This window comes from Bacillus sp. EB106-08-02-XG196 (assembly GCF_013396335.1).
Classification (GTDB): Bacteria; Bacillota; Bacilli; order Bacillales; family Cytobacillaceae; genus Neobacillus.
This window is the reverse complement of record NZ_JABWSY010000019.1, coordinates 1-57,671: the sequence shown is the minus strand read 5'-3', so window position 1 is coordinate 57,671 and position 57,671 is coordinate 1. Positions and strand designations below refer to the sequence as shown.

At 39.3% G+C, this 57,671-nt stretch carries 55 protein-coding genes (1 of these 55 running past the window's edge); 53 read left to right on the top strand and 2 right to left on the bottom strand.

Annotated elements, in window-relative coordinates; genetic code table 11:
• The 8 genes in view from MLOOGBEN_RS24500 to pyrE are tightly spaced (each overlapping or abutting the next) and all read left to right on the top strand, a layout consistent with a single transcriptional unit that may run on beyond the window.
• A protein-coding gene (locus tag MLOOGBEN_RS24500) for an aspartate carbamoyltransferase catalytic subunit (protein WP_179160903.1) crosses the window boundary here: on the top strand, positions 1–859 show its 3' portion. Its footprint begins 86 nt before the window's first position; 859 of the gene's 945 nt are visible here — the last part of the coding sequence; its start codon lies off the left edge, out of view; its stop codon occupies positions 857–859.
• Positions 819–2,108 (top strand): dihydroorotase, encoded by a 1,290-nt coding sequence (locus MLOOGBEN_RS24495; RefSeq protein ID WP_179160902.1) that lies wholly within the window; start codon positions 819–821, stop codon positions 2,106–2,108. The genes MLOOGBEN_RS24500 and MLOOGBEN_RS24495 overlap by 41 nt, the downstream gene beginning before the upstream one ends.
• On the top strand, positions 2,105–3,211 hold the full coding sequence (locus MLOOGBEN_RS24490; protein WP_179160901.1) for a carbamoyl phosphate synthase small subunit: 1,107 nt from the start codon (positions 2,105–2,107) through the stop codon (positions 3,209–3,211). Before MLOOGBEN_RS24495 ends, MLOOGBEN_RS24490 begins: the two co-directional genes overlap by 4 nt.
• Positions 3,190–6,396, top strand: coding sequence for a carbamoyl-phosphate synthase large subunit (gene carB, locus MLOOGBEN_RS24485; protein WP_179160900.1), 3,207 nt, complete (start codon positions 3,190–3,192; stop codon positions 6,394–6,396). The genes MLOOGBEN_RS24490 and carB overlap by 22 nt, the downstream gene beginning before the upstream one ends.
• The gene (locus tag MLOOGBEN_RS24480; RefSeq protein ID WP_179160899.1) at positions 6,393–7,166 is read left to right on the top strand and encodes a dihydroorotate dehydrogenase electron transfer subunit; all 774 of its coding nucleotides are present in this window, start codon (positions 6,393–6,395) and stop codon (positions 7,164–7,166) included. The genes carB and MLOOGBEN_RS24480 overlap by 4 nt, the downstream gene beginning before the upstream one ends.
• Complete coding sequence (locus MLOOGBEN_RS24475; protein ID WP_179160898.1) at positions 7,163–8,104, top strand: dihydroorotate dehydrogenase; 942 nt, start codon at positions 7,163–7,165, stop codon at positions 8,102–8,104. The genes MLOOGBEN_RS24480 and MLOOGBEN_RS24475 overlap by 4 nt, the downstream gene beginning before the upstream one ends.
• Positions 8,076–8,792 carry an orotidine-5'-phosphate decarboxylase gene (gene pyrF / locus MLOOGBEN_RS24470; RefSeq protein ID WP_179160897.1) on the top strand — a complete coding sequence of 239 codons (717 nt, stop codon included), beginning with the start codon at positions 8,076–8,078 and terminating at the stop codon, positions 8,790–8,792. The genes MLOOGBEN_RS24475 and pyrF overlap by 29 nt, the downstream gene beginning before the upstream one ends.
• On the top strand, positions 8,789–9,421 hold the full coding sequence (gene pyrE / locus MLOOGBEN_RS24465; RefSeq protein ID WP_179160896.1) for an orotate phosphoribosyltransferase: 633 nt from the start codon (positions 8,789–8,791) through the stop codon (positions 9,419–9,421). Before pyrF ends, pyrE begins: the two co-directional genes overlap by 4 nt.
• Before the next feature lie 30 nt (positions 9,422–9,451).
• On the opposite strand, the gene MLOOGBEN_RS24460 is transcribed toward pyrE, so the two are convergent.
• Positions 9,452–11,164 (bottom strand): Rqc2 family fibronectin-binding protein, encoded by a 1,713-nt coding sequence (locus MLOOGBEN_RS24460; RefSeq protein ID WP_179160895.1) that lies wholly within the window; start codon positions 11,162–11,164, stop codon positions 9,452–9,454.
• A 212-nt stretch (positions 11,165–11,376) separates the two neighbouring features.
• Here MLOOGBEN_RS24460 and MLOOGBEN_RS24455 point away from each other — a divergent pair, with 212 nt between their 5' ends.
• The 17 genes from MLOOGBEN_RS24455 (at position 11,377) to spoVM (ending at position 29,166) form a co-directional block, all read left to right on the top strand.
• Complete coding sequence (locus MLOOGBEN_RS24455; RefSeq protein WP_179160894.1) at positions 11,377–14,055, top strand: calcium-translocating P-type ATPase, SERCA-type; 2,679 nt, start codon at positions 11,377–11,379, stop codon at positions 14,053–14,055.
• 120 nt (positions 14,056–14,175) lie between these two features.
• On the top strand, positions 14,176–15,051 hold the full coding sequence (locus tag MLOOGBEN_RS24450; RefSeq protein ID WP_179160893.1) for a YicC/YloC family endoribonuclease: 876 nt from the start codon (positions 14,176–14,178) through the stop codon (positions 15,049–15,051).
• A 59-nt stretch (positions 15,052–15,110) separates the two neighbouring features.
• Entirely contained in the window at positions 15,111–15,374 is a 264-nt protein-coding gene (remA, locus tag MLOOGBEN_RS24445; protein WP_090758253.1) for an extracellular matrix/biofilm regulator RemA, read from the top strand.
• An 11-nt stretch (positions 15,375–15,385) separates the two neighbouring features.
• Positions 15,386–16,000, top strand: coding sequence for a guanylate kinase (gmk, locus tag MLOOGBEN_RS24440; RefSeq protein WP_179160892.1), 615 nt, complete (start codon positions 15,386–15,388; stop codon positions 15,998–16,000).
• Positions 16,001–16,246: a DNA-directed RNA polymerase subunit omega gene (gene rpoZ / locus MLOOGBEN_RS24435; protein ID WP_179160891.1), complete on the top strand. Its 246-nt coding sequence runs from the start codon at positions 16,001–16,003 to the stop codon at positions 16,244–16,246.
• 156 nt (positions 16,247–16,402) lie between these two features.
• Complete coding sequence (coaBC, locus tag MLOOGBEN_RS24430; protein WP_179160974.1) at positions 16,403–17,626, top strand: bifunctional phosphopantothenoylcysteine decarboxylase/phosphopantothenate--cysteine ligase CoaBC; 1,224 nt, start codon at positions 16,403–16,405, stop codon at positions 17,624–17,626.
• Positions 17,613–20,024 carry a primosomal protein N' gene (priA, locus tag MLOOGBEN_RS24425; RefSeq protein WP_179160890.1) on the top strand — a complete coding sequence of 804 codons (2,412 nt, stop codon included), beginning with the start codon at positions 17,613–17,615 and terminating at the stop codon, positions 20,022–20,024. Before coaBC ends, priA begins: the two co-directional genes overlap by 14 nt.
• Before the next feature lie 119 nt (positions 20,025–20,143).
• Positions 20,144–20,629, top strand: a complete 486-nt coding sequence (def, locus tag MLOOGBEN_RS24420; RefSeq protein WP_179160889.1) for a peptide deformylase — start codon at positions 20,144–20,146, stop codon at positions 20,627–20,629.
• Positions 20,626–21,582, top strand: a complete 957-nt coding sequence (gene fmt / locus MLOOGBEN_RS24415; protein WP_179160888.1) for a methionyl-tRNA formyltransferase — start codon at positions 20,626–20,628, stop codon at positions 21,580–21,582. The genes def and fmt overlap by 4 nt, the downstream gene beginning before the upstream one ends.
• Positions 21,572–22,921, top strand: a complete 1,350-nt coding sequence (rsmB, locus tag MLOOGBEN_RS24410) for a 16S rRNA (cytosine(967)-C(5))-methyltransferase RsmB (protein WP_179160887.1) — start codon at positions 21,572–21,574, stop codon at positions 22,919–22,921. Before fmt ends, rsmB begins: the two co-directional genes overlap by 11 nt.
• Before the next feature lie 3 nt (positions 22,922–22,924).
• Positions 22,925–24,016 carry a dual-specificity RNA methyltransferase RlmN gene (gene rlmN / locus MLOOGBEN_RS24405; protein WP_464868218.1) on the top strand — a complete coding sequence of 364 codons (1,092 nt, stop codon included), beginning with the start codon at positions 22,925–22,927 and terminating at the stop codon, positions 24,014–24,016.
• 5 nt (positions 24,017–24,021) lie between these two features.
• Positions 24,022–24,774 (top strand): Stp1/IreP family PP2C-type Ser/Thr phosphatase, encoded by a 753-nt coding sequence (locus MLOOGBEN_RS24400; RefSeq protein ID WP_306430769.1) that lies wholly within the window; start codon positions 24,022–24,024, stop codon positions 24,772–24,774.
• A complete protein-coding gene (gene pknB / locus MLOOGBEN_RS24395; RefSeq protein ID WP_179160886.1) occupies positions 24,774–26,735 on the top strand; it encodes a Stk1 family PASTA domain-containing Ser/Thr kinase in 1,962 nt (653 codons plus the stop codon). The genes MLOOGBEN_RS24400 and pknB overlap by 1 nt, the downstream gene beginning before the upstream one ends.
• 18 nt (positions 26,736–26,753) lie before the next feature.
• Positions 26,754–27,635, top strand: a complete 882-nt coding sequence (gene rsgA / locus MLOOGBEN_RS24390; protein WP_179160885.1) for a ribosome small subunit-dependent GTPase A — start codon at positions 26,754–26,756, stop codon at positions 27,633–27,635.
• Between the two features lie 2 nt (positions 27,636–27,637).
• A complete protein-coding gene (rpe, locus tag MLOOGBEN_RS24385) occupies positions 27,638–28,282 on the top strand; it encodes a ribulose-phosphate 3-epimerase (protein WP_179160884.1) in 645 nt (214 codons plus the stop codon).
• A 58-nt stretch (positions 28,283–28,340) separates the two neighbouring features.
• Complete coding sequence (locus MLOOGBEN_RS24380) at positions 28,341–28,988, top strand: thiamine diphosphokinase (RefSeq protein ID WP_179160883.1); 648 nt, start codon at positions 28,341–28,343, stop codon at positions 28,986–28,988.
• Positions 28,989–29,082: 94 nt separating this feature from the next.
• Positions 29,083–29,166, top strand: coding sequence for a stage V sporulation protein SpoVM (spoVM, locus tag MLOOGBEN_RS24375; protein ID WP_035445740.1), 84 nt, complete (start codon positions 29,083–29,085; stop codon positions 29,164–29,166).
• A gap of 98 nt (positions 29,167–29,264) precedes the next feature.
• Here spoVM and rpmB read toward each other — a convergent pair whose 3' ends face one another.
• Positions 29,265–29,453, bottom strand: coding sequence for a 50S ribosomal protein L28 (gene rpmB / locus MLOOGBEN_RS24370; RefSeq protein ID WP_095247692.1), 189 nt, complete (start codon positions 29,451–29,453; stop codon positions 29,265–29,267).
• A 248-nt stretch (positions 29,454–29,701) separates the two neighbouring features.
• On the opposite strand from rpmB, the gene MLOOGBEN_RS24365 reads away from it, so the two are divergent.
• The 28 genes from MLOOGBEN_RS24365 to topA all read left to right on the top strand — a co-directional run bounded on the left by MLOOGBEN_RS24365 (position 29,702) and on the right by topA (position 57,578).
• Positions 29,702–30,064, top strand: coding sequence for an Asp23/Gls24 family envelope stress response protein (locus tag MLOOGBEN_RS24365; RefSeq protein WP_179160882.1), 363 nt, complete (start codon positions 29,702–29,704; stop codon positions 30,062–30,064).
• A 35-nt stretch (positions 30,065–30,099) separates the two neighbouring features.
• Entirely contained in the window at positions 30,100–31,782 is a 1,683-nt protein-coding gene (locus MLOOGBEN_RS24360) for a DAK2 domain-containing protein (protein ID WP_179160881.1), read from the top strand.
• A gap of 102 nt (positions 31,783–31,884) precedes the next feature.
• On the top strand, positions 31,885–32,547 hold the full coding sequence (gene sdaAB, locus MLOOGBEN_RS24355; protein ID WP_179160880.1) for an L-serine ammonia-lyase, iron-sulfur-dependent subunit beta: 663 nt from the start codon (positions 31,885–31,887) through the stop codon (positions 32,545–32,547).
• A 153-nt stretch (positions 32,548–32,700) separates the two neighbouring features.
• Positions 32,701–33,579, top strand: a complete 879-nt coding sequence (gene sdaAA, locus MLOOGBEN_RS24350) for an L-serine ammonia-lyase, iron-sulfur-dependent, subunit alpha (protein WP_179160879.1) — start codon at positions 32,701–32,703, stop codon at positions 33,577–33,579.
• A 1-nt stretch (position 33,580) separates the two neighbouring features.
• Positions 33,581–35,629, top strand: a complete 2,049-nt coding sequence (recG, locus tag MLOOGBEN_RS24345) for an ATP-dependent DNA helicase RecG (protein ID WP_179160878.1) — start codon at positions 33,581–33,583, stop codon at positions 35,627–35,629.
• A 117-nt stretch (positions 35,630–35,746) separates the two neighbouring features.
• Complete coding sequence (gene fapR / locus MLOOGBEN_RS24340; protein ID WP_179160877.1) at positions 35,747–36,331, top strand: transcription factor FapR; 585 nt, start codon at positions 35,747–35,749, stop codon at positions 36,329–36,331.
• On the top strand, positions 36,328–37,332 hold the full coding sequence (plsX, locus tag MLOOGBEN_RS24335) for a phosphate acyltransferase PlsX (RefSeq protein WP_179160876.1): 1,005 nt from the start codon (positions 36,328–36,330) through the stop codon (positions 37,330–37,332). The genes fapR and plsX overlap by 4 nt, the downstream gene beginning before the upstream one ends.
• A gap of 14 nt (positions 37,333–37,346) precedes the next feature.
• The gene (fabD, locus tag MLOOGBEN_RS24330) at positions 37,347–38,294 is read left to right on the top strand and encodes an ACP S-malonyltransferase (protein ID WP_179160875.1); all 948 of its coding nucleotides are present in this window, start codon (positions 37,347–37,349) and stop codon (positions 38,292–38,294) included.
• A complete protein-coding gene (gene fabG / locus MLOOGBEN_RS24325) occupies positions 38,291–39,034 on the top strand; it encodes a 3-oxoacyl-[acyl-carrier-protein] reductase (RefSeq protein ID WP_179160874.1) in 744 nt (247 codons plus the stop codon). The genes fabD and fabG overlap by 4 nt, the downstream gene beginning before the upstream one ends.
• A gap of 69 nt (positions 39,035–39,103) precedes the next feature.
• Positions 39,104–39,337 carry an acyl carrier protein gene (locus MLOOGBEN_RS24320; protein ID WP_095247684.1) on the top strand — a complete coding sequence of 78 codons (234 nt, stop codon included), beginning with the start codon at positions 39,104–39,106 and terminating at the stop codon, positions 39,335–39,337.
• A 166-nt stretch (positions 39,338–39,503) separates the two neighbouring features.
• Positions 39,504–40,247: a ribonuclease III gene (gene rnc, locus MLOOGBEN_RS24315; RefSeq protein WP_133369426.1), complete on the top strand. Its 744-nt coding sequence runs from the start codon at positions 39,504–39,506 to the stop codon at positions 40,245–40,247.
• 54 nt (positions 40,248–40,301) lie between these two features.
• The gene (gene smc, locus MLOOGBEN_RS24310) at positions 40,302–43,868 is read left to right on the top strand and encodes a chromosome segregation protein SMC (protein ID WP_179160873.1); all 3,567 of its coding nucleotides are present in this window, start codon (positions 40,302–40,304) and stop codon (positions 43,866–43,868) included.
• A gap of 20 nt (positions 43,869–43,888) precedes the next feature.
• Positions 43,889–44,878, top strand: coding sequence for a signal recognition particle-docking protein FtsY (gene ftsY, locus MLOOGBEN_RS24305; protein WP_179160872.1), 990 nt, complete (start codon positions 43,889–43,891; stop codon positions 44,876–44,878).
• An 85-nt stretch (positions 44,879–44,963) separates the two neighbouring features.
• A complete protein-coding gene (locus tag MLOOGBEN_RS24300; RefSeq protein WP_179160871.1) occupies positions 44,964–45,296 on the top strand; it encodes a putative DNA-binding protein in 333 nt (110 codons plus the stop codon).
• Positions 45,297–45,308: 12 nt separating this feature from the next.
• Positions 45,309–46,661 (top strand): signal recognition particle protein, encoded by a 1,353-nt coding sequence (ffh, locus tag MLOOGBEN_RS24295; protein ID WP_179160870.1) that lies wholly within the window; start codon positions 45,309–45,311, stop codon positions 46,659–46,661.
• Positions 46,662–46,769: 108 nt separating this feature from the next.
• Positions 46,770–47,042 (top strand): 30S ribosomal protein S16, encoded by a 273-nt coding sequence (gene rpsP, locus MLOOGBEN_RS24290; RefSeq protein WP_179160869.1) that lies wholly within the window; start codon positions 46,770–46,772, stop codon positions 47,040–47,042.
• A 5-nt stretch (positions 47,043–47,047) separates the two neighbouring features.
• Complete coding sequence (locus MLOOGBEN_RS24285) at positions 47,048–47,278, top strand: KH domain-containing protein (protein WP_179160868.1); 231 nt, start codon at positions 47,048–47,050, stop codon at positions 47,276–47,278.
• Positions 47,279–47,364: 86 nt separating this feature from the next.
• Positions 47,365–47,751 (top strand): YlqD family protein, encoded by a 387-nt coding sequence (locus tag MLOOGBEN_RS24280; RefSeq protein ID WP_179160867.1) that lies wholly within the window; start codon positions 47,365–47,367, stop codon positions 47,749–47,751.
• Between the two features lie 14 nt (positions 47,752–47,765).
• Positions 47,766–48,284 (top strand): ribosome maturation factor RimM, encoded by a 519-nt coding sequence (gene rimM / locus MLOOGBEN_RS24275; protein ID WP_179160866.1) that lies wholly within the window; start codon positions 47,766–47,768, stop codon positions 48,282–48,284.
• A complete protein-coding gene (gene trmD, locus MLOOGBEN_RS24270) occupies positions 48,284–49,024 on the top strand; it encodes a tRNA (guanosine(37)-N1)-methyltransferase TrmD (protein WP_179160971.1) in 741 nt (246 codons plus the stop codon). The genes rimM and trmD overlap by 1 nt, the downstream gene beginning before the upstream one ends.
• Before the next feature lie 147 nt (positions 49,025–49,171).
• Positions 49,172–49,516 (top strand): 50S ribosomal protein L19, encoded by a 345-nt coding sequence (rplS, locus tag MLOOGBEN_RS24265; RefSeq protein WP_095247673.1) that lies wholly within the window; start codon positions 49,172–49,174, stop codon positions 49,514–49,516.
• Between the two features lie 82 nt (positions 49,517–49,598).
• Positions 49,599–50,150 carry a signal peptidase I gene (gene lepB, locus MLOOGBEN_RS24260; protein WP_179160865.1) on the top strand — a complete coding sequence of 184 codons (552 nt, stop codon included), beginning with the start codon at positions 49,599–49,601 and terminating at the stop codon, positions 50,148–50,150.
• Positions 50,151–50,168: 18 nt separating this feature from the next.
• Entirely contained in the window at positions 50,169–51,044 is an 876-nt protein-coding gene (ylqF, locus tag MLOOGBEN_RS24255) for a ribosome biogenesis GTPase YlqF (RefSeq protein WP_179160864.1), read from the top strand.
• A 93-nt stretch (positions 51,045–51,137) separates the two neighbouring features.
• Positions 51,138–51,914, top strand: a complete 777-nt coding sequence (locus MLOOGBEN_RS24250) for a ribonuclease HII (RefSeq protein WP_179160863.1) — start codon at positions 51,138–51,140, stop codon at positions 51,912–51,914.
• A gap of 221 nt (positions 51,915–52,135) precedes the next feature.
• On the top strand, positions 52,136–53,296 hold the full coding sequence (gene sucC, locus MLOOGBEN_RS24245; RefSeq protein ID WP_179160862.1) for an ADP-forming succinate--CoA ligase subunit beta: 1,161 nt from the start codon (positions 52,136–52,138) through the stop codon (positions 53,294–53,296).
• Between the two features lie 23 nt (positions 53,297–53,319).
• Entirely contained in the window at positions 53,320–54,222 is a 903-nt protein-coding gene (gene sucD / locus MLOOGBEN_RS24240) for a succinate--CoA ligase subunit alpha (protein ID WP_179160861.1), read from the top strand.
• Positions 54,223–54,291: 69 nt separating this feature from the next.
• Positions 54,292–55,164: a DNA-processing protein DprA gene (gene dprA / locus MLOOGBEN_RS24235; RefSeq protein WP_179160860.1), complete on the top strand. Its 873-nt coding sequence runs from the start codon at positions 54,292–54,294 to the stop codon at positions 55,162–55,164.
• Between the two features lie 335 nt (positions 55,165–55,499).
• Positions 55,500–57,578 carry a type I DNA topoisomerase gene (topA, locus tag MLOOGBEN_RS24230; RefSeq protein WP_179160859.1) on the top strand — a complete coding sequence of 693 codons (2,079 nt, stop codon included), beginning with the start codon at positions 55,500–55,502 and terminating at the stop codon, positions 57,576–57,578.
• Positions 57,579–57,671: the final 93 nt, after the last annotated feature.

The window sequence follows — 57,671 nt, the reverse complement described above, 5'->3', positions numbered from 1 at the left end:
AAAGATATGGCGTCCAGAAGGTCAATTGTTTTCTGCTAACTTATTTTTTGAGGCAAGTACAAGAACAAAGTCAAGTTTTGAGATTGCCGAAAGAAGGTTAGGTCTCAGCGTTATTCCATTTGAAGTGCAAACTTCTAGTGTCCAAAAGGGCGAGACCTTGTACGATACAGTAAAAACACTTGAAGCAATTGGAGTTACCAGCATTGTTATCCGCCATGGTCAGGACCGTTATTTTGATGAGCTCGTTGAAAAAGTAAATATACCGATTATTAACGGCGGGGATGGATGTGGTCATCACCCAACACAATCGCTCCTTGACCTTTTAACCATCTATCAGGAGTTCGGACGTTTCTCTGGTTTAAAAATTGCCATTATCGGTGATATAAGGCATAGCAGAGTAGCACATTCTAATGCAGATACGCTTATTAGACTAGGGGCAGATGTTATTTTCTCAGGTCCAACCGAATGGTTTGATACTCATAGTCTTAGTGCTTCAAGATTTAGACCAATTGATGAGGCAATTCGTGAGGCAGATGTTGTCATGCTCCTTCGTGTGCAGCATGAACGGCACCAAAAGAAAGGAAGCTATACAGCAGCGGAGTACCATAGCCAATTTGGACTGACTTTGGAACGGGAAAAGGCAATGAAGCCAAAAAGTATTATTATGCACCCAGCACCGGTAAACCGGAATGTTGAGATAGCAGATAGTTTAGTGGAATGCGAACGATCAAGAATTTTTAAGCAAATGGAAAACGGTGTATACGTGAGAATGGCAGTCTTAAAAAGAGCAATAGAAAGTATAAAAGGAGTGTATGGGAATGAAACTACTTATTCAGAACGCCAGCTACATAGCATCTAACGGTGTAAAAAAACAGGCAGATTTATTAATTGAAGATGGAGAAATTGTAAAGATTGGTCATCAAATAGAGGAAACTGTAGATCGAATCGTAAATGCAGAGGGATTGTTGGTATCACCAGGATTTGTCGATTTACATGTTCATCTCCGCGAGCCAGGAGGAGAGAAGAAAGAAACGATTGCAACAGGTACACTCGCTGCGGCAAAAGGTGGATTTACCACACTAGCGGCAATGCCGAATACAAGACCAGTTCCAGACTCGATTGAACAAATGGAATGGCTTCAAAATCGCATTCAAGAAACAGCAAACGTTCGGGTCTTACCTTATGCCTCCATCACTGTGAGACAAATCGGTAAAGAATTAACCGATTTTGAAGCATTAAAAAATGCAGGAGCATTTGCCTTTACAGATGATGGTGTAGGTGTTCAAGATGCCAGCAAGATGCTCGAAGCCATGAAAAAAGCAGCAAGTGTGAATATGGCCATTGTTGCCCATTGTGAAGAAAATACACTGATCAATAAAGGCTGTGTACATGAAGGTTCTTTCTCAGAAAGAAATAGATTAAATGGAATTCCTTCGGTTTGTGAGTCAGTACAGATTGCAAGAGATGTGCTGCTTGCCGAGGCGGCTGGCTGTCATTATCATGTGTGCCATGTTAGTACGAAAGAATCGGTTCGTGTGATTAGGGATGCGAAAAAAGCAGGGATTAAAGTTACTGCAGAAGTCACACCTCACCATTTACTATTAACACAAGATGATATACCGGATAGTCTCGATCCGAATTATAAAATGAATCCGCCACTTCGAGATAAGGCTGATCGGGATGCGTTAATTGAAGGATTGTTGGACGGGACAATCGATTTTATAGCAACGGATCATGCACCACATACAACGGATGAAAAAAATGAGGGAATTAAGCTAGCTCCTTTTGGAATTGTTGGTTTAGAAACAGCGTTTCCACTGCTATATACACACTTCGTCTTAAAGAACATTATGAGTCTCGAACAGTTAATACACTATATGACGAAAAAGCCGGCAGAAAGCTTTTCACTTCCTTTCGGAAGAATTGAAGTAGGAGCCCCAGCCGACTTGGTTCTATTAAATCTAGACGAAGAAAAGGCAATTGATCCACAGGAATTTTTATCAAAAGGAAAAAATACTCCATTTGCTGGTTGGAATTGTAAAGGCTGGCCGCAAATGACAATTGCGAGCGGCGAAGTAGCTTGGGAGAAAGGACGTGTAACAGTATGAAAGCACAGCTAATTTTAGAAGATGGAACAGTATTTATTGGTGAAGGTTTTGGAAGTCACATGGACACAACCGGAGAAGTCGTCTTTAATACAGGTATGACGGGCTACCAAGAAATCCTTTCTGATCCATCCTACTGTGGGCAAATTGTTATGCTGACTTACCCTTTAATTGGAAATTACGGAATAAACCGTGATGATTTTGAAACCATTAATCCAGCAGTAAAAGGCTTTATAGTCAAAGAAGCCGCGGAATTCCCTTCCAATTGGAGGAGTGAATTTACGATTGATGAGTACTTTAAAATGAAAAAGATCCCTGGAATTGCAGGTATTGATACACGTAAATTAACCAGGATTATTCGCCAATATGGGACATTAAAAGGAGCCATCTGCTCGATTGAAAGTGATCCTAATGAAGTAATTAGTAAGCTAAGACAGACGAAGATGCCGATTGATCAAGTCAGAAGAGTCTCTACAAAAAATTCTTATCCAAGTCCAGGCAGAGGGAAGAGAATTGTGCTTGTCGATTTCGGAATGAAGCATGGAATTTTACGAGAATTAAATAAGCGTAATTGTGATGTTGTTGTTGTTCCATACCATACAACGGCAGATGAAATCCTTCAATTACGACCAGACGGAATTATGCTTTCTAATGGACCTGGGGATCCAAAGGATGTTCCAGAAGCTGTCCATATGATTAAGCAGTTATTGGGTATAGTACCAATTTTTGGTATATGTTTAGGGCACCAATTATTTGCATTAGCATGTGGTGCCGATACCGTAAAAATGAAATTCGGTCATCGTGGCTCTAACCACCCCGTTAAAGATTTAGCGACAGGAAAAATTGCCATTACAGCTCAAAATCATGGATATACTGTTGAAGAAAAATCGTTACAAAATACGCAGCTGGCAGTTACACATATTGCTTTAAATGATGGTACTGTTGAAGGCTTAAAGCATTTAGATTATCCCGCCTTTACTGTTCAATATCATCCAGAAGCTTCACCAGGACCTGAAGACGCAAACCATTTATTCGATCAGTTTCTTGCGATGATTGAAGCTGAAAAACAGGAGGTTTCCACAACATGCCAAAACGTAATGATATAAACTCCATTTTAGTAATAGGTTCAGGACCCATTGTGATTGGGCAGGCAGCAGAATTTGATTATGCAGGCACCCAGGCTTGTATCGCTCTTAAAGAAGAAGGCTATCGAGTTATTCTCGTTAATTCCAATCCTGCCACAATTATGACAGACACAGAGATTGCGGATGCCGTCTATATTGAACCATTAACCGAGGAATTTGTAAGCAGAATCATTCGCAAAGAACGTCCTGATGCGCTATTAGCCACTCTCGGCGGTCAAACCGGTCTTAATCTTGCGGTTGAGTTATCAAAATCAGGGGTCTTAGAAGAGTGTGAAGTGGAAATCTTAGGAACGAAGTTATCTGCCATCAAACAAGCCGAGGACCGTGACTTATTCCGTAGCTTAATGAATGAACTGTGTGAACCCGTACCGGATAGTGAAATTATTCATGAATTAGCAGAAGCACACGCATTTGTGGGAAAAATAGGATTTCCTGTCATTGTTCGTCCTGCCTATACACTTGGAGGGACTGGCGGAGGGATTTGTCATAATTCTGAAGAATTGGACGAAATCGTGGCAAGCGGCTTAAAGCACAGTCCGGTAAATCAATGCTTACTCGAGAAAAGTATTGCCGGGTTTAAAGAAATCGAATATGAAGTAATGCGTGATGGAAATGACAATGCCATTGTCGTATGTAATATGGAGAACTTTGATCCAGTTGGAGTTCACACTGGTGATTCGATTGTTGTTGCACCAAGTCAAACATTAAGTGACAGAGAATATCAGCTATTAAGAAATGTTTCTCTTAAAATCATTCGCGCATTAGGGATAGAAGGCGGCTGTAATGTTCAACTTGCCTTAGACCCATATAGCTTTAATTACTACATCATCGAAGTAAATCCAAGGGTAAGCCGTTCATCAGCTCTAGCATCAAAAGCAACCGGTTATCCTATTGCAAAACTAGCAGCGAAAATCGCAGTAGGCCTAACACTAGATGAGATGCTTAACCCTGTAACGGGAAAAACCTATGCAAGCTTTGAACCTGCTCTTGATTATATCGTAACGAAAATCCCGAGATGGCCATTTGATAAATTTGAATCAGGGAACCGTTCACTTGGGACACAAATGAAAGCAACGGGTGAAGTTATGGCGATAGGCCGTACCTTTGAGGAGTCCTTATTAAAAGCAATCCGCTCACTAGAAGCGGGTGTCCATCATTTCGAACTAAATGGATCAGCGGAAATCAGTAATGAATTAATAGAGAAACGAATTTGCAAAGCTGGAGATGAGAGGCTCTTTTATATCGCAGAAGCATTTAAACGAGGTATTACAGTTGAAACCATTCATCAGTGGAGCCAAATAGATTTATTTTTCTTACACAAACTGCATGGAATCATCGAGTTTGAAACAAAACTTGCTTCCAACCCAATGGATATGGAAATCCTTAAGGAAGCAAAACAAAAAGGCTTCTCTGATAAAAAGATTGCAGAGCTTTGGGACCAAAAGGAAAAGGATATATACAATCTACGCAAAAAATTAGGTATGGTTCCGGTCTATAAAATGGTGGATACTTGTGCAGCTGAATTCGAATCAGAAACACCTTACTACTATGGAACATATGAGGACGAAAATGAATCCATTGTAACAGGCAGACAAAGTGTTATTGTTCTCGGTTCCGGACCAATTCGTATCGGGCAAGGAATTGAGTTTGATTATGCGACTGTCCATTCTGTTAAAGCCATCAAAGAAGCAGGCTATGAAGCAATTATTATTAATAATAATCCTGAAACAGTTTCAACGGATTTCAGTATCTCCGATAAGCTGTACTTTGAACCGTTAACCATTGAGGATGTAATGAGTATAATTGATTTAGAAAATCCACTGGGTGTAATCGTGCAATTTGGCGGGCAAACAGCGATAAATCTTGCTGCAGGTTTAGAAGAGAATGGCGTAAAAATACTTGGAACAAGCCTAGAGGATTTAGACCGTGCGGAGAACAGGGATAAATTTGAACAAGCCCTTGTCCAGCTGGATATTCCAATGCCACTTGGAAAAACCGCATTATCAGTTGAAGAAGCAATAATAATTGCTAATGAAATCAGCTATCCTGTACTTGTTCGTCCATCTTATGTTCTTGGCGGCCGTGCAATGGAAATCGTATATCGACAGGAAGAACTGCTTCATTATATGGAAAATGCCGTTAAAATTAATCCAGACCATCCTGTCTTAATAGATCGTTACTTAACAGGTAAAGAAATAGAAGTGGACGCAATTTGCGATGGAGAAAATGTATTAATACCGGGAATTATGGAGCATATCGAACGGGCAGGGGTCCATTCTGGGGATTCCATTGCCGTGTATCCGCCGCAAACACTTTCAGACAGAGTTAAGGAAACGCTGGTTGAATATACTGAGAAGATGGCAAGAGGCCTAAACATCGTGGGACTGTTAAATATACAGTACGTAATATCCAAGGATCAAGTATATGTCCTAGAAGTCAATCCACGTTCTAGCCGTACGGTTCCATTTCTGAGCAAAATCACAAATGTTCCTATGGCTAAAATTGCAACAAAAGCAATCTTAGGAATTTCGATAACTGAACAAGGCTACATGCCAGGAATCGTTCCCGAAAAGAAGGGTGTTTATGTGAAAGTTCCGGTATTCTCATTTGCTAAGTTAAGAAGTGTTGATATCACACTTGGTCCTGAAATGAAATCAACGGGCGAAGTAATGGGGAAGGATTGCACACTTGAAAAAGCACTTTACAAAGGATTAGTAGCTTCAGGAATGACGATTCAAAAATTCGGAACTGTATTGTTTACGGTTGCGGATAAAGATAAACAAGAATCATTAAAGCTGGCTAAACGATTCGCTGCAAACGGCTACCGTCTAATGGCAACGAGTGGAACAGCTGCTGTACTTAAATCTGCAGGTCTGCCAGTAAAGGTTATCGGCAAAATTGGTTCAGAAGGCAAAACATTACTGGATGTTATTCATAATGGGGAAGCACAATTTATTATCAACACACTGACAAAAGGAAAACAGCCCGAAAGTGATGGCTTTAGAATCCGCCGTGAAGCAGTTGAAAATGGGGTCCCATGCTTAACCTCATTAGATACAGCGGATGCGATACTTAAAGTGATAGAGTCAATGAACTTTTCAGCTGAAGCTATGGCAGTAGAGGAAAAGGAGGCGGTATTTGCATGATAAAAAAGGAATTATGCAGGATCATCTCCCAAACAGAAATTGCTAAAGACATTTTCCAACTCACCGTTGAAGCAAATTTCGTGAATGAGATAAAAGCACCGGGTCAGTTCGTGCATATTCGGGTCGATAAGTCTTTCGACCCTTTATTACGAAGACCTATCAGTATATCTTCTGTTGATTCGGTGAATTCACAATTTACAATGATCTATCGAAAGGAAGGGAAAGGGACTTCACTGCTCGCAGAAAAAGGCAAGGGGATGCTGCTAGATATTCTCGGTCCCTTAGGGAATGGGTTCCCAGTTAATGAAGTAAATCCAGGGGAAACGGCTTTACTTGTCGGGGGAGGAATTGGTGTCCCTCCTTTATATGAACTTTCTAATCAGTTGATTGCAAAAGGGGTAAAGGTCATCCATGTCCTTGGCTTCCAAACACAATCAGCAGTATTTTATGAAAATGAATTTTCGGACAATGGGGAGACCTATATTACCACCGTTGATGGTTCATATGGAAAAAAAGGTTTTGTAACGGATATTATTAAAAATTTAGAGTTTGATTGTCTATATACCTGCGGGCCTACCCCAATGTTGAAAGCAATCGAAAATGAGTATTCAGATAAAAAGTTGTTTTTATCCTTAGAAGAACGGATGGGCTGTGGCATAGGGGCATGCTTTGCTTGTGTATGTAAAACTAGTGAAGATCCTTCCGGAGTTTCTTATAAAAAAGTATGCAGTGATGGACCCGTTTTCCGTGCAGGGGAGGTACTAATATGAGCCGTTTAAACATAGAGCTGCCTGGTTTGAAACTAAAAAACCCAATTATGCCAGCGTCTGGGTGCTTTGGCTTTGGCAAGGAGTATAGCCAATTCTATGATTTGAGTAAACTTGGTGCGATCATGATTAAAGCGACAACGGTAGAGCCAAGATTCGGAAACCCTACTCCAAGAGTTGCAGAAACATCTGCAGGAATGCTAAATGCAATCGGCCTGCAAAATCCAGGTTTAGAAAAAGTTATCAGTAATGAACTGCCCTGGTTATCTCAGTTTGATGTTCCTATTATTGCAAATGTCGCAGGTTCCCTTGAAGAGGACTATATTGAGGTAGCACGAAGCATTTCTAAAGCTCCCAATGTCCATGCATTAGAATTGAATATTTCCTGCCCGAATGTAAAAACAGGGGGAATTGCTTTTGGTACGATACCAGAGGTGGCCAAGCAGTTAACTCGTAAGGTAAAGGAAGTATCAGATGTACCGGTCTATGTGAAGCTTTCACCGAACGTGACCAATATTGTGGAAATGGCACAAGCAGTTGAAGCCGGCGGTGCAGATGGGTTGACCATGATAAACACGCTTGTCGGCATGAGACTGGATTTAAAAACAGGCAAGCCAATATTAGCTAACCGCACCGGCGGTCTATCAGGACCTGCAATTAAACCAGTTGCCATACGGATGATTTATGAGGTAAGTCAAGCTATAAATATCCCGATTATTGGAATGGGCGGTATTGAGTCTGCTGAAGATGTAATTGAATTCTTCTATGCAGGAGCTAGTGCGGTTGCGGTAGGTACGGCAAATTTTGTGGATCCATATATTTGCCCAACGATCATTGAAGAATTACCAGCCCTGATAGAGCAGTTAGGTTATGAACATATCAGTGAATGCAAGGGAAGGAGCTGGCAGGACCATGGAAAACTCGCTCATCATCGCGCTTGATTTTGCGAATCGTAAAGAGGTAGAGCAATTTTTACAGCCCTTTACTGGTAAACAACTCTTTGTAAAAGTAGGAATGGAGTTGTATTATCAGGAAGGACCTGAAATTATTCGTTACTTAAAAGCAAACGGCCACCGGATTTTTTTAGATTTGAAGCTTCATGACATTCCTAATACAGTAAAAAGCGCCATGAAGGGGCTTGCTAGATTGGAATGCGACCTTGTAAACGTTCATGCCGCTGGCGGCAAAGAAATGATGCGCGCTGCGGTAGAAGGTTTAGAGGAGGGCACGGCACATGGTCGTAGACGACCGGCCATCATAGCCGTTACACAGCTTACCAGTACATCGGAGGAGCAAATGAAAATAGACCAGCTCATTTCTGTTTCTCTGGAACAATCCGTTCTTCATTATGCTTCTATAGCAAAAGAGGCCGGTTTAGATGGAGTTGTTTGCTCTGCTTGGGAGGCATTATCTATTCGGGAAAAATTAGGTGATAAATTTTACACAGTTACCCCAGGTATACGGATGGCAGAAGATAGTACTGGAGACCAAAAACGGGTCGCCACCCCTGAATTTGCAAGGAATGCGGGTGTTACCTCGATTGTTGTAGGACGATCCATCACAAGATCAAATGATCCACTGAAAAGTTATGAAAAATGGATGGTAGCATGGAGGAGTGGTCAAGTATGAAAAAATTAATAGCAGAAAAATTATTAACCATTAATGCAGTAGCATTAAAACCAAACGAACCATTTACATGGACTTCAGGATTACGTTCACCTATTTATTGTGACAACCGCCTGACACTTTCTTATCCAGAAGTAAGAAAGGAGATTGCACAAGGGCTTCAATCTATTATTTTAGAGAAATATTCAGATGCCGATGTCATTGCTGGTACTGCAACTGCGGGGATACCACATGCAGCATGGGTTAGTGAGTTATTAAACCTGCCGATGTGTTATGTTCGTTCAAAAGCAAAAGGACATGGCAAAGGAAACCAGATAGAAGGAAAAGTGGAAGCAGGACAAAAGGTTGTGGTGGTTGAAGATCTGATTTCTACGGGAGGCAGTGTGATTACTGCCGTTCAAGCACTGCGAGAAGCTGGGTGTGAAGTTCTTGGCGTGGTTTCAATATTTACATATGGACTAGAAAAGGGAAGGGAAGCATTCGCACAAGAAGAAATAAAAAGTGAATCACTTACTGATTTTGTTAATCTAGTGGAAGTAGCGATTGAAAAGGGCTACATAAGCAAAGATGATCAAGAAAGCTTACTTTCGTGGAGTAAATCCCCTTCTGAGTGGAGTAAGAAGTTCGAATAAACGAAAAGCCCCGGAAAATCCGGGGCCATTTTATTTTTTCTTTAGTTTTAGGACCATTTCCTCTTCAGGAGTAACATAAACAGTCTGTTGATTATCATAAATGACAAAACCAGGCTTTGCACCATTAGGCTTCTTAACATACCGCACCTTTGTAAAATCTACTGGTACGGAACTAGAGTTTCTGGCTTTACTAAAATAGGCAGCCAAGTTCGCTGCTTCATGTATGGTTCTTTCAGATGGATCTTTACTTCGAATGACAACGTGCGAGCCAGGAATGTCTTTAGTGTGCAGCCAAATTTCATCTCTAGCTGCAAGTTTATTGGTCAAATAGTCATTTTGCTTATTGTTTTTTCCAACAATCAATTCAGTGCCATCAGAAGAAAGATAATAATCAAGAATCGGCTTGGCATTAGATAATTTTTTCGCATTTCGTCTTTGACGGTCGCGAATATAACCGCCTTCAATTAACTCTTCGCGAATTTCTTGAATATCTTTTGGTGATGCTGACTGCACCTGTTGAAGTAAATTTTCAAAATAAAAGACTTCCTCACGTGCCATTTCAATTTGTTTGATTACGATGGAAACAGAATTTTTGGCTTTTTGGTATCTAGAGAAATACTTTTGCGCATTTTCTGAAGGTGTCTTACGCGGGTCTAAGAAAATCGCTACTGTACCGCCCATTTCATCATAATAATCGACCACTTCGATTTCTTTCATCCCTTTTTTGGCAGCATAGAGATTGGCTGTTAACAGTTCACCTAGGAGCTTGAGCTGCTCGGCTTTCTCAGCCTCTCTTAATGTATTCTCTAATTTCTCAATTTTTTTCTCATTCTTTTCTTTTTCATTGATAATTAACCGCTCTATATCATTTCCCTGCTGTTTGACACGATCACGCTCAGCCTTCCCAAAATAAAAGCGGTCCAGCATTTCGCTTAAGGTTGAGAAGCTTTTAACTTCTCCTTTTACATGTTCAAGTGGAAAGAGGTAGAACACTTCCTTATTCCCTGTTGATAAGATGGAAGGCTCTATTGCTCCACTCTTAATTGTATCTATCATTTGAATGAACGTTTTCGGAACGGTCGTACGGTTGGCAATCCCGCTTTGGAAAATAACTTCTCTTGCGAATAGCGGTGAGGTCCCAGCAAAATGTTCTACAAGCTGCCGATCAATCTTGCCGCTATTAAAATCAATCTTTCTCAATACATCATCTTCAACTGCCAAGAATGGATTTTGTTTATTTTGTTCTGGCGGATAAATATAGGGATGCCCAGGTAAAATGGCTCTGTGACTGTTTACTGCAAACGAAACATGCTTCACGCTATCAAGAATGATGTTTCTAGTTTTATCAACTAGTACAATATTACTGTGCCTGCCCATTATTTCAATTATTAACTGTTTGTAGCTCACATCTCCGATTTCATTACGCCCTTTAATTTCAAAAATAATCATACGATCATTTTCAACCTGATAGACATCCTCTAAAATATAGCCCTCAATATGCTTTCTTAGCAGCATACAGAACATAGGCGGTTCGCTGGGATTCTCGTATGCTTCATTGGTGAGCTGTATTCTTGCATAGCTTGGATGAGCAGAAAATAATAACTTTTGGTTCACTCCATTTGCACGGATTGTGAGGATTACTTCATTTTTATAAGGCTGATGTACTTTATTTATTCTGCCGCCCTTTAAGGTGCGCGCAAGTTCATCAACCATTGCTTTTGTAAATAAACCATCAAATGACATGGAAAACATCCTTTACTTCAAACTATTTCTTTCTTTAGTATAGCTTACTGGGTAAGAGAATGTCTCTTACTAGGTTAGAGTATGTCTCATTTTACCTTGTTCATTCAGTTATCGTAACTGCTCTTAATTATCATAGCATTTTTTTGGACGAGGCTGAATAAGCTTTCTTTAGAGCGTGTCTCATATAATTAAGGGGGAAGTGAGATGGTCGGATGAAATTCCATGAGATGGAGATAAATCAAGTAGAAAAGGTCTTAGATACCGACTTTTCGTCTGGGTTATCACCGGAAGCTGTAAAGAAACGAATAGCCCAACATGGGCTTAATGAATTGGAGGAAGGGGAAAAGCAATCTGCCTTACTCTTATTTTTTAGTCAGTTTAAAGATTTTATGGTGTTAGTGCTGCTTGCAGCTACGCTTTTATCAGGGTTGCTTGGTGAATATATTGATGCAGTAGCGATTATTGCTATCGTCATTATTAACGGTATCCTTGGCTTCTATCAAGAAAGAAGAGCTGAGAAATCCTTGCAGGCACTAAAGGAATTATCAGCACCTCAGGTGTCCGTGTTACGTGAAGGGCAGTGGGTGAAAATCCCTTCTAAAGAAATTGTCCCCGGAGATATCATTAAATTTTCAAGTGGAGATAGAATTGGTGCCGATGTACGGATTATCGAATCTAGAAGTTTAGAAATCGAAGAGTCAGCCCTTACTGGTGAGTCCGTACCCGTGTCTAAGCATATAGATAGTTTAAAGACAGTAAACCCTGGAATTGGTGATATGGAAAACATCGCTTTTATGGGCACGATGATTACTAGGGGAAGTGGTGCAGGAGTTGTTATTGCCACAGGGATGAAAACAGCGATGGGACAGATCGCTGATTTACTCCAAAATGCCCAATCGCAAGAAACACCCCTGCAGCGGCGTTTAGAGCAGCTGGGGAAAATTTTAATAAGTGTTGCTTTATTGTTAACTGTTCTCGTGGTTGCAATTGGAGTCTTACAGGGGCATGAACTTTATACCATGTTCTTAGCAGGTGTTTCCCTGGCAGTTGCGGCTATACCTGAGGGATTACCAGCGATTGTAACGGTAGCGTTGTCTCTGGGTGTCCAAAAAATGATTAAGAAAAACGCCATTGTTAGAAAACTCCCAGCGGTAGAAACACTCGGCTGTGCGTCGGTCATTTGTTCTGATAAAACGGGAACAATGACACAAAACAAAATGACGGTTACCCATTTATGGAGCGGTGGTCACACTTGGACGGTTGATGGGGTTGGATACCAGCCTCGTGGAGATTTTTATCGTGGAGATACGCTGGTTCATCCAAAGGACGAGAAGGCTCTGCAGCAAATGCTTATTTTTGGGATGATCTGCAATCATTCAGAATTGGTGATAAAAGATGAAGATTATATTCTAGACGGAGACCCTACTGAGGGTGCATTGCTCGTAAGTGCCATGAAAGCAGGGTTTAACCGCAACAATCTATTAGATGAATTTACCATCATCAAGGAATTTCCATTTGACTCAGTTAGAAAAATGATGAGTATGCATGTTAAAGATAAACAAGGCAGGAATTTTATTGTAACAAAAGGGGCACCAGATGTAATTATAGGTAAAAGTGAATCCATCCTCTGGGATGGCAAAACACAATATCTTGGACAAAATGTCCAGAGTCAAGTGCAAGAGGCTATCAATAATCTTGCTGCCAAAGCACTTAGAACCATTGCGATTGCCTTTAAACCTATTTCGGCCAATACCGTTATCTTAAGCGAACAGGAAGCAGAAAATAAATTAACCTTTATAGGTGTCCAAGGCATGATTGATCCGCCAAGACCAGAAGTGAAAGATGCAGTTAAAGAATGTAAGGAAGCAGGAATAAAAACTGTTATGATAACAGGTGATCATATCATTACAGCTAAAGCCATTGCTGCACAGCTCGGTATTTTAACGAAGAAAAGTTTGGTCCTTGATGGAAATGCATTATCAAACATGTCGGTTGAAGAGCTTGAGGATGTTGTAGATGATGTATCCGTATTTGCACGCGTCTCACCAGAGCATAAATTGAAAATAGTCAAAGCTTTACAAAATAGTGGCCATATTGTAGCGATGACCGGTGATGGAGTGAACGACGCTCCAGCAATAAAGGCTGCAGATATCGGTGTGGCAATGGGGATTACTGGTACAGATGTGGCTAAAGAAGCATCCTCTCTTGTATTGCTCGATGATAACTTTGCGACAATAAAATCGGCAATTGAAGAAGGCAGAAACATCTATGAAAACATTCGAAAATTCGTTCGATACTTACTTGCTTCAAATGTAGGGGAAATTTTGGTTATGTTGTTTGCCATGCTCCTGGCACTGCCGCTTCCTCTTGTGCCAATTCAAATTCTTTGGGTCAATTTAGTGACGGATGGATTACCGGCAATGGCTCTAGGACTAGATCGTCCTGAAGAGGATGTAATGAAGCGCAAACCACGGAGTCCAAATGAAGGAGTGTTTGCACGAGGATTAGGCTGGAAAGTTGTTTCAAGGGGGTTCCTTATTGGAATCGTTACCCTGTTAGCCTTTATGATTGTCTATAATCAGAATCCGGCAAATCTGCCATATGCACAAACGATTGCCTTTGCTACTCTCGTTATGGCACAGCTCATCCATGTATTCGATTGTAGGAGTGAAAAATCAGTACTATCTAGAAATCCATTTGGGAATCAGTACTTAGTCTGGGCAGTTATCTCTTCTCTTGCACTGATGATTGTCGTAATCTATTACCCGCCATTTCAACCGATATTTCACACCTTACCAATTCTAGCAAAAGACTGGCTTTTGATTATAGGACTATCCTCCATTCCAACTTTTTTACTAGCCGGAACATTTTTGTTAAGAAAAACAAAATAAAGTGTGTTATAATCCAAAAGGTAGTAGAGGTTACTCTATTACCTTTTGTTAGTTTCCAGATAATAAATAAACTTTACATAGTAGGTTAGCGCTCATCTTCAATTGATTGGAGTGTACTTAATGGTTATAAGTATGACGGGCTTTGGAAGAAGCAGGATTGCTTCAGCCTCTTTTTCTGTGAATGTAGAAGTAAAAACAGTCAACCATCGCTTTAGTGAAGTGAATATTCGGATGCCTAGACACTTATTAAATGTTGAGGATAAGATAAAGAAAAAATTAACTGAGCATCTTCGTCGCGGCAGAGCAGAAGTTTATATCATGATAGAAGGGGAGGGTGCGGTAACTCGAAAAATTCAGGTTGATTGGAAGCTGCTCGAAGAATACTACCTATTTATTAAACAGGCACGGGATAAATTCAATATTGAAGGAAACGTATTACTTCAGGATTTATTAACGCGTAATGAATTTTTACATATTGAAGAAAATGAAGCTGGAAATGAAGAATTGGAAAGTTTAGTACTTAGAGCTGCAGAAGAAGCTGTTTTATTATGTAAACAGATGCGGATAACGGAAGGAGAAGAGCTTAGAAAGGATTTGCTCACTTCTTTGGGACTATTAGATATAAATATAGATGCACTGAAAGAATATGCTCCCCAAGTTGTCTTTCTGTATAAGGAACGATTAATGAAACGAATGGAAGAATTCGTACAGGGACAAATTGATGAAACGCGGGTATTAACAGAAGTGGCTATATTTTCTGATAAAATTGATATTAATGAAGAATTAACAAGGTTAAAAAGTCATATTCAGCAATTTACTCAAACCCTAAACGAATTAGAGCCAATTGGCAGAAAACTGGATTTTCTTGTTCAAGAAATGAATAGAGAAGCGAATACGATTGGATCAAAAGCAAATGATTCAACGATTACTAAAAAAGTCGTAGAGATCAAAAGTTTGCTTGAAAAGCTGAAAGAACAAGTACAAAATATTGAATAATAGTGTTTAGAAAATGGTTGACACGGCAAAAATATATTATTGATGATTGGATGATAATCATGTCGATTAAATTGATTAATATTGGATTTGGAAATATCGTATCTGCCAATCGGATAATTTCAATTGTAAGCCCTGAATCTGCTCCGATTAAGAGGATTATTCAAGATGCCCGAGATCGGGGTTCATTGATTGATGCTACATATGGAAGACGTACTCGTGCAGTAATTGTCATGGATAGTGACCATGTCATTTTATCAGCAGTACAGCCTGAAACGGTTGCCCATAGGCTGGCAGACCGTGATGAAATTATGGATGAAGGGTAGGATTATAGAAAATGCAGGAAAAAGGATTGCTTATCGTATTTTCTGGTCCATCTGGTGTCGGAAAAGGAACAGTTAGAAAAGAAATATTTTCCCATCCGGACACGGCTTTTGAGTATTCTATATCTGCAACAACGCGCGTTCCCCGTCCTGGTGAAGTAAATGGGGTTGATTATTTTTTTAAGTCACGGGATGAATTTGAAGAATTAATTAAACAAGGGAAACTTTTAGAGTATGCTGAGTTCGTAGGGAATTATTATGGAACCCCTGTAGATTATGTACGTGAAACCTTAGATGCTGGTAAAGATGTTTTTTTAGAAATCGAAGTGAAGGGCGCACGGCAGGTCAGGGAAAAGTTCCCAGAAGGTTTATTTATCTTCTTAATGCCTCCGAGTCTTTCAGAGCTTAAGAACCGGATTGTAACTAGAGGTACGGAAACAGAAGAGTTAATTAACAATCGGATGTTATCTGCCCGTGAAGAAATTGAAATGATGGAATTATACGATTACGTTGTAGAAAATGACCAAGTAGAATTGGCTTGTGAACGTGTGAAAGCAATTGTTGTCGCTGAACATTGTCGCAGAGAACGTGTAGAACACCGATATAAAAAATTACTGGAGGTCGAATAAATGTTATATCCTTCGATTGATTCATTGCTAAATAAAATTGATTCAAAATACTCTCTTGTTTCCGTTGCAGCAAAGCGTGCTCGTTCCATGCAGCAAACACGTGATGAAAGATTACCTAAATATGTTTCCTATAAGCATGTAGGGAAAGCGCTAGAAGAAATATACAGCGGTGAACTTACTTATCGTGTTCCTAAGAAATCAGAAACAGGTGCTATATACGGAAAAGATAGCAATATAGGCAAGTAACAACAATGAAGGTCTGACAGTAGCAAAATGTCAGCCTTTTTTATTTTTTATTGCAAAATTAGACATTATTTTTAGAAACAAAGCTGAAAAAGATGAAAATATAATGTGATTCTAGCATAATAAAAGAATAGATAATTTGTGGAATTGAAATGGGGGATATGGATGGATAAAAAGATACTAGTATGTGTAACCGGTGGAATAGCTGTATATAAAGCTGCTGCATTGACAAGCAAACTTGTCCAAGCAGGAGCAAAGGTAAAAGTAATACTCAGTGACTCTGCAGCAAAATTTGTTTCCCCTTTAACATTTCAGGCTTTATCTCGCAATGAAGTGTATACCGACACCTTTGATGAAAAAAATCCAAATGTGATCGCCCACATCGATTTAGCTGATTGGGCAGATTTAATACTAGTAGCACCAGCGACGGCCAATACAATCGGAAAGCTTGCAAATGGAATTGCTGACAACATGATTACGACAACCTTATTGGCTGCAACTGCACCAGTTTGGATCGCACCAGCGATGAATGTCCATATGTATGACCATCCCGCAGTGAAAAAGAACATTTCAATCTTGTCTTCATTCAATTATCAATTTATTGAACCGAGTGAGGGCTATCTAGCTTGCGGATATGTAGGCAAGGGTCGCCTAGAGGAACCAGAGAAAATTGTAGAGTTAATCCAACAGCATTTTTCAAATAAAAGCTTTTTAAAACTAAAAGGGAAAACTGTCTTAATCACTGCTGGTCCAACAAGAGAAAAAATTGACCCTGTTCGTTTTATTACGAATCATTCTACAGGGAAAATGGGATATGCTCTTGCAGAAGCAGCGATAAATGAAGGGGCAAGGGTGCTATTAATCTCTGGTCCGGTCTATTTATCGCCGCCGCAAGGGGTGAATTTAGTTAAGGTTGAGAGTGCAGATGATATGTATCAGGCAGTCATGAACAACTATGACTCTGCTGATATTATTATTAAAACAGCTGCGGTGGCTGATTATACTCCTAAAGTTTCCTTTGACCATAAAATGAAAAAGCAGCCTGGTGATAAGGTTATCGAACTTGCACGAACGAAGGATATTTTATCTAAGCTCGGTACGATGAAGAGAAACAAAATTCTGATAGGATTTGCAGCTGAAACTGAAAATGTTGAAGAATACGCACTTAAAAAATTAAAGGCTAAAAATGCAGATATGATTGTAGCCAATAATGTAAAGTCAGAAGGCGCTGGATTTGGTTTTGATACAAACGTTGTTACGTTATTCATGCGAAATGGAGCTAAAATGGAGTTGCCTTTAATGTCAAAGCTGGATGTTGCCTACAGGATAATTGAAGCTATTACAGCGTTGCCAAAGGATTTGGAACCAGATGAATGTTGCTAGTGTAATTGTTGATGTACCTGCAAAACAAACGGACAGGGAGTTTGATTATTTAGTTCCAGAAGAATGGTTAGAAACCATTCAGCCTGGAATGCGGGTAATTGTCCCTTTTGGTCCAAGAAAAATTCAAGGTTTTGTTACGGAGATAAAAGCTGAATCAGAATTTAAAAAGCTCCGTGAAATTTGTGAGCCGATGGATTTAGAGCCAGTCTTAAATAAGGAATTGCTTGAACTTGGGAATTGGCTGACGGAAACTACACTGTGTTTTAAAATCTTTGCCTTCCAAGCTATGCTTCCAGCTGCCTTGAAGGCTAAATATGAAAAGAAAGTGAAGCTATCTGCGGGAGTATCGATTAATGAAATACCTGTACAGCTTCACGAGATTTTTAAAAAAGAGGAAGCGATAAATTGGGAGGACGCATTGAAAAATGGGCTGGTCCCTATCCTGCAAAGAGAAGCAGCAAAAGGGTTGCTGGAAGTAATCTATCTAGTAAAAGGGAAACTGAATAAAAAGAAATTAAAATATGTCAGCCCGCTTCTACCTCCAGCGGACTTAGAAACTGAATATAATAGCTTACCACCACGAGCTGAAAAGCAAAAAGAAGCATTGAGGTACTTTATTCAGAACCCCGGTCCAATTGAAATGAGACAGTTGTCAGCAGACTTGAAAATCTCAGGCGCAACCGTAAAAGCGCTTGTGGAGAAGGGACTTCTCACGGAAAAGGACATGGAAGTTTATCGTGATCCCTATGAAAACCGGACCTTTACCCGGACGGAGCCTTTGCCTTTAACCAATGATCAGCAGGAAGCAATGGGGCCAATATTAGGTTCCATTGAAGATATGGTTCATGAAGTGTTCCTCCTCTATGGGGTAACAGGCAGCGGGAAAACTGAAATTTACTTGCAATCCATTCAGGATGTCATTGAACAAGGCAGAGAAGCTATCGTTCTTGTACCAGAAATTGCCCTTACTCCGCAAATGGTAAATCGCTTTAAGGGGCGTTTTGGTAATTTAGTTGCTGTTTTGCACAGTGGACTTTCAGCAGGGGAGAAATTTGATGAGTGGCGGAAGATACAACGCAAAGAAGTTAAAGTGGTTGTCGGTGCAAGGTCAGCGATTTTTGCTCCCTTTGAAAATCTGGGGATTATTATTATTGATGAAGAACATGAAACAAGCTATAAACAGGAAGAAATGCCGCGCTATCATGCGAGAGATGTGGCGATTGAACGTGCAGGTAAATATAAATGTCCGGTTGTCCTCGGGAGTGCAACACCTTCTTTAGAATCTTTTGCAAGAGCGCAAAAAGGGGTATATAAGCTATTAACTCTTCCTAACCGCATGAATCAGCGGGCACTTCCTGCAGTTGAAATTATTGATATGCGAGAAGAACTAAGAGCAGGAAATCGATCCATGTTTTCTAGAAAGCTTTTTGAACTGTTGAAGGAAAGAATAGATAGGAAAGAGCAGTCTGTATTATTTTTAAATAAACGCGGTCACTCTTCCTTTGTTATGTGCAGGGATTGCGGGTTCGTAATGAATTGCCCAAATTGTGATATTTCCTTAACCTATCATAAGGTTAAGGAACAAATGAAATGCCATTATTGCGGATATGAAAGCCATGTGCCTAATCAATGCCCAGAGTGTTCAAGTGATTATATCCGTTACTTCGGGACAGGAACACAAAAGGTCGAGGATGAGCTTGGAAAAATTCTTCCTGAGGCAAAAGTAATTCGTATGGATGTAGATACAACAGGGAAAAAGGGATCGCATGAGCGGCTATTAAAGGAATTTCATGAAGGGAAAGCCGATATTCTTTTAGGGACACAAATGATTGCAAAAGGATTAGATTTTCCGAATATCACACTTGTTGGAGTTCTCTCAGCGGATACTATGCTTCATTTACCTGATTTTCGCTCATCTGAAAAAACGTTTCAGCTATTAACACAAGTTAGCGGCAGGGCGGGACGGCATGAATTACCGGGGGAAGTAATTATCCAGACCTATACTCCTGAACATTATAGTGTAGAACTTGCTGGGACACAGGACTATGATCTCTTTTATAATCGAGAGATGATGATGCGAAAGGCACATCATTACCCGCCATTTTATTATTTAGCTTTAATTACTATTAGTCATGAACAGTTAATCAGTGTGGTTTCAGCAACGGAAAAGATTGCTGCTTTTGTACGGTCGAGAATTTCTAATCGTGCAGTTGTTCTTGGACCTGCTGCCTCACCTATCCCAAGGATTAATAATCGATACCGCTATCATTGTCTTATTAAATACAAGCGTGAACCAGAGCTTACTAAGACATTAAAAATCATACTGGACCAATATCAAAACGACCCGAAAAGCGGATTACTAGTTTCCATTGATGTAAACCCATTTATTTTAATGTAAGATACGCAAAAATCGTTGATATAAAAGGTTATGATCAAGTATTTTGGGTGAAAATGAATAGTAATAAATAGTAACTGATAAAAAAATCAGACAACTTCGAAACAGATGGAGGAACACCTTTGGCTATACGAAAGATTGTTATGTACCCTGCAGAGGTACTCGAAAAAAAATGCAGCCCTGTTGTGAAGTTTGACAGAAAGCTAGCTAAATTACTTGACGATATGTACGACACGATGATTGAATACGATGGCGTTGGACTTGCTGCTCCGCAAATTGGAATTGATGAGAGAATTGCCATTGTTGATATTGATAATGAATTAGGAACAATTGAGATGATTAATCCGCAAATCCTAAAAACATCTGGAGAGCAGCATGGCCCAGAAGGATGTTTAAGCTTCCCAGATTTGTTTGGAGAGGTTACAAGACCAAATTACGTGAAATTTGAGGCCTATAATCGCAAAGGAAAAAAGTATACGCTTGAAGCAGAAGAATTTCTCGCTAGAGCGATACTTCATGAAATTGATCATTTGGACGGGATATTATTTACAACGAAGGTTAGCCGATATCTCGAGGAAGATGAGTTAAAAGGAGTAGAAATTGAATGACGAGAATCGTGTTTATGGGTACCCCGGATTTTTCAGTACCCGTCCTGCGTAGAATTATTGAAGATGGGTATGAAGTTATTGGGGTGGTTACCCAGCCCGACAGACCTGTTGGAAGGAAAAAGGTACTCACACCACCGCCTGTCAAGGTTGAAGCGATTAAGCGTGGAATCCCGATCTATCAACCAGAAAAAATTCGTCAAAAAGAAGAAATGGAAAAGATTCTTTCTTTGAATCCTGACCTAATCATTACAGCAGCTTTTGGACAAATATTGCCAAAGGAAATATTATCAGCACCAACACATGGCTGTATTAATGTCCATGCCTCTCTTCTTCCAGAACTTCGGGGCGGGGCACCTATACATTACGCACTGATCCAAGGTAAGAAGAAAACAGGGATAACCATTATGTATATGGTTGAAAAACTGGATGCAGGTGATATTCTAACGCAGGTTGAAGTAGAAATTACTGAGGAAGATAATGTTGGTTCACTTCATACTAAACTTAGTGCTGCAGGGGCTGAATTATTGTCAGAAACACTTCCTAAGCTATTAGGAGGAAAATTAACACCTATACCTCAAAATAATGAAAAAGCGACCTTCGCTTCTAACATAAAAAGGGATCAAGAAAAAATCGACTGGTCCAAAACAGGTGAAGAAATCTTTAATCATATTCGCGGATTAAATCCGTGGCCGGTTGCTTTTACAACTTTAGATGGTCAGACATTGAAGATATGGCGCTCTGAAAAGGTAACAGGGGGAAAGAGTGAGGTGCCTGGGACAATCATCCAAAATGATCCTGATGGTATTACAGTATCAACCGGTAATGAAACGTCTATTAGGATAAAAGAGCTGCAGCCCGCTGGTAAAACAAAAATGATAAGTGAAGAGTTTTACAGAGGTGCAGGTTCGAAAATCGTAGTTGGCAAGAGACTAGGAGAATCAAATGACGAATAAAAAGAAAAATGTGCGGGAAGCCGCAATGGATTTACTTGATGCGATTGAAAAGAACCAATCATATAGTAACTTACTGCTAAATACTACCATTGAGAAGAATAATATTTCCTCTCTTGATACAGGGCTGCTGACTGAATTAACGTATGGAACCTTACAAAGAAGAATGGCACTAGACTTCTTTCTAAAGCCCTTTATTAAAAATAGCAAAAAGTTGGAAAAATGGGTGCTTCAGCTGTTAAGGGTTACCCTTTATCAAATGATATACCTTGATAAAATCCCAGATAGAGCAGCAATATTCGAAGCAGTGGAAATTGCCAAAAAGCGAGGCCACAAGGGGATTGCTGGAATGGTAAATGGGGTGCTGCGCAGTATTCAGCGTGAGGGCCTTCCATCTTTGGATGTGGTTAGTGACCCCATTGAAAGATTATCAATCGAAACGAGCCACCCAGAATGGCTCGTTAAGAGATGGGTCAGTCAGTTTGGGATGGAAAGAACAAAAGAAATGTGTGAAGTTAACCTAACGGCACCGATGCAAACAGCAAGAGTGAATCTTACTAAAACCACCATACGTGAATGTATTGAGGATCTTGATGAAGAAGGATTTCTAATCGAAAAAAGCCCTATTATTCCTGAAGCTATTCGGGCATTAAAAGGAAATTTAGCCTTTTCAAGGGCATTTAAAAAGGGCATGATAACCATTCAAGACGAAAGCTCAATGCTCGCAGCCTATGCATTAGCTCCTAATGAAAACGAACTGATATTGGATGCTTGCGCTGCGCCTGGCGGTAAAAGTACTCATATTGCAGAAACCATGAAATTAACGGGGGGAGTAATCTCGCTCGATTTGCATGAACATAAAGTAAAATTAATTAATGAAAATGCTAAACGTTTAGGTTTGGGCAATATAAGGACAATCGCAATGGATTCACGAAATGCAGGAGAACATTTTGAAAAGGAATACTTTGATCGAATACTTCTCGATGCCCCATGTTCAGGATTAGGGGTTATGAGAAGGAAACCGGACATGAAATATACCAAAAAAGAACAGGATCTTAATCAATTAAGTACAATTCAGCAAAATTTATTAAAATCTGTGTCACCTTTAGTCAAAAAAGGTGGAATTCTTGTCTACAGTACGTGTACAGTAGATAAGGAAGAAAATGAAAATACTGTCTTTACATTTTTACAGGAGCATCCTGAATTTGAGGTGGATGTTACCCTAAAAGAAAGAATGCCGGAGGCCATCCAACCATTAGTAACAGAAGGTTTTTTACAAATCCTTCCTCAGGATTTTGGCTCTGACGGGTTCTTTATCGCATGCTTAAGAAAGAAGGTGTAACAGTTGGAACAATTAAATACAACTGAGAACAATACAACATTGGACATGAAAAAAACGTCAATATATTCCCTGGAGCTTCATGAACTCAAGGAATGGCTGACTAATAATGGTGAAAAGCCTTTCCGGGCAGAACAAATCTATGACTGGCTGTACAAAAAAAGGATTTCTTCTTTTGAAGATATGAATAATTTATCAAAAAGTTTACGTGATAAGCTTTCTGAGAATTTTCAAATCACGACTCTAAAAACCGTTATTAAGCAATCTTCTTCTGACGGGACCATTAAATTTCTGTTTGAACTTCATGATGGATACTCAATTGAGACTGTTTTAATGCGCCATGATTATGGTAATTCAGTCTGTGTAACAACCCAGGTTGGCTGTAGGATTGGCTGTACCTTCTGTGCTTCAACACTTGGCGGGCTTAAGCGTCATTTAGAAGCAGGGGAGATTGTTGCTCAGGTGGTAACCGTACAGCAGGCTCTTGACGAAACAGATGAGCGTGTCAGCTCGGTTGTCATAATGGGAATTGGAGAACCTTTTGACAATTATGATAATATGATGGCGTTTCTAAAAATCATCAATCATGATAAAGCATTGATGATTGGTGCTCGCCATATAACCGTATCCACTAGCGGTATTGTTCCGAAGATTTATCAATTTGCTGATGAGAATATGCAGATTAATTTTGCGATTTCACTACATGCGCCTAACACTGAATTAAGATCTCGGTTAATGCCGATCAACAGGGCATATAAACTTGATGACTTAATGAAATCTGTAAGGTATTATATCGATAAGACGGGGCGTAGAATTAGCTTTGAATATGGCCTTTTTGGCGGTGTGAATGATTCTGTTGAACATGCGGAGGAATTAGCTGACCTGTTGAAGGGGTTAAAATGCCATGTTAATTTAATTCCTGTTAATTATGTTCCCGAGCGGGACTATGTACGTACCCCGAAGGATAAAATTTTTGCATTCGAAAAAACACTCAAAAATCGTGGAATAAATGTAACGATTCGCAGGGAGCAAGGTCACGACATTGACGCAGCATGTGGACAACTTCGTGCAAAGGAGCGGAAAGAGGAGACGAGGTGAACGGATTGAAGGCAGTATTTATGACTGACCAAGGCAAGGTCAGGCAACATAACGAAGATGCTGGTGGAATATTTGTAAATAAGGACGGTAACCGCCTAGCCATTGTCGCAGATGGTATGGGGGGTCACCGTGCTGGTGACGTTGCCAGCGAAATGACGATCTCTCAGTTGAAAAACGAATGGGAGGGTTCAGTAGGTATATCGACTGCTGATGATGCAGAAAGTTGGTTAAGAGACCAAATTACAAGTGTAAATAGCCTGCTTTTTAATCATGCAATGAACAACATAGAATGCGATGGTATGGGTACTACTGTTGTGGCGGCAATTAGTACCAATCGGTTTGTGACAATTGCAAACATAGGTGACAGCAGATGTTATTTATTTAATGAGAGCGGTTTTAAACAGGTTACCCAAGACCATTCACTAGTAAATGAGCTTGTTCGAACAGGTCAAATATCGCGGGAGGACGCAGAGCATCATCCCCGTAAAAATGTACTTTTACGTGCACTTGGTACTGAAAAAGCAGTAGAAATGGATGTTAAAACCATTATTTTTGAAGAAGGGGATATCCTTTTATTATGTTCTGATGGTCTCTCCAATAAAGTAAATGAAAAAGAAATGAGTGCTATTCTGACTAATGAAGACCCTTTGGAGTATAAAGCGGCTACCCTTATTTCTCTTGCAAATGAGAATGGTGGAGAAGATAACATTACACTTGCAATTGTAGAGTTTGCTGATTTCAGCGAGGGTGATGCATAATGTTGATTGGAAAACGATTAAGTGGCCGCTATAAAGTATTAGAAATGATTGGCGGAGGCGGGATGGCGAATGTGTATTTAGCCCACGACATGATTCTTGATCGTGATGTGGCTGTCAAAATGCTGCGCCTTGATTTTGCTAATGATGAAGAATTTATACGCCGGTTCCGTAGAGAAGCACAATCTGCTACAAGTTTAGCTCATCCTAATATCGTAAGTATCTATGATGTTGGAGAAGAAAATGACCTTTATTATATTGTAATGGAATATGTCGAAGGTCAAACCTTAAAACAATACATACAACAGAGTTCACCCTTACAGGTTGAAGATACAATTGAAATCATGAAACAGCTGACTTCTGCCATTTCACATGCGCACCAAAATCACATCATTCATAGGGATATTAAACCTCAAAATATTCTCGTAGACCGTTTTGGAAATGTAAAAATAACTGATTTTGGAATTGCTATGGCGCTAAGTGCAACAAGTATTACTCAGACGAATTCAGTTCTGGGGTCCGTTCACTATTTATCACCTGAACAAGCACGCGGAGGCATGGCAAATAAAAAGTCAGATATTTATTCACTTGGAATCGTCATGTTTGAATTATTAACAGGCAGACTTCCCTTTTCAGGCGAATCTGCTGTTTCCATTGCCTTAAAGCATTTGCAATCGGAAACTCCATCCGTAAGAAGGTGGAACCCGAACATTCCACAGAGTGTTGAAAATATTGTTTTGAAGGCAACGGCTAAAGATTCTTTTCATCGATATAACAATGTAGATGAAGTGGAAGAAGATTTAAGAACAGCACTTGATTCAGAGAGATTAAATGAACAGAAATTTGTCATCCCAGATGATGATGAAGCGACAAAAGCAATACCGGTAATTACGAATGATCGTCCTTTGCAAAATCTTGGTGAAACAATGGTACATAATCAGGAAAAAAACAAAGGAAATGATGTTGATTCAAAAGGAAAAGAAAAGAAAAAACGCAAAAAGTGGCCTATTATATTAATTTCAACCTTTTTATTGTTAGTATTGTTGGGAATATTCACGATTACAGTCTTACCAGACTTATTATCACCTAAAGATGTAAGTATACCTGATATCAGCGGGATGGAATTAGAAGATGCAATAGCCAAATTGGAAGCAACAGGTCTTAAGGCTGGCGAGCAAGAAAATATACCTGATGATGAAATTGAAGAGGGGCAAGTCATCAAAACAAGTCCTGAAGCGGAAAGTACGGTAAAAGAAAATACATCAGTCAAGATATTTGTCAGTACTGGTAAGGAAAAAATAAAACTAGAAGATTATATTGAAAAAAACTATGAGGAAGTAAGTCGTTTATTGGAGGATCTGAACTTTAAGGATATTGATATTACTGAAGTTTTTGATGATAGTGAGGCTGGTACAATTCTTAGTCAAGATCCAGAAGGCGGTCAAGAAATAATACCTGATGAAACTACATTAAGATTAGAAGTAAGTAAGGGTCCTGAACCGATTGTCTTAAGAGACTTAACACAATACAGTACAAAGGGTGCGCAGGAATATTTAGATTCTGTTGGACTTAAATTTGAAATTTCAGAAGAAAAGTTTGATGATTTGATTCCTAAGGGCAGCATTATTTCGCAATCACCTCTGCCTAATACGGAAATGAGTATGGGTGACAAGGTTTCTGTTGTTATTTCAAAAGGCAAGGAAGAAAAACCGCCTAAAGATGTCACTCGAGATATAACTATTGATTACAATCCTATAGTACCAGGGCAAAAACAGAGAGTTCTAATTTATATTGAGGATATGAACCATAGTATGACCGAGCCTGCGGAAGACTTTGAAATTACTTCTACAACAAGAGTCCCAATCACATTGAAAATTCCATTCAATGGTAAAGGCGGTTACAGAGTCCAACTTGATGATAGGGTTATTGCGCAAGAAACGTTGAATTATCAAGACTTAGAATAAACTTCAAGGAGTGTGGCTATGCCTGAAGGGAAAATTGTAAAAGCATTAAGTGGGTTTTATTATGTACTACATGATGGTGAAATGATTCAGTGCCGCGGAAGAGGTGTTTTTCGGAAAAACAAGATTACACCACTTGTTGGCGATGAAGTGGTTTTTCAAGCCGAAAATGTTCGTGAAGGTTATATTATGGAAGTAAAGGAAAGGAAGAATGAACTTGTACGTCCGCCGATTGCGAACGTCGACCAAGCCATTCTTGTTTTTTCCGCTGTTGAACCGGACTTTAGTACCATGCTTCTTGATCGCTTTCTTGTACTAGTTGAATATAATCATATTCAACCACTTATATGTATTACAAAAATGGATCTAACCAATGAGAAGGAAAAGCAGGCCATTACCAAATATGCTAATCAATACAGAAAAATGGGGTATGAAGTATTACTTACTTCATCTGAAACAGAAGCAGGGATTGAAGCGTTAAACCCGCATGTCGAAGATAAAATATCAGTGTTTGCCGGTCAATCAGGGGTGGGAAAGTCATCTCTATTAAATGTGCTGCGACCTGACCTTGAACTGAAAACAAATGATATTTCCTCACATTTGGGCAGAGGGAAACATACTACACGACATGTTGAATTAATTAGTGTGGGTAATGGTCTAATAGCTGACACACCGGGATTTAGTTCATTGGAATTCACTACGATTGAGGCAGAAGAGCTTACGTCTTGCTTTCCGGAAATAGCACGAGAAAGCGAAAATTGTAAATTTAGAGCTTGTTTACATATTAGTGAGCCGAAATGTGCAGTGAAAGCTGCGGTTGAAACCCAGACGATTACTCAATATCGCTATCAACATTATGTTGATTTCCTACAAGAAATAAAAGATAGAAAGCCGAGGTATTAATGATGGTGAAAATTGCACCTTCCATCCTTTCAGCTGATTTCGCCAGATTAGGTGAAGAAATAGTCGCGGTTGAAAAGGCAGGAGCTGACTATATCCATATCGATGTTATGGATGGTCATTTTGTTCCAAATATTACAATAGGGCCATTAATTGTGGAGGCTATTCGTCCGGTTACAAAGCTTCCGCTAGATGTTCATCTTATGATTGAAAACCCTGACCAATATATTGAAAATTTTGCTAAGGCAGGAGCAGATTACATTACAGTCCATGTCGAAGCTTGCCGACACCTTCATCGGACAATTCACCATATTAAATCTTTTGGAATAAAAGCAGGAGTAGTCTTGAATCCAGCTACACCAGTTGAGTCTATTCAGCATATTTTGGCAGATATTGATATGGTGTTGTTAATGTCCGTAAATCCTGGTTTTGGTGGACAAAAGTTCATACCTGAAGTCCTTCCTAAAATTAGGAAAGTTAAGGAAATGGCGGACTCAATAGGGAAAGAGCTTGAGATAGAAATTGACGGCGGGGTAAATCCTGAAACTGCAAAACTATGTATGGAGTCTGGGGCAAATGTACTAGTTGCCGGATCAGCTATTTATAATCAAGAGGACTACGCAGCTGCCATATCGTTAATAAGAGGTTAAACAGTACAAAGCCGGCTATATTGCTGGCTTTTTTTGCAGTAAAAAGGGGGTAATTAGAGTGAATATTAATATCTTAGCTGGGGGACCTAATGAACTTCTGCCTAATCTTAATGAATATTTAGGTGACAATGAGGTTTGGATTGGTGTCGATCGAGGGGTTTACAGCCTAATAAATATGGATATTACCCCGAAAATCGCTTTTGGGGACTTTGATTCTGTATCCATTGAAGAATATAGGGTTATCGAAAGACATGTAAAGAAAATGAAAAGGTACAAGCCGGAAAAAAATGAAACAGATATGGAGCTCGCTTTGAATTGGGCAATAAAACAAGATCCTGATTTAATTCGTATCTTTGGTGCAAGCGGCGGCAGATTGGACCATTTCTTAGCGAATGTCCAATTATTAATCAAGCCTTTATTGGAAAACAATCATGTCAAAATTTTTCTAATCGATAATCAAAATATCCTATCATTAAAAGGTCCCGGCAGTTATAAAATGAGTAAGAGGGCAGATAAAAAGTATGTTTCTTTTGTTCCTCTAACCCTTAACGTGAAAGGTCTCACTCTTGAAGGATTTAAGTATCCATTAAAAGATCGTCATATTACCATCGGCTCAACATTATGTATTAGCAATGAACTTATTAGTGATAATGGTACTTTTTCATTTTCAGAAGGCATATTATTAGTGATAAGAAGTAATGATTAATACGATTTAAGAGGTACTGATTTCGTCCGTATGAATAAAATAGTAAAGGCGTACGAGAGAAGTTTAGATGTGTGAGATTGTGAGGAGGGACATAATGAAGTTTTATACAATTAAACTGCCAAAGTTTTTAGGTGGACTTGTCCGAGCGATGATTGGTGCATTTAAAAAGAATGAATAGAAGAATGTCTAAGCACCTATTTATGGGTGCTTTTTTATTTTGAGGGATAGATGGGTAAGATAGTAAGAAAGGGCACCCTTATAGGATGCCCTCACATATTATACGCGTTCCACTTTACCAGATCTTAACGCTCTTGTAGAAACCCAAACACGTTTAGGCTTTCCATCAACAAGAATACGTACTTTTTGTAGGTTAGCACCCCATGTACGCTTGTTAGCGTTCATAGCGTGTGAACGTGTATTACCAGATGTTGTTTTTCTTCCAGTTACAACACATTTACGTGGCATAATGATTCCCTCCTTATTACCAAAAAGCTTTATACAGCATTTACGTTATTGTCTAAAGATACTTTAATAATTTATCATACAACCTGTTTGAATGCAATAGTGATTGTTAAACGTTTCAAGAAAAATACCTTGACATACATGTTTATTGATTATGTAGTCAATAAGAATAAAGTATCGCTTTCAAATTTTTCTTGACTATAGTAAAATGACTTTAGTCAAGGAGCAATTTCCAAAAGGGGGAACGATTCATGTCCATCGAATTAAAAACTAAGTACGGACAGATTGATATTTCAAATGAAGTAATCGCAACCATCGCTGGAGGTGCCGCTATCGATTGTTATGGAATTGTCGGTATGGCATCAAAGAGTCAAATAAAAGACGGTCTTACAGAAATTTTAAGAAGAGAAAATTTTACTCGTGGAGTTATTGTTCGCCAAGAGAATGAAGAAGTACATATTGATATGTATATAATTGTCAGCTATGGAACAAAGATTTCCGAGGTTGCTCATAACGTGCAATCAAAGGTGAAATACACACTTGATAAGACCGTTGGACTTGCCGTTGACTCGGTAAATATTTACGTTCAGGGAGTTCGTGTAACGAACCCTTAAGTGGTGTAACGAACCGAAGTAGAGGAGGAAAGTTTGTGTCTATTACAGCTTTAGATGGAAAACGTTTTGCAGAGATGGTGATTCAAGGTGCGAATCATTTAGGAGCCAACGCAAAAATGGTTGATGCATTAAACGTTTTTCCTGTGCCCGATGGTGATACTGGAACGAATATGAATTTATCAATGACCTCAGGGGCAAAGGAAGTTAAAAATAATGTACAGGAACATATTGGAAAAGTTGGAGTAGCTTTATCAAAGGGTTTACTTATGGGTGCTAGAGGTAACTCCGGGGTAATCCTTTCCCAATTATTCCGTGGATTCTCTAAAGCAATTGAAACGAAAGCAGCAATCACTGGAAAAGAATTCGCAGCGGCTTTGGAGTCGGGTGTCGAAACTGCCTATAAAGCAGTAATGAAGCCAGTGGAGGGTACGATTTTAACGGTGGCAAAGGATTCAGCAAAAAGAGGTGTTCTTGCTTCCCAAAAATCTAACGATATTATCGAGATTATGGAGGAAGTTTTAATAGAGGCAAAAGCATCACTTAAACGCACACCTGACCTGCTTCCTGTTTTAAAGGAAGTTGGAGTAGTTGACAGTGGCGGGCAAGGGCTTGTATTCGTTTATGAGGGATTTCTTGCTGAATTAAAAGGCGAGCAGCTTCCGGATTCACCGGAAAACTATCCTTCGATGGATGAAATGGTCAGTGCAGAACATCATAAAAGTGTCCAAAGTCATATGAATACAGAAGATATAGTATTCGGCTATTGTACAGAATTTATGGTGAAGTTTGAAGAGGCAAAACTGGCAAAGCATCCATTCGACGAACAGGTTTACCGGAATGATCTAAGTAAGCTTGGAGATTCCTTACTTGTTATTGCGGATGAAGAGGTTGTCAAGGTACATATTCATTCTGAACAGCCGGGTGATTGTCTAAGCTATGGACAAAAGTACGGAAGCTTAATCAATATCAAAATTGAAAACATGAGGCAGCAGCATTCCAATATTGTTGGAGAAATGCACACACCTTTAGTTTCTGATAAACCACAAGCACCAAAAGAACAGCAGGAGTATGGAATTGTAACCGTATCAATGGGTTCCGGAATAGCTGAGTTATTTAAGAGTATCGGGGCACATGCAGTAATTGAAGGCGGACAAACAATGAATCCGAGTACAGAAGATATTGTTAAGGCCGTTAAAGAAGTGAATGCGAAAAAGGTATTTATTCTTCCGAATAATAAAAATATCATTATGGCTGCTCAGCAAGCTGCTGATGTATCAGATGAAGAAATTTATGTAATTCCGTCTAAAACAGTTCCACAAGGTCTTTCAGCCCTTTTAGCATTTAATCCAGCAGGAGATGTTAAAACAAATGAAGCATCGATGACGGAAGCAATGCAGCATGTTAAGACAGGTCAAATTACTTTTGCAGTTCGCGATACCCAAATCGATGGATTAGAAATTGAGAAAGATGATTTCATGGGAATTGCCGAAAGCAAAATAGTTGTAAAAAACAAAGATAAAGGCAGAGTTGCGCAAGAGTTGCTTTCTAAGATGGTGGATGAGGATTCGGAAATATTAACCATCATCTATGGTGAAGACGTTACCGAGGATGAGGTAAATGACCTTGTAACCTATGCCGGCGAGCATTTCGAGGATGTTGAAGTTGAACTTCATAATGGAAAACAACCATTATATTCATTTATCTTTGCAATTGAATAAGTGATAAAATAGAAGGGGTAGAAACCCTTCTATTTTCTTTTTTCTGTGTTATAAATATAGGTGGATACCAAAGAGATTTATTTGTCCTAGGGGGAGAAACGAATGAAATACAGAAGTGTGTTTGACATAATCGGACCTGTAATGATTGGACCATCCAGCTCACATACAGCTGGGGCTGCCAGGATTGGCAGAGTCGCTAGGAGTTTATTTGGCAGGGAGCCAAAATGGGCAAATATTTCTTTATATGGCTCATTTGCTAAAACGTATAAAGGACATGGGACAGATGTAGCGATTATTGGTGGTTTATTAGATTTTGATACCGATGATGTAAGAATCATAAATGCAATAGACATTGCAAACGAACGGGGTATCAAACTCCGATTTATAGAAGAAGACGCGATTACTGACCACCCTAATACCGCTAGAGTGATTATTGGCGATGATAAAGGCGAATTAGAGCTAGTTGGAATTTCAATTGGCGGCGGAAAAATTGAAGTGACAGAGTTAAATGGTTTTGAACTTAAATTATCAGGAAACCATCCAGCCATTTTAGTGGTCCATAATGATCGTTTTGGCGCAATTGCTAATGTATCAAATGTACTAGCAAAATACGAAATCAATATTGGGCATATGGAAGTTGCAAGAAAAGAAGCTGGAAAGCTTGCACTGATGACCATTGAAGTTGACCAAAACATTGAAGATAAAATCCTTCATGAGCTAGAACTACTGCCAAATATTCTAAAAGTTACTAAGATAGTGGACTAGAAGAAAAGCGGAAGCGCCTTGTCAGCCCCGACAGCTACTTGCGGGCAAGTGGATGAAGTCACGCTTTTCGTGCTTCTGTGCTGGACCGAAGTGACCTCGAGGGGCTAGGCGCTGTAGCTGGACAAGAACAGATAACAACGAGGGGGATGGCATATGTTTCGAAACGTTGCTGAGTTAGTAGAGCTTGCAATTAGCAAAAATAAAAAAATCTCAGAAATTATGATTGAGCAAGAAATGGATGTCACCGGACGCAGCCGGGAAGAAGTACTTTCTTTTATGGATAGAAATTTAAGAGTCATGGAGGAAGCGGTTGAACGGGGAATTAAAGGAGTAAAATCTCACTCTGGTCTAACAGGAGGGGATGCTGTGCTTCTACAAAAATATATTGAAAAAGGTAACTTCTTATCAGGTAAAACTGTTCTTGATGCCGTAAGTAAAGCTGTAGCGACGAACGAAGTCAATGCCGCGATGGGAACAATATGTGCTACACCAACTGCAGGTTCTGCAGGAGTTGTGCCTGGAACATTATTTGCTGTGAAAGAAAAACTAAATCCTACTAGAGAGGAAATGGTTGCATTTCTTTTCACGGCGGGAGCTTTTGGCTTTGTCGTTGCTAATAATGCTTCGATTTCAGGTGCAGCTGGCGGCTGTCAGGCGGAAGTTGGTTCAGCTTCAGGAATGGCTGCGGCAGCTATTGTTGAACTGGCAGGAGGTTCACCAGAGCAATGCGCAGAAGCAATGGCGATAACACTAAAGAATATGCTTGGGCTGGTATGTGATCCTGTCGCCGGTTTGGTAGAAGTGCCGTGTGTAAAAAGAAATGCAATGGGAGCCGCAAATGCGATGGTGGCGGCAGATATGGCATTAGCGGGTATTACTAGCAGGATCCCATGTGATGAAGTCATTGATGCCATGTATAAAATAGGACTAACCATGCCGACAGCTTTAAAAGAAACTGCACAGGGAGGGTTGGCGGCAACTCCGACAGGTCGTGAACTCGAAGCCAAGATCTTCGGTATTCCGCGCGTCTAAAGTGAATCATTATCTTAAACAATCAGTTACCGTAATAAAAGGCATTGGGGAAGAAACAGCTGAGAGTTTAGCGGAAATGAAAATATATACAATTCAGGATTTATTAGAGTATTTTCCTTACCGTTATGAAGATTATCGACTTCGTGAACTTACAGAAGTTCAGCATGAAGAGAAAATTACTGTAGAAGGGAAGGTTCATAGTGAGCCTTCTCTTACATATTTTGGCCGGAAGAAATCGAAGTTGATGATTAGGATGTTTGTCGGGCAATATCTTATTAAAGTTGTATTTTTTAACCAGCCGTACTTAAAAAGTAAAATAATCATGAATGAAACGATTACCGTTACAGGTAAGTGGGATGCCCATCGTCAAATGATTACGGCTAGTGAAATGCAGGTCGGACAAAATGCAAAAATACAAGACTTTGAGCCTGTCTACTCACTTAAAGGAAAAATTACGACGAAAGGAATGCGGAAATTTATTTCGATTGCCTTTCAACAATTTGGCAAATATATAGAAGAAAGTCTGCCATTCTCTCTGGTAAAAAAGTACCGTTTGCTAAATCGCAGTGATGCTATGAAAACTATGCATTTTCCAGGTAACCAAGAGGACGTAAAACAGGCGCGCCGTCGTTTAGTTTATGAAGAATTTTTACTATTTCAGCTAAAAATGCAGGCATTACGTAAATTTGAACGGGAGCATGCACCTGGAATACAACAAAACTATCATGTGACAAAGGTTGAGGAATTTATTCAATCTCTGCCTTTTCCGTTGACAAATGCGCAGAATCGCGTTGTAACGGAGATTTTAACAGACCTAAAATCCCCGCTTAGAATGAATCGCCTCCTGCAAGGTGATGTGGGTTCTGGGAAAACGGTGGTGGCAGCAATTGGATTATATGCTAGTTTTACAGCAGGTTACCAAGGGGCATTAATGGTTCCGACAGAAATTTTAGCAGAACAGCACGCTGAATCTCTCAAGGGACTATTAGAACCTTTTGGACTTAACTGTGAATTATTAACGAGTTCTGTTAAGGGAAAACGGAGAAGAGAAATTCTTCAAAACTTAGCTGAAGGAAAAGTCGATATTTTAATAGGGACACATGCTCTTATTCAGGATGAGGTTTCTTTTAAGAAATTAGGGTTTGTGATAACCGATGAACAGCACCGCTTTGGTGTTGAACAAAGAAGAGTGTTACGGGAAAAAGGAGAAAATCCTGATGTTCTGTTCATGACGGCAACTCCAATACCAAGAACGCTTGCGATTACTGTATTTGGTGAGATGGATGTATCCGTCATCGATGAAATGCCTGCAGGTCGTAAAGCAATCGAAACCTACTGGGCAAAACCGGATATGTTGGGAAGAGTCCTTTCTTTTGTAGAAAAGGAACTGGTAAAGGGGCATCAGGCTTATGTGATTTGCCCGTTAATTGAAGAATCAGACAAGCTGGATGTTCAAAATGCCATTGACGTCCATACCACTCTAACTCATCACTTTCAAAATAGTTATAAGGTTGGACTTATGCATGGACGATTAAGCTCGGAAGAAAAAGATACGATTATGAAGGCATTTAGTATTAATGAGGTACAAGTGCTGGTATCAACAACAGTTGTAGAAGTAGGAGTCAATGTTCCTAACGCCACAATGATGGTTATATATGATGCCGAAAGGTTTGGACTTTCCCAGCTCCATCAACTCCGAGGAAGAGTAGGCAGAGGCAGTGACCAATCCTATTGTATTTTGTTAGCCGATCCAAAGTCTGAAGTCGGTCAAGAGAGAATGAGAATTATGACCGATACAAATGACGGATTCGTTTTAAGTGAAAAGGACCTTGAATTACGGGGACCTGGTGACTTCTTTGGGAAAAAACAAAGTGGGGTCCCAGAATTTAAGCTGGCAGATATGGTTCATGATTACCGTACACTCGAAACAGCTAGAAATGACGCTTCCATCATGATCCAGTCGAAGGCCTTTTGGAGTGCAAATGAATATGAATTCCTTAGAAGTCAGCTCGATGAAACAGGTGTTTTAGAAGGTGAAAAACTAGATTAATCAAAAAAAACAACTTCAAGCAGATTGCAAGAATATAAACTTATTCTTGCAATCTGCTTTTTCTAATTTTATACTACTATTAGTACCTAGTCATAATAGCTCGGACGGTGTTTGATTATGAGAAGAACAAAAAAAGAACGTCAGCAAATGTTAAAAGAGACCATAAAGGAAAATCCTTTTATAACCGATGAAGACCTTGCAGATAAATTCCAAGTAAGTGTGCAAACAATTCGCCTTGATCGTTTAGAATTGTCGATTCCTGAATTGCGGGAAAGAATAAAATATGTTGCAGAGAAAAAATTTGAAGATGAGGTTCGGTCTCTGCCGATCGAGGAAGTAATTGGAGAAATTATTGATATTGATTTAGATCATAGTGCCATTTCAATTCTCGATGTGAAAGAGGAGCATGTCTTTATTCGGAACCAGATAGCCAGAGGCCATCATGTTTTCGCACAGGCAAATTCTCTTGCTACAGCGGTCATTAATGATGAATTGGCGTTAACAGCAAAAGCAAACATACAATTTAAACGCTCAGTTAAACAAGGTGAACGAGTGATTGCCAAAGCTAAAGTTATTAAAATAGATGACGGCATCGGCAGGACCATTGTCGAGGTGACAAGTTTTGTAAATAACGAGCTTGTTTTTAAAGGTGAATTCGAAATGTACCGTTCAGAAAAATCATTAAAGGATGAGAATAGATGAAGTTAGCAATCGATGCAATGGGTGGCGACCATGCTCCTAAAGAAATCGTAATCGGTGCAATGAAAGCTGTAGATGCTTTTTCAGATATACATATAACCTTAGTTGGGGATGAAACCAAAATTAAAGAATACTTAACAAATCCGGAACGGATAAGTATTTTACATACAACGGAGGTCATACTCGGAACGGACGAACCTGTGAGAGCTGTTCGGCGCAAGAAAACGGCTTCCATGGTATTAGCTGCACAACAAGTAGCGGATGGGAATGCAGACGCTTGTATATCAGCAGGAAATACAGGTGCATTAATGGCTGCAGGATTGTTTGTTGTAGGCAGGATTGAGGGGATAGAACGGCCTGCACTAACACCTACTTTACCAACCATTGGCGGAGAAGGATTTCTATTATTGGATGTCGGGGCAAATGTAGACGCAAAGCCTGAGCATTTGCTTCAATATGCCATAATGGGTTCCATCTATTGTGAAAAAGTTAGAGGAACAGCTAACCCTCGGGTTGGTCTTCTAAATATCGGGACGGAAGAAAAGAAAGGGAATGACCTAACAAAAGCGGCATTTGTACTTTTGAAAAAGGCAAATCTAAATTTTATTGGAAATGTAGAAGCCAGGGATTTACTTGATGGCGCAGCGGATGTGGTTGTGACGGATGGTTTCACTGGTAATATGGTGTTGAAAACCGTAGAGGGTACAGCGCTATCTATGTTTAAAATGTTAAAAACCACGCTAATGAGCAGCGTAAAAAGTAAACTTGCTGCCGCAGTGTTAAAACCTGAATTCAAGATTTTAAAAAACACATTAGACTATTCTGAGTATGGCGGTGCAGGTCTTTTTGGCATTAAGGCCCCCGTTATCAAAGCGCATGGCTCCTCAAACGGACAAGCAATTTTTAGTGCGATTCGTCAAACAAGAGAAATGGTTGAAAAGGATGTTGTCGGGCTCATAAAAAAAACGATTGAAAATGAGAAGACATCTAATTCAGAAGTGTAGGAAGGGGTGCACAAATGGGAAAAATAGCGTTTGTATTTCCAGGGCAGGGCTCACAAACGGTAGGTATGGGACAGCAGCTTGCTGAGCAGTTTCCTGAGGTAATGCAATATTTTAATAAAGCAGACGAAACACTTTCGGTTGAATTAAGTAAACTTATATTTGAGGGACCTCAAGAAGAATTGACCAAAACGGTTAATACACAGCCAGCACTATTAACAACAAGTATGGCCATTCTAGAAAGATTCCAAAAATCTGCAATCAAGCCTGATTATGTTGCTGGACATAGTCTGGGTGAATATACAGCACTTGTAGCAGCTGGGGCATTTACCTTTGAGGATGGCGTCTTTGCAGTGAGAAAAAGAGGAGAATTTATGGAAGGTGCAGTTCCAAATGGTGAAGGTTCGATGGCAGCTATTTTAGGACTTGCTCGTGAACCTCTTTCCGAAGTAACAGCTGAAGTAAGTAACTCTGGCTTTCCTGTTTCTCTTGCCAATTTGAATTGTCCAGGTCAAATTGTTATCTCAGGATCACGAAAAGGTGTTGAGCTTGCAGGGGTAAAAGCGAAAGAAGCTGGTGCAAAAAGAGCGATTCCTTTGGAAGTCAGCGGTCCATTCCATTCTTCATTAATGAAACCTGCTGCTGGCGAATTACGTGAGGTTTTAGATGGTCTTGATATGAAGGATGCGCATATTCCAGTGATTGCAAATGTTTCGGCAAATCCAATGACTACAGCATCAGAAATTAAGGAAAATTTAATTGAACAGCTATACTCACCTGTATTATGGGAAGATTCTGTTGTGAAAATGATTGATTTAGGTGTTGATACATTTATTGAGATTGGTCCCGGGAAAGTACTTTCAGGGTTAATTAAAAAAATCAACCGCAGTGTCAAAACGTACTCGATATCGGATGAGGAAAGCTGTCAATCTGTAATCGAGGCATTGAAGGAGGAAAATCTGTGACTTTAGAAGGAAAAGTTGCCTTAGTAACGGGTGCGTCCAGAGGGATAGGAAGAGAAATTGCCCTCGAGCTTGCAAGACAGGGAGCAAATGTCGCAGTCAACTATGCTGGCAGTGAAGGTAAAGCGAATGAAGTGGTAGATGAAATAAAAGCTATTGGGAAAGAAGCATTTGCGATAAAATGTGATGTATCCAATAGTGAAGAAGTGTCTGCTATGGTTAAAGAAACAGTAGATCGTTTTGGTAAATTGGATATACTTGTTAATAATGCGGGTATCACAAAAGACAATTTATTAATGAGAATGAAAGAAGACGAATGGGATGATGTGATTAACATTAATCTTAAAGGCGTTTTTCTTTGTACAAAAGGCGTTACCCGCCAAATGATGAAGCAGCGTGTGGGTCGTATCATTAATATCACTTCAGTTGTTGGTGTAAGTGGTAATCCGGGACAAGCTAACTATGTGTCAGCAAAAGCCGGTGTCATTGGTTTAACGAAAACGACAGCAAAAGAGCTCGCTTCTCGTAATATTACAGTAAATGCGATTGCACCAGGCTTTATTACCACTGATATGACAGATAAATTATCGGATGAGGTAAAAGGTGAGATGTTAAAGCAAATTCCGCTAGCTCGGTTAGGTGAGCCTAAAGATATTGCTAAAATGACAGCTTTCTTGGCTTCCGATGATGCTTCATATATTACAGGACAAACGCTTCACATTAACGGTGGAATGGTAATGTAAAAATATTTTTTTATACATTTATTATTTTATCGAAATACTCTATAATAGCTTGAGGGGAGGTGAACTACAATGGCAGAGGTATTAGAACGTGTTACAAAAATCATCGTTGACCGTTTAGGTGTAGATGAATCACAAGTTAAGCTCGAAGCTTCATTCAAAGATGATCTTGGTGCTGATTCCCTTGACGTAGTTGAACTAGTTATGGAATTAGAAGATGAGTTTGATATGGAAATTTCTGACGATGATGCTGAAAAAATCAGCACAGTTGGTGATGCTGTTACTTACATAAATAGCAAGAATTAATTCGTTGGATTTCTTTCAAAAGCTCCGTTTTCAAACGGAGCTTCTTTCTGTATTATAGAACTTGGCAAATTGCAAAAATACTGCCAAGTTTCTTTGCGTTTTGACTGGAGATTACTTAAACTATTGATAGGTATGTGTGTAAAAAATATGCAAGGTGGAGACTTTAATGCGCAGAAAAGGTAAGGAAAAAGAAATGAACAATCGCGCAAAAGAAAATCAATTTAAGGATTTTCAGGACAAGATCGGTATTCATTTTGAAAATGAAAAGCTTTTAAAACAAGCTTTTACTCATTCATCCTATGTGAATGAGCATCGCAGAAAGCCTTATGAAGATAATGAGAGGCTTGAATTTTTAGGGGACGCTGTACTAGAACTCACTGTGTCGAAATTCCTATTCCAGAAATATCCAATGATGAGTGAAGGGGAGCTAACAAAGCTGCGTGCAGCTATCGTATGTGAGCCTTCGCTTGTAATCTTGGCAAACGAACTTTGCTTTGGCAAATTAATTTTGTTGGGAAAAGGAGAAGAAATGACTGGGGGAAGGGAACGCCCAGCGCTCTTGGCTGATGTATTTGAGGCATTTATTGGTGCGTTATATCTGGATAAGGGACTTGAGGTAGTAATTGAATTTCTAGACAAAGTGGTTTTCCCTAAAATTAATGAGGGTGCTTTTTCTCATGTGATGGATTTTAAGAGCCAGCTTCAAGAATTAATCCAGAGAGATGGGACAGGTTTGATTGAATATAAAGTATTAATTGAAAAAGGTCCTGCCCATAGTAAAGAATTTGTTTCGAGAGTTTCTTTAAATGGTGAAGAATTAGGCATCGGTACGGGTAAATCAAAAAAAGAAGCAGAACAGCATGCCGCCCAAATGGCGCTGGAGGTTTTAAAGCAAAAACATCATAGTTAAACAACATAAGAATGCTAAGGAAGATTCCGGCCAAGCTTTAGGGAGGATAAGGATATGTTTTTAAAACGGTTGGACATCATTGGCTTTAAATCTTTTGCAGATCGTATTGGGGTGGATTTTGTTCAAGGAGTCACTGCTGTAGTCGGCCCAAACGGAAGTGGGAAAAGTAATATAACAGATGCAATTCGCTGGGTATTGGGTGAGCAATCTGCTAAATCACTTAGAGGCTCTAAAATGGAAGATATCATTTTTGCGGGAAGCGATACAAGAAAGCCGTTAAATTATGCGGAAGTGACCCTGACTCTTGATAATCAAGATGAAGGATTATCAATTGATTACAATGAAGTAAGTGTAACGAGAAGAGTCACCCGTTCTGGGGATAGTGAATATTTAATTAATAAACAACCTTGCAGATTAAAGGATATTGTTGATTTATTTATGGACTCGGGTCTTGGCAGAGAAGCGTTCTCGATTATCAGCCAAGGGAAGGTAGAAGAAATTCTCAACAGTAAGGCTGAGGACCGAAGAACAATCTTTGAAGAAGCTGCAGGTGTATTAAAATATAAAAATCGTAAGAAAAAAGCAGAATCTAAACTAATAGAAACACAGGATAATTTAAATCGAGTAAATGATATACTACACGAACTTGAAGGACAAGTTGAACCATTAAAGATACAGGCTTCAATGGCAATGGATTACTTAGAGAAAAAAGAAGAGCTTGAAAAAATAGAAGTAGCCTTAACGGTGTACGATATTGAAGATTTACATCAAAAGTGGACCCGGTTTTCAACTCAGCTCGAAGAACACCAGCAAGAAGAAATTAAGCTTTCGTCTAAGTTACAGATAAAGGAAGCAAAAATAGAAGAAACAAGGAATCAAATAGCTGCGCTCGATGAGTCAATTACTGATTTGCAAAATGTTCTCCTGCATGCTAGTGAAGAATTAGAAAAGCTAGAAGGCAGGAAAGAAGTATTAAAAGAACGTAAGAAAAATGCTTCTCAAAATAGAGCTCAGCTTGAAAAAAGTATTACTGAACTTACGGATAAAATCTTTCAATTAAAAAGCAATAAAGATATACAGGATGAACTAGTAAAAAAGCTGACACAACAAGTGAATTTTCTTCAAAATCTGTTAAAAGAAAAACAGGTAAAATTAGCGTTATTCACGGAAAATATTGATGAAAAAATTGAAACCTTAAAAAGTGAATATATCGAACTGATAAATGACCAAGCTGGAGCGAAAAACGAGCTGAAATATATCGACCAGCAGCTTGAGCAGCAGGAAATAAAGAGCACTCGCCTTGACTCTGAAAATGTAAAATTCATCGAGGAAAGACAAGTTTCTCAAACGAAGAGGTTACAAATTCAATCAGCGCTAGATGAAGTACAAAGCAATCTATCAAATCAAGTCACGGGTTTCAGGGAGAAGCAGCGAAAACTTGAAAATGCTCAAAACAATTATCAGAAGCAGGAAAAGACCTTATATCAAGCCTATCAAATTCTTCAACAGGCAAAATCACGGAAAGAAATGCTTGAGGAGCTGGAAGAAGATTATTCAGGTTTCTTTCAAGGGGTAAAAGAAGTACTAAAAGCCCGTGGAAATAAGCTTCCAGGGATTGAAGGAGCTGTAGCTGAGCTAGTCAAAGTGCCAAAAGAATACGAGACAGCAATTGAAACAGCATTAGGCGGTGCCTTGCAGCATATCGTCGTGGATGCGGAACAAAATGCCCGTACAGCTATCACCTTCTTAAAACAAAATTCATTCGGCAGGGCTACTTTTTTACCATTAAGCGTAATAAAAGGCAGAGTGTTGTCGTCCTCACAACAACACTCCATTCAAAACCATCCATCATTGGTGGGGAGTGCCGTCGATTTAGTAAGCTTCGATCCAAAATATACCGAGGTCATCAGTAGTCTTTTAGGTAATGTTGTTATAACGAAAGATTTAAAGGGCGCGAACGAACTGGCCAAAATCCTCCAGTATCGTTGTCGACTTGTGACGTTGGATGGAGATATTGTCAACCCAGGAGGCTCGATGACTGGCGGGGCACAAAAGCAAAAAACCAGCTCTTTATTGACAAGAAAAGGCGAGCTTGAAGAGTTGAAAGAAAAAATTATCGTAATGAGTGATAAAACCTCTAGTTTAGAAAACTTGGTTAAGTCTTTAAAACAAGATATTAAATCACAAGAACAAGAACTAGAGTCAATGCGAAAGTTTGGAGAAGAATTAAGACAAGAGGAACAAACGTTAAAGGGTGATCTCCGAGAAGCAGAATTCGATGAAAAGAATATTAATAATCGCTTGGCGATGTATGATCTTGAAAAAGGCCAATTGACAGAGGAACAGAAATCCTTAAACAATCGTAAAAGTGATCTCTTTGAAGCAATGACTAGCTTTAAAGGTAAGCTAGAAACTTTAGATAAACAAATTGCAAAACTAACAGAACAAAAAACAAATGATATCTCATCAAAAGAAACACTAACAAAGGAAATAACAGATTTAAAGGTCGAGTATGCAGCTAAAAATGAGCAGTTTGTAAATACAAAAGAACGATTAGCTTTGATAGTAGAAGATTTAAACGAAAGTGAAGAGAGGCTGGCTCTTTATACAGAGGATTTGATGCTGCTAACCTCTGAGATGGAAGGCAGTACATCCGGTGAAGAACAGTTGGAAGTTGCCGCAAAACGTAAGCAGCAGGATAAGGAACAAACGATTGCCCTTATATCTTCAAGAAGGCAGGAACGTATCCACATGCTTTCAGGCCTTGAAGATGCTGAGCTCGAAGCAAAGGAAATCAAGAGGCTTCATAAGGGTATGGTAGAAGTTTTAAAGGATGAAGAAGTAAAGATTAATCGTTTAGACGTTGAACTTGAAAACAAACTTGCGCATCTTAGAGAAGAATATTTGCTTTCCTTTGAGGGTGCAAAGGAACAATATCCACTAACCTTGCAAGTGGAAGAAGCTAGGAAAAAAGTAAAGCTGATAAAACTGGCGATTGATGAACTCGGCAGTGTGAATATTGGAGCCATTGAAGAATATGAGAGAGTTTTTGAACGTTATGAATTTCTGACTGAACAAAAGAACGACCTTCAAGAGGCGAAGGATACTCTTTATCAGGTTATTGATGAAATGGATATAGAAATGAAAAAACGTTTTGAACAGACCTTTACTGGAATTCGTGAGCATTTTGAACCTGTGTTCCGCGCATTATTTGGCGGCGGAAGAGCAGATTTAAAACTTACGCAGCCGGAGGACTTATTAAATACGGGAGTAGAAATCGTTGCACAGCCGCCTGGTAAAAAACTGCAAAATCTTGGATTATTATCGGGTGGTGAGAGAGCATTAACAGCCATTGCTTTGCTATTTTCCATTTTAAAAGTCCGCCCAGTTCCATTTTGCATTTTAGACGAGGTGGAAGCAGCTCTTGATGAAGCAAACGTTTTTAGATTTAGTCAATATTTAAAGAGTTTTAGTGAAGAAACCCAGTTTATTGTCATCACTCACAGAAAAGGAACAATGGAAGAAGCAGATGTTTTATACGGTGTAACCATGCAGGAATCAGGTGTCTCAAAGCTTGTTTCTGTCCGACTTGAGGATACGAAGGAGCTTGTCGAAACTTAAAGGATAGGAAGTGAAGAAAGGTGAGTTTTTTTAAAAAATTAAAAGAGAAAATCACGAAACAAACGGAAAGTGTTACAGAAAAATTTAAAGATGGTCTTTCGAAAACAAGAAATAACTTCTCTGGAAAAGTGAATGACCTTGTTGCAAGGTACCGCAAAGTGGATGAAGATTTCTTCGAGGAATTAGAAGAAATCTTAATACAAGCAGATGTAGGCTTCGATACAGTCATGAAACTAATTGAAGAGTTGAAGATGGAAGTCAAACGCCAAAATATACAAGACCCAGGGGAAGTTCAAAGTGTTATTTCGGAGAAGTTAGTCGAAATTTACAATGCTGGTGAGGAGCAATCATCCAAATTGAATATTCAAGAGGATGGGCTTACTGTTATCTTATTTGTTGGTGTTAATGGTGTAGGAAAAACAACGACAATCGGAAAACTTGGTCATAAGTTTAAAAGTGAAGGGAAATCAGTTCTATTAGCCGCTGGTGATACTTTCCGTGCTGGTGCGATCGAACAGTTAGAGGTATGGGGAGAAAGAGTCGGCGTTGATGTTATTAAACAGGCAGAAGGTTCTGATCCGGCTGCGGTAATGTTTGATGCGATAAAGGCTGCTAAGTCGAGGAAAGTGGACATATTGATTTGTGATACAGCGGGGCGCTTACAAAATAAAGTTAACTTGATGAAAGAACTTGAAAAGGTCAAACGGGTAATCGAACGGGAGGTACCAGGTGCACCACACGAAGTCCTGCTTGTATTAGATGCAACCACTGGTCAAAATGCGCTCATTCAGGCAAAAACCTTCAAAGAGGTCACGAATGTGAGTGGGATTGTTCTTTCAAAATTGGATGGGACAGCAAAGGGCGGTATTGTTTTGGCCATTCGAAATGAATTGAAGATTCCTGTAAAGTACGTAGGTCTTGGTGAAAAAATGGATGATCTTCAGGAATTTAACGCAGAGCAATATGTATATGGTTTATTCGCTGATCAAGTGGATAATGCTGTAAATTGATGTAAAGATATTTTCTTGACAGACTGTGTATGACTGTGTAAACTACATTTGTAAAGGCTTTTCACTTAACAAGGGAGGTATGCGCATGCTTGAAAAGACAACGCGAATAAATTATCTCTATGATTTCTATTATTCGTTGTTAACACCAAAGCAGCAAAGCTATATGTCCCTCTATTATTTAGATGATTACTCACTTGGAGAAATCGCTGAAGAGTACGATGTAAGCCGTCAGGCTGTCTATGATAACATCAAACGTACGGAAGCTATGCTTGAGGAGTATGAAGAAAAGCTATTACTATTTCAGAAATTTCAAGAGCGCAGCAAGTTATTAAGGCATGTAAAAGAAGTGCTTAACGAAGAACACCCTTCAAAGCAGGCGATGATGGAAATGGTTGCCGAGCTTGAGAAATTAGATTAGGAGGCGGCATGAATGGCGTTCGAAGGATTAGCCGACCGACTGCAGAATACGATTCAAAAAATCCGTGGAAAAGGTAAAGTTACGGAAGCGGATGTAAAAGAAATGATGCGTGAAGTCCGTCTTGCGTTACTCGAGGCTGACGTTAACTTTAAGGTCGTCAAGGATTTTGTAAAAAAAGTCAGCGAACGTGCAGTAGGACAAGAAGTACTAAAAAGCTTAACACCAGGCCAGCAGATCATTAAGATCGTTAATGAAGAATTAACGGAGTTAATGGGTGGTGAACAAAGCAAAATTGCTGCCTCTAATCGTCCGCCAACAGTCATTATGATGGTAGGGCTACAGGGGGCCGGTAAGACGACGACTACAGGAAAGCTTGCCAACCTGCTTCGTAAAAAGTACAACCGTAAGCCTCTGCTAGCAGCCGCTGATATTTACCGTCCTGCTGCCATTAAACAGCTTCAAACACTGGGAAAACAATTAGATATGCCTGTATTTTCTCTTGGCGATCAAGTTAGCCCGGTCGAAATTGCAAAGCAAGCCATTGCGCAAGCAAAGGAAGATCATAATGACTACGTCCTTATTGATACTGCTGGACGTTTGCATGTCGATGAAGCATTAATGGGTGAACTGAAGGATATTAAAGAACTTACGAAACCAGACGAAATTTTCCTTGTTGTGGATGCGATGACTGGTCAAGATGCCGTTAATGTTGCCCAAAGCTTTAATGAACAGCTTGGTTTGACCGGGGTAGTCTTAACGAAACTTGACGGTGACACACGTGGAGGAGCTGCGCTTTCGATTCGTGCTGTTACGCAAACACCGATTAAGTTTGTCGGTTTAGGCGAAAAAATGGATGCAATTGAACCTTTTCATCCCGAACGCATGGCCTCAAGGATCCTTGGCATGGGTGATGTCTTAACGCTAATAGAAAAAGCACAGGCGAATGTTGATGAGGAAAAGGCGAAAGAGCTTGAACAAAAGATGCGGACGGCTACTTTTACGCTTGATGACTTTTTGGAGCAGCTGGGACAAGTCCGTAATTTAGGGCCGCTTGATGAACTATTAAAAATGATGCCTGGTGCAAATAAAATTAAAGGTTTGAACAATGTTCAAATCGAAGAAAAACAAATTGCACATGTGGAAGCAATCATTCGATCAATGACAAAAGCAGAAAAAGAACATCCGGAGATCTTGAATTCAAACCGTAAAAAGAGGATTGCCAAAGGGAGCGGCAGAACTGTTCCTGAGGTTAACCGTTTATTAAAACAGTTTGAGGACATGAAGAAGATGATGAAACAAATGACAGGAATGCAGCAAAAGGGCAAGAAAAAAGGCGGATTTAAATTTCCTTTTAAACCGTTTTAAAATTGAAAAAATTGGCAATACTACTGTAAAGAAAAAACACTTTACAAATGAATTAATAATTGATAATATACTATCTTGTGTGAAACTATTCGGAGGTGCTTATTTAAAATGGCAGTAAAAATTCGTTTAAAGCGTATGGGAGCTAAAAAGACTCCTTTCTATCGTATCGTAGCAGCAGATTCTCGTTCTCCTCGTGACGGACGTTACATTGAAGTGATTGGAACTTACAATCCAGTTGCGCAGCCAGCTGCAATCCAAATCAACGAAGATTTGGCTCTTAAATGGTTACAAGACGGTGCTAAACCATCTGATACAGTTCGTAACCTTTTCTCAAACCAAGGCATCATGGAAAAATTCCATAATGCTAAGCACAGCAAGTAACTACTATGAAGCAATTAATTGAAACGATTGTTAAGCCCCTTGTTGATTTTCCAGAAGATGTTCAGGTTAATGTCAACGAAGATGATCAACGAATCACTTTTCATCTAACTGTGAATAAGACAGATATGGGAAAGGTGATTGGAAAGCAAGGGCGTGTTGCAAAGGCCATAAGGACTGTTGTATATGCAGCAGGATCATCACAACAAAAGAAAATTTTTCTAGAAATTGGTGAATAGCTTTTTGCATCTAGACGAAAGGGAGGAATGAATTTCCTCCCTTTTTTGCTATCAGAAAAACAGAAGCTTGGAGGAGGAGCAATTTTATGCAACTGATTCAAACTGTTATCGTGAAGCAAATCTTAACGGAACAAAGCAAACAGAAGCTGCATGATAAATATTTTGCAGGCAAACTACAGATGCAAAAAGAATATGAGCAGCTTCAATTTGAGTTGAAAAAGTTAGAAAAAGCCAAAAAGTATCAATCGAGCGCACTTAAGAGTCACTTTGAAAAAGAACTGCAAAAACGCCATGATAAAGAAAAGCTTTATGAGTTTCAAATTGAACAACTACATATGCTACCATTAGGCAGCGAATTAAAGCAAAAAGAAGTACAAGCCCTTGTTGAAGTAAAGGCGGGCGACAATTGGGATGAAGTAATGGAGCAAACAACCATTATTATAAAAGACGGCATAATTGAGGAAATAAGATAGAGGTGACGAAAAGAATGGAAAAATGGTTTAATGTTGGTAAAATCGTCAATACACACGGAATCAGAGGTGAAGTAAGGGTAATTTCTAAAACTGATTTCCCAGAACAACGGTATAAAGTGGGGAATATATTGTATTTGTTTATGCCTGGATCTAGTAAGCCGATTGAATTAAAGGTAAAAACCCACCGAAGTCACAAAAATTTTAATTTACTTACCTTTGAGGGATTTGAAAATATCAACGAGGTTGAAAAGTTTAGGGACGGAATTATTAAGGTGCCAGAATCCCAACTTGGAAATCTTGAAGAAGATGAATATTATTACCATGAAATTATCGGATGCTTGGTTGCTACAACTGGCGGTGAGGAAATTGGTAAGGTTATGGAGATATTATCTCCCGGTGCTAACGACGTATGGGTAATTAAATCACCTGCAGGCAAGGAAATATTGATTCCTTATATTGAGGATGTTGTGAAAAAAGTGGATGTGAAGGAAAAGGTTATCTTAATTGAACCAATGGAAGGGCTGCTTTCATGATGAAAATAGATGTACTGACGTTATTTCCTGAGATGTTCTCAGGAGTGCTTGGGCATTCCATTTTACATAAGGCTGCTGAAAAAGCTGCTGTTCACTATAATATTGTCAATTTCCGTGACTATGCTGATAATAAACATCAAACCGTAGACGACTACCCCTATGGCGGTGGGGCAGGTATGGTCTTAAAGCCGCAGCCTCTCTTTGATGCAGTTTCAGCATTAAAGGAACAAGCGGAAAGTAATGCTTCAAGAGTGATCCTGCTTTGTCCTCAAGGAAAACGGTATGATCAAAAGCTAGCAGAGGAATTAGCGAAAGAGAAACATCTTATTTTCGTATGCGGCCATTATGAGGGATACGATGAGAGAATACGTGAACATGTGGTAAGTGATGAAATATCAATCGGTGATTATGTGTTAACTGGTGGAGAGCTTGGAGCGATGGTTGTGATTGATAGTGTCGTTCGTCTCTTACCAGAGGTCTTAGGAAATGAAGAGTCACATATGAAAGATTCTTTCAGCACGGGTCTTTTGGAGCATCCGCATTATACTAGACCATCTGACTTTCGTGGAATGAAGGTCCCAGAGGTCCTCCTGCAAGGAAATCATCGATTAATTGAAGAATGGCGAAACAAGGAAGCTTTACGACGAACACTCCTTAGGAGGCCAGACCTATTAGAAAAAATAGAATTAAGCAAGGAACAGGAAAAATGGCTGAATGAAATAAAAAAAGAATATGAGTAGATATTGCATGAAGTTGTCTTTTATGTTAAGATACTACTTGTGACTTGAGCTGAGTAACGTATTCAGTATGGTCTTATAAAGATGTTCCGCTGCAATGAAATAGGATAGTAGATGTGCATGAGCGTCTGTTGGAAGGAGATGAAAACGATGCAACATTTGATTGAAGAAATCACAAAAGAACAACTTCGTTCTGATTTACCTGCGTTTCGTCCTGGTGATACTGTACGTGTACACGTTAAGGTTGTCGAGGGTACTCGTGAGCGTATTCAGTTATTCGAAGGTGTAGTGATTAAGCGTCGTGGTGGTGGCATTAGCGAAACTTTCACAGTTCGTAAGGTATCTTACGGAGTAGGCGTTGAGCGTACTTTCCCTGTACACACACCTAAAATTGCGAAGCTTGAAGTATTGCGCCGCGGTAAAGTTCGCCGTGCTAAGCTATACTACTTACGTAAACTTCGTGGTAAAAAAGCTCGTATTAAAGAAATTCGATAATAAAAGAAGGAGCTTGCTTTGCAAGCTCTTTTTTCGTACATATCTTATCAAACATTTTTTTGTGATTGGTGGGGAACAAAAGATGATTAAGAAGAAAAATGAACTTTGGGAATGGACGAAGGCGCTTTTAATTGCAGTTGTATTGGCAGCTGTCATTCGTTACTTTCTTTTTGCACCAATTGTAGTAGACGGGCTATCGATGATGCCCACGCTGCAACACCAAGACCGTATGATAGTGAACAAGCTAAGCTATAATATAGGTGAGCCAAAACGGTTTGATATTATCGTCTTTCATGCGCCTGAACAGAAGGATTATATAAAAAGAGTCATCGGACTTCCAGGTGACCGTATCGAATATAAAGATGATACTTTATATGTAAATGGAAAAGCGTACGAAGAACCTTATTTGGATGAGTACAAGAAGAAAGTCGAAGGCCCTCTAACTGATCCTTTTACACTTGAAGAAACTCCTGCAGGTACTGAAATAGTACCAGAAGGGGAATTGTTCGTAATGGGGGATAACCGTCGTTTCAGCAAAGACAGCAGGCATATTGGAACCATCGCAATGGACAAAATAATCGGTAAAACAAGTATTGTATACTGGCCATTAAAAGATGCACACATCGTGAAATAGATTTAGGAGGTGGCTGCTTTGACAATCCAATGGTTTCCAGGCCATATGGCAAAGGCTCGAAGAGAAGTCACGGAAAAATTAAAACTAGTAGATATTATTTACGAATTGGTGGATGCAAGAATTCCATATTCGTCTCGCAACCCAATGATTGATGTAATTATTCAACATAAACCAAGACTGGTCCTCTTAAATAAAGCCGATTTAGCAGATAAAGCAATCACAAAAGAATGGATTGCCTATTTTGCTAAGAGAGGAATAAAAGCAATCGCTATTAACTCTCAAGCTGGAGAGGGTATGAAGGATATTGTAAAGGCATCCCATGAAATCTTAAAGGACAAGTTTGATCGATTAAGAGCAAAGGGTGTTGTCAATCCAAGAGCCATTCGTGCCATGATTGTTGGAATCCCCAATGCCGGAAAATCAACATTAATCAATCGACTTGCAAAGAAAAACATTGCAAAGACAGGAAATATGCCAGGAGTAACAAAAGCACAGCAGTGGATTAAAGTAGGAAAAGAGTTAGAGTTATTAGATACCCCGGGAATTCTATGGCCAAAGTTTGAAGACCAAGAGGTTGGAAAGAAGTTAGCTGTAACGGGAGCAATCAAAGACACTCTTCTGAATTTGCAGGACCTCGTTGTTTTTTCGATTAAGTTTTTAGAAGAGAATTATCCAGAGAGACTTAAGGACCGCTATAAGCTTGAATCAGTCCCAGAAAACGTCGTGGAGATGTTTGACCAAATTGGTGAGCTTAGAGGCTGTCTTGGGGCTGGGGGAGTCGTTGACTATGATAAAGTTTCAGAGTTAGTTATTAGAGAAATTAGATCTGAGAAATTTGGACCGGTGACTTTCGAAAGACCTAGCGATATAGCGGATAAAATTGAAAATAAATAAACAAATGAACTCTCCATGTGGTGAGTTTTTTTGTTTATTTTTGGTCATTGTAAATAAACGGAGGAGAAGGTATTATTACAACGGGTGAAGAAAATGAAAGTACAGACAATAGCAGAAATAGAACAACAGCTTAATGGCATCAAGGCTGAAAGTGACCCTATATTCCAAAAACTCCAGCAGGATGAGCGTAAAGGGGTTCAACATTTAATACATAAATGGCATAGGAAAATGGAACAAGAACGACAACTTCAGGAAAAGTTTCTTGAAATGAATGTCTATGAAAATAAATGGCGTGTCCAGGGATATAAATATATTGCTGGTGTCGACGAAGTAGGCAGGGGGCCGCTTGCAGGTCCAGTAGTAGCAGCGGCAGTTATTTTACCAAAGGATTTTTACTTACCAGGTATTGATGATTCAAAAAAACTTTCAGAGAAAAAGCGGACTGAATATGATGAAATCATTAGAAGTAAAGCAATAGCTGTTAGTGTCGCAATGATTGATGCAGCTGAAGTTGATTCTATCAATATTTACGAAGCTACTAAAAAGGCGATGAAAGCGGCAATTGCTTCACTAACTATAAATCCAGAGATTTTACTGGTTGACGCTGTAAAGCTAGAAACACCTTATATTGTTGAGCCTATCATAAAAGGGGATGCGAAGAGCGTTTCGATAGCGGCAGCTTCCATCGTAGCAAAAGTGGCAAGAGATTCTCTTATGATAAAATTATCAGCTGAATTTCCGGAATATGGCTTCGAGCGTAACATGGGGTATGGGACAAAAGAACATATCTTGGCGATTCAAAAGCATGACATTACGCCCTATCATCGAAAGAGCTTTGCGCCAATTAAGGACATGTTTCAAGAACAATAACAAAACAAGCTGCTTATTGCTTGTTTTGTTATTGTTAAAAAGTAATTAGTTGTTAATTTTTGGCTTCATATTTTATGAAAGCGCTTTATTTGCTGGGCGTGAGAATTCATAATATTATGAGGATAATAATTTTTTTACGCATAATGGTGGACAAGGTATCTGTCATTCTATAAAATGAAAACGGAGTCAATTTTTTGAAGAGTTTGATAGGAGGATGGGAAATGAATATCCATGAGTATCAGGGGAAAGAAATCCTCAGAAAATATGGGGTAAGTGTTCCTAATGGCAAAGTGGCATTCAGTGTTGAAGAAGCAGTGGAAGCCGCAAAGGAATTAGGTACACAAGTATGTGTAGTAAAGGCGCAAATCCATGCTGGCGGCAGGGGTAAAGCCGGCGGAGTAAAGGTTGCTAAAAACCTTGAAGAAGTGCGTACATATGCAAGCGAAATCCTCGGAAAAACTTTGGTTACACACCAAACTGGTCCTGAAGGTAAAGAAGTAAAGCGACTATTAATTGAAGAGGGCTGCGATATTAAAAAAGAATATTACGTGGGCCTTGTCTTAGACCGTGCTACTTCAAAAGTTGTGCTTATGGCATCTGAAGAGGGCGGAACTGAAATTGAAGAAGTAGCAGAAAAAACTCCGGAGAAAATCTTCAAAGAAGAAATTGATCCGGTTGTTGGCTTAATGCCATATCAGGCACGCCGCATTGCATTCAATATCAACATTCCAAAAGAGTTAGTAAATCAAGCTGTTAAATTCATGATGGGCTTATATAGTGCCTACATTGAAAAGGATTGTTCAATCGCCGAAATCAACCCATTGGTTGTAACTGGAGATGGAAAAGTAATGGCACTAGATGCAAAGTTAAACTTTGACTCAAATGCTTTATATCGTCAAAAAGATATACTTGAATACCGTGATCTTGAAGAAGAAGATCCAAAGGAAATCGAAGCATCTAAATATGATTTAAGTTATATTTCATTAGATGGAAATATCGGCTGTATGGTAAATGGTGCCGGCCTTGCAATGGCAACAATGGATATTGTTAAGCACTATGGCGGCGATCCGGCAAACTTCCTTGATGTTGGGGGCGGTGCAACAGCTGAGAAAGTTACAGAAGCATTCAAAATTATCCTTTCTGATCCAAACGTAAAAGGTATTTTTGTTAATATTTTTGGCGGAATCATGAAATGTGATGTCATTGCTGAGGGTGTTGTAGAGGCTGCTAAGCAGGTTCAACTAAGTGTACCTCTGGTTGTGCGTTTAGAGGGAACAAACGTTGATTTAGGTAAGAAAATTCTTGCTGAGTCTGGTTTGGCTATCACTCCTGCAGAATCAATGGCTGACGGTGCACAAAAAATCGTTTCACTTGTGAAATAGGATCGAAAGAAAGGGGAATTAACGTGAGCGTTTTTATTAATAAAGATACAAAAGTAATTGTGCAAGGGATTACAGGTTCAACTGCCCTTTTTCATACAAAACAAATGCTTGAATACGGAACACAAATTGTTGCTGGGACCACTCCTGGAAAAGGCGGCATGGAGGTTGAAGGAGTACCAGTTTATAATACAGTGAAAGAGGCTGTTGCTGTTACAGGCGCTACTGCTTCTGTTATCTATGTTCCAGCACCATTTGCAGCCGATGCTATTATCGAAGCGGTTGATGCTGAATTGGATTTAGCCATCTGTATTACTGAGCACATTCCAGTATTAGATATGGTTAAGGTTAAACGTTATATGGAAGGTAAAAAGACGCGCTTGGTAGGTCCTAACTGCCCAGGTGTTATCACGGCAGATGAATGTAAAATTGGTATCATGCCTGGATACATCCATACAAAAGGTCATGTTGGCGTTGTTTCCCGCTCTGGAACACTAACGTATGAAGCTGTTCATCAGTTAACACAAGCAGGAATTGGTCAAACTACTGCTGTGGGAATCGGCGGCGACCCAGTTAATGGCACAAACTTCATCGATGTCTTAAAAGCATTTAATGAAGATCCGGAAACATATGCCGTTATCATGATTGGTGAAATTGGCGGTACAGCTGAGGAAGAAGCGGCTGAGTGGGTAAAGGCAAATATGACTAAACCTGTTGTCGGCTTTATCGGCGGCCGTACAGCACCTCCTGGAAAGCGTATGGGCCATGCTGGTGCAATCATTTCAGGCGGTAAAGGTACAGCAGATGAGAAAATTCGTGTTATGAATGAATGCGGAATTAAAGTTGCTGACACACCATCTGTTATGGGTGAAACGTTAATTGAAGTCCTAAAAGAACAAGGTATATATGATAAGTGTATAACACACTAAGAATAGTAGAAATAGTCCCTTCAAACGAGGGACTATTTCTTCTTTTTTCATTAATAATGGAGGCAAAGTATGGATGATATTAGAGAAAAACTCATTGCTTTAATGCACTACCCAGGTATTTCGTGGAGTGCAGTTTTACAATATATAATGAGAGACCCATCTCTCCAAATGAAACCGCGTTACATCCAACAAAACTTATTCTCTTCCACTGCACACACAAACCTTCCTTCCACAACTTTTTTACAATCCGAAATCATCATTGAACAAATCCGACAATATGAAAAAAACGGAATAAAGGCTATAACAATCCTTGATGAAAATTATCCCAGCCTATTAAAAGAAATCTATCAGCCACCTTGGGTGTTATTTGCAAAAGGAAATCTCTCTTTACTTGCAAAACAGCCAAAGCTTGCAGTAGTAGGTTCCCGACAGGCAACCCAGTATGGTAAGAGTGCCATTCGGTTACTGTTTCCACCATTAGTGGAAACAGGAGTGGTTATTGTCAGCGGTTTAGCTAATGGTATAGATACTCTCGCGCATGAGAACGCAATGAAGAATGGCGGAGATACCATTGCTGTAATAGCTGGTGGATTGAATCGTATATATCCTAAGGAAAATACTGAATTAGCAAGAGAAATGATGAAAACACAGCTAGTTGTTTCAGAATATCCGCCAAATACGAAGCCGGAACGATGGCATTTTCCAGCCCGCAACCGAATCATCAGCGGGATGTCAAACGGGACATTTATAATAGAAGCAAAACGAAAAAGTGGATCTCTGATCACGGCTAATTATGCGGTCAATGAAGGCCGTGAAGTTTTTTCGCTGCCTGGAAGTATCTTTAATCCGTATTCATTGGGTACAAATGACCTAATTCAGCAGGGGGCAAAACCTGTAATGAGCAGCGAGGATATTTTAGATGAACTTCGGTTATACCCTTAATTGAATTTCAATTTTATTTAAAATAAATTCGCAGTTTTTTAAAGTTTTTTTCATATTATTGGAGATTTATTCTAAAAAAGCTTGAAATTATTTCTAATATGTTATACATTTTCCAACAGATATTTGAAAAAAAGAATGTGTAAATAGGAATAATTTGGCGTATTATTATCATTAACTAGTTGTAAACGGTTTCGTCGTTATTGACATCAATAGGTATTTGTTTAAGAATAAGAAGTATTAATTATGAATACTTTTTCCAATTTTTAAAAAATGATCATATAAATGGAAAAAATCAGGGATAAGGTTTTTGTAAGTACTTGAGGAGGATAATTTGCATGTCAGAGTTTCTTGTAATTGTTGAATCACCCGCAAAAGCGAAAACAATTGAACGCTATTTAGGCAATAAATATAAAGTAAAAGCATCCATGGGGCACGTACGGGATCTACCTAGAAGTCAAATGGGTGTAAACGTTGAAAATAGTTACGAACCGAAATACATTACGATTCGCGGCAAAGGTCCAGTATTAAAGGAATTAAAAACAGCCGCAAAAAAAGCAAAAAAAGTTTTTCTCGCGGCTGACCCGGATCGCGAAGGGGAAGCAATTGCCTGGCACCTTGCACATAGCTTAAATGTAGATATACATTCAGATTGTCGTGTTGTATTTAATGAAATTACAAAAGAAGCAATTAAAGAATCCTTTAAGCACCCGCGTCCAATCAATATGGATTTAGTCGATGCTCAGCAGGCTAGAAGGATTCTAGATCGTTTAGTTGGATATAATATTAGCCCGCTTCTTTGGAAAAAAGTGAAAAAAGGATTAAGTGCAGGACGAGTTCAATCTACTGCAGTCCGATTAATCATCGAACGAGAAAAGGAAATAAAAGCATTTGTACCTGAAGAATATTGGACAATTGAAGGGGAGTTGGTTAAGGGAAAGGATCATTTTAGTGCTTCTTATTTCTCTTTAGCTAACAAAGAAAAAACAGAACTGAAATCAAAACAGGATGTTGAAGAGATTTTTAAAAAAATGGAAGGCGATAATTTCAAGGTGGTTTCGGTAACTAAAAAAGAGCGTAAACGAAATCCTTCTCCACCGTTTATCACTTCCTCCCTTCAGCAGGAAGCGGCTAGAAAACTCAATTTCCGTGCTAAGAAAACCATGATGCTGGCACAGCAATTATACGAGGGAATTGAGCTTGGTTCGTCTGGAACAGTTGGTCTTATCACCTATATGAGGACAGACTCAACTCGTATATCCGAAGTAGCTCAAAAAGAGGCTGCGGATTATATTCTTCAGGAATATGGCCAGGAATACTTAAAAGAAGAACAAAGAAAAGAGAAAAAACAATCAAATGCACAGGATGCTCACGAAGCTATCCGCCCGACAAGTACATTACGCGAACCAAATAGTTTGAAACAATTTCTATCAAGAGACCAACTTCGTCTCTATAAATTAATTTGGGAACGATTCTTAGCCAGTCAAATGGCCCAGGCTGTTATGGATACAATGAGCGTTGACTTACAGAATGGAAATGTCATATTCCGTGCAACCGGATCAAAAATAAAGTTTCCTGGATTTATGAAGCTATACGTGGAAGGTTCAGATGATCAGGTTGAAGAACGTGACAAAATGCTTCCAAATCTTCAAGAAGGCGATGTTGTGTTCAAAAAGGATATTGAACCAAAACAACATTTTACACAGCCGCCGCCAAGGTATACAGAGGCTAGATTGGTTAGAACACTTGAAGAACTAGGCATTGGACGTCCATCCACCTATGCGCCAACTTTGGATACAATCCAAAAGCGTGGATATGTCACACTAGATAATAAACGATTTGTCCCTACTGAATTAGGTGAAATTGTTGATGAATTGATTCTTGAATTCTTTCCAGATATTATCAATGCTGATTTTACTGCCAAAATGGAGCAGGATTTAGATAATGTTGAGGATGGTAAAGTACGCTGGGTTGAAATCATTGATGGTTTTTATCAAGAATTTGAGAAGCATCTTGTTATTGCAGAAAAAGAGATGCAGTCTGTTGAAATTAAGGATGAGCCAGCAGGCGAGGATTGTGAATTATGCACAAGCCCAATGGTATTTAAAATGGGCAGATACGGTAAATTTATGGCATGCAGCAATTTCCCGGATTGCCGTAATACAAAAGCCATTGTAAAAGAAATTGGCGTTACTTGTCCAAAATGTAAAGAAGGAAATATCATTGAGCGTAAAAGTAAGAAGAAAAGAATCTTTTACGGCTGTGACACATTTCCGGGATGCGAATTTATTTCCTGGGATAAACCTTTACCAAGAGCCTGTCCTAAATGCGAAGGAACGCTTGTTGAAAAGAAATTAAAAAAAGGCGTCCAAGTACAATGTACGGAATGTGATTACAAAGAAGAACCACAAAGTTAAGGGTGAGCTCAGCTCACTCAGATTGTCGAGAAAGGGTATCTTTCTCGGCAATTTTTTATTTTATCAGAGTCTAACCTACGATTTTTCAAAAAA

Coding starts and splice junctions, on each gene's coding strand:
- MLOOGBEN_RS24495 (WP_179160902.1), top strand. CDS start 819: ATGAAACTACTTATTCAGAACGCCAGCTACATAGCATCTAACGGTGTA.
- MLOOGBEN_RS24490 (WP_179160901.1), top strand. CDS start 2,105: ATGAAAGCACAGCTAATTTTAGAAGATGGAACAGTATTTATTGGTGAA.
- carB (WP_179160900.1), top strand. CDS start 3,190: ATGCCAAAACGTAATGATATAAACTCCATTTTAGTAATAGGTTCAGGA.
- MLOOGBEN_RS24480 (WP_179160899.1), top strand. CDS start 6,393: ATGATAAAAAAGGAATTATGCAGGATCATCTCCCAAACAGAAATTGCT.
- MLOOGBEN_RS24475 (WP_179160898.1), top strand. CDS start 7,163: ATGAGCCGTTTAAACATAGAGCTGCCTGGTTTGAAACTAAAAAACCCA.
- pyrF (WP_179160897.1), top strand. CDS start 8,076: ATGGAAAACTCGCTCATCATCGCGCTTGATTTTGCGAATCGTAAAGAG.
- pyrE (WP_179160896.1), top strand. CDS start 8,789: ATGAAAAAATTAATAGCAGAAAAATTATTAACCATTAATGCAGTAGCA.
- MLOOGBEN_RS24460 (WP_179160895.1), bottom strand. CDS start 11,164: ATGTCATTTGATGGTTTATTTACAAAAGCAATGGTTGATGAACTTGCG.
- MLOOGBEN_RS24455 (WP_179160894.1), top strand. CDS start 11,377: ATGAAATTCCATGAGATGGAGATAAATCAAGTAGAAAAGGTCTTAGAT.
- MLOOGBEN_RS24450 (WP_179160893.1), top strand. CDS start 14,176: ATGGTTATAAGTATGACGGGCTTTGGAAGAAGCAGGATTGCTTCAGCC.
- remA (WP_090758253.1), top strand. CDS start 15,111: ATGTCGATTAAATTGATTAATATTGGATTTGGAAATATCGTATCTGCC.
- gmk (WP_179160892.1), top strand. CDS start 15,386: ATGCAGGAAAAAGGATTGCTTATCGTATTTTCTGGTCCATCTGGTGTC.
- rpoZ (WP_179160891.1), top strand. CDS start 16,001: ATGTTATATCCTTCGATTGATTCATTGCTAAATAAAATTGATTCAAAA.
- priA (WP_179160890.1), top strand. CDS start 17,613: ATGAATGTTGCTAGTGTAATTGTTGATGTACCTGCAAAACAAACGGAC.
- fmt (WP_179160888.1), top strand. CDS start 20,626: ATGACGAGAATCGTGTTTATGGGTACCCCGGATTTTTCAGTACCCGTC.
- rsmB (WP_179160887.1), top strand. CDS start 21,572: ATGACGAATAAAAAGAAAAATGTGCGGGAAGCCGCAATGGATTTACTT.
- pknB (WP_179160886.1), top strand. CDS start 24,774: ATGTTGATTGGAAAACGATTAAGTGGCCGCTATAAAGTATTAGAAATG.
- rsgA (WP_179160885.1), top strand. CDS start 26,754: ATGCCTGAAGGGAAAATTGTAAAAGCATTAAGTGGGTTTTATTATGTA.
- rpe (WP_179160884.1), top strand. CDS start 27,638: ATGGTGAAAATTGCACCTTCCATCCTTTCAGCTGATTTCGCCAGATTA.
- spoVM (WP_035445740.1), top strand. CDS start 29,083: ATGAAGTTTTATACAATTAAACTGCCAAAGTTTTTAGGTGGACTTGTC.
- rpmB (WP_095247692.1), bottom strand. CDS start 29,453: ATGCCACGTAAATGTGTTGTAACTGGAAGAAAAACAACATCTGGTAAT.
- MLOOGBEN_RS24365 (WP_179160882.1), top strand. CDS start 29,702: ATGTCCATCGAATTAAAAACTAAGTACGGACAGATTGATATTTCAAAT.
- sdaAB (WP_179160880.1), top strand. CDS start 31,885: ATGAAATACAGAAGTGTGTTTGACATAATCGGACCTGTAATGATTGGA.
- sdaAA (WP_179160879.1), top strand. CDS start 32,701: ATGTTTCGAAACGTTGCTGAGTTAGTAGAGCTTGCAATTAGCAAAAAT.
- fapR (WP_179160877.1), top strand. CDS start 35,747: ATGAGAAGAACAAAAAAAGAACGTCAGCAAATGTTAAAAGAGACCATA.
- plsX (WP_179160876.1), top strand. CDS start 36,328: ATGAAGTTAGCAATCGATGCAATGGGTGGCGACCATGCTCCTAAAGAA.
- fabD (WP_179160875.1), top strand. CDS start 37,347: ATGGGAAAAATAGCGTTTGTATTTCCAGGGCAGGGCTCACAAACGGTA.
- MLOOGBEN_RS24320 (WP_095247684.1), top strand. CDS start 39,104: ATGGCAGAGGTATTAGAACGTGTTACAAAAATCATCGTTGACCGTTTA.
- rnc (WP_133369426.1), top strand. CDS start 39,504: ATGCGCAGAAAAGGTAAGGAAAAAGAAATGAACAATCGCGCAAAAGAA.
- smc (WP_179160873.1), top strand. CDS start 40,302: ATGTTTTTAAAACGGTTGGACATCATTGGCTTTAAATCTTTTGCAGAT.
- MLOOGBEN_RS24300 (WP_179160871.1), top strand. CDS start 44,964: ATGCTTGAAAAGACAACGCGAATAAATTATCTCTATGATTTCTATTAT.
- ffh (WP_179160870.1), top strand. CDS start 45,309: ATGGCGTTCGAAGGATTAGCCGACCGACTGCAGAATACGATTCAAAAA.
- rpsP (WP_179160869.1), top strand. CDS start 46,770: ATGGCAGTAAAAATTCGTTTAAAGCGTATGGGAGCTAAAAAGACTCCT.
- MLOOGBEN_RS24285 (WP_179160868.1), top strand. CDS start 47,048: ATGAAGCAATTAATTGAAACGATTGTTAAGCCCCTTGTTGATTTTCCA.
- MLOOGBEN_RS24280 (WP_179160867.1), top strand. CDS start 47,365: ATGCAACTGATTCAAACTGTTATCGTGAAGCAAATCTTAACGGAACAA.
- rimM (WP_179160866.1), top strand. CDS start 47,766: ATGGAAAAATGGTTTAATGTTGGTAAAATCGTCAATACACACGGAATC.
- trmD (WP_179160971.1), top strand. CDS start 48,284: ATGAAAATAGATGTACTGACGTTATTTCCTGAGATGTTCTCAGGAGTG.
- rplS (WP_095247673.1), top strand. CDS start 49,172: ATGCAACATTTGATTGAAGAAATCACAAAAGAACAACTTCGTTCTGAT.
- lepB (WP_179160865.1), top strand. CDS start 49,599: ATGATTAAGAAGAAAAATGAACTTTGGGAATGGACGAAGGCGCTTTTA.
- MLOOGBEN_RS24250 (WP_179160863.1), top strand. CDS start 51,138: ATGAAAGTACAGACAATAGCAGAAATAGAACAACAGCTTAATGGCATC.
- sucC (WP_179160862.1), top strand. CDS start 52,136: ATGAATATCCATGAGTATCAGGGGAAAGAAATCCTCAGAAAATATGGG.
- dprA (WP_179160860.1), top strand. CDS start 54,292: ATGGATGATATTAGAGAAAAACTCATTGCTTTAATGCACTACCCAGGT.
- topA (WP_179160859.1), top strand. CDS start 55,500: ATGTCAGAGTTTCTTGTAATTGTTGAATCACCCGCAAAAGCGAAAACA.